Source organism: Rahnella aceris, from assembly GCF_011684115.1.
Classification (GTDB): Bacteria; Pseudomonadota; Gammaproteobacteria; order Enterobacterales; family Enterobacteriaceae; genus Rahnella; species Rahnella aceris.
On sequence record NZ_JAADJV010000002.1, the window covers coordinates 118880 to 176550 of the forward strand.

Sequence of the window (57671 nt, forward strand, 5' to 3'; positions counted from 1 at the left end):
ACCGCACTCAACACCGCCATTGATGATCTGAATAGTCACGCCGAATCCCGGCACCAGACCGTTGGCTTTGTCACGATCGTTCGGCTGCCAGGTGCCGTCGATCACATGCAGCATGCTCGGCTTCGGTGCCTGCGGCGTGACGTAGAAGAATACCGCACTGGCAAGGTTCAGCCAGGTATCCGCCACCAGTTCCGGTTTATCCAGCAGGGTTCTGACCGTGCCGAACATCGCATCGGAGAACGGGCCGTAGTTATAGTTATAAGAAAGTTGTTTGGCACCGCGACCGAAGTAGCTGACAAAATCGCCGTCGGCATCTTTGCCGCAAGGCCAGGTTTGTCCCTGCCAGACATTCGGATTACATTCGCCGTTATAGCCGCCTTTCTGCCCTTCTTTCCAGCCCATTTCTCGCAGATAGACCAGCCCCTGACGCCATTCGGCTTCCGGGCGCCAGCTCTCGTGGCCGCCGGTTTCCTGTGCGAAGTGTGCAAACATGGTGGCAAGGCCTTTACGGCAAATGGCATCCGAATCACGTCCGTCGGTATACGTTCCGCACACGGCCGGGAACTTGCCGATGGCCTGCAGGAATTTGGTGTAGGTATAGCTCGGGTCACGCAGCGGGAAAATGTGTTCCCACTTATCACTGCCCAGAATGCTGTCCACCCGCTTCACGTTAGCCGGGTTATCGCTGCGGCCGGGAGCGATTTTATCGACGGAAGCATTATCCAGTGTGCGGATAGACGCCTTAACCTCCTGCATCAGCGGGTTTTGAGTCAGGCTGTTTTCTTTTTTAATCAGATCACTTTCTTTGATGACATAGGGATCCGACGTATCGGCTGCCATTGCCGGAGCAACACAGGCCATCAGACAGGAGAGTGTAATAAGATTCAAAAGGTATTTATCTTTAGTTCTGCGCATAAGGACAACCTTATATAAATAGTCGAAGTTAAATGCTGAAAATTATTTCTGCATAACATTAACCGGTCAGAGTTTCTGTACTGCCCCCTGCCCTGTCAGTCAAAAGGCTAATCGCATAAGCGCATACAGGCTAATAAAAACAAAGCCATAAACATCATAAAAAACGGATGATATTTATTAAAAACCACTTATAAATTTATTCGAAGAACAATAAAAAATGCGGACTGATCACCCGGAATCAGTCCACATACTTATGAACAAACTTTGAATACTTAGTGAATAAAGTTGTTTACCGTTGGGCCAGTGTAAAAGTTCCCGCCAATTTCTTCACCCGGTCCCCTGCCAGAATTAATAGTGGCCCGCCTAACACACCGCCTATACCGGAGGTCATCAGGATCATGTTAAAACCCATATCCCTTTCGATGAAAACGATGCTTAGCAGGAAACCTGTGAAACACGACACAACGATTTGCGTAAAACATTTATAAACATCCTCCACAGTGGGCTTACTTTTGCAGCGCATGATAAATCGCACCAGGCCACCCCAGGATGACATAACTAATATAGAAACTAATAACTCAAATTATATAAACACAACTTCGTTAGCATGAAGACTGATCATGACGAAAAACCTCATAGATTAACTAATAAAGATTGAGATAACTGCGACAATGATAATCCGGCCATCATCAAAGCCATAATCACTTCAGTTCAATAATTAATTTTGATAATCCGGCGCTGATTTTTTATTAAAAAAAAATCATTAAAAAATAAACAAACACTCTCTTAAATCACGTTAACCACATTTCTTGCCACATCCTTCATATTGATTCCGCGCTTTTCAGCTGTGACATCACCAGATGAACATAGCGTCGCTTACTGCTGTTTGAAAGGTAATTCATGTAGACCGGAGAGTCCTTTATTGAAATTTCTTTAGGTAGATCAAAGCACTTTAACTTGCAATGCCGCTCCCTGATAAAGTAATCCGCCAGCACCCTGGGTAACACAGTGAGCATATCACTGCGTTCGAGCGCGCTGATGATACCGTTGATGGAAGAAGAGCGGTAAATGACTTTAACCAGACCCGCGTAAGGTGCATTAATCGTCAACGTCGTGCCGAGAAGACCGGTAAAATCATTATAAATACCGTCGTTATAGACAGCGTGAGGTAATGCGTAGTAATGCATTAACGCCAGTTCTCTCTGGTTGGACAATAAACTGCTGGCACCGCACAGGATAACAAACTCATCCATGGCATCAATTTTTATTGAGGTGATTTTCTCATGATTCAGAGCATGATGCGAAATAACAACATCGATATTTGCCTGTAACAAACTCCTTACCATTTCATCACTCTTAATATTCGTTGAATTAGAAAATTCGACCTTTACTGACTTTCCACTTTCGTTCTTATACATCCGGTTAAAATAATAGTCCTCCAGAACATCCGGACACATTACCCGCAATATGGCACCCGATGGCCCTTCGGTTCTTGAGGACTGTAAAACATCTTCAATAATCGTAATGGCGTTGACAAAAGAATCATGGATATCCAGCGCAGTGGCGGTGGGTTTCAGACCCGTGGCCGTGCGGTAAAACAGTTCTTCACCCAGATGTCGTCTGAGCTTATTTATCGATAAGCTTACTGCAGAAGGTGTAAGATTCAGATTTTCTGCTGCTTTTGAAATATTCCCAGAAACAATCACTTCATTCATTATCTTGATAAGATTGTAATCAAAGTTAATTGTACTTGACTCGTTCATTATTTACTCTCCAGATAAAGGGGGCGTTTGCTTCGAAATAAATAATACAGCTCTTTATGCATTCAGTTTTCATAAAAATCCACCTTTAATATTGTGAAGCGTTTTGAGTTGCGTACGTATTAATCACATATCCCGAGCATATTTAAAGCGTTATCCGCCCCTTCATCCAGCCGTAAACAAACGACTCATTCGCACTACGCCCTTCTGCCAACTCCAGGTAACGTTGCCCCTGACTGCAATTAATAGAAGTGATTAACACGCCCGCTCCCTCGGTGCCACGCTTCTCAATGAACTGTGTTAACGCCTTTAGCGTACCGGGGCCGATTTTGCCGTCCACGACGATATCACCATAATATGCTTCACCGTGATTAAATACATTCAGCCAGCGCTGCAACCATCGGATACCCACTGCCGGTCCCATGTTGGTGCCGGTGTCGCACAGTTCCAGCGCCAGACCTGGCGCAATGGCATACACTTTGTCGAATCCCGGCTGATACCAGTAATTCTTTTCAAGGATCAGATAAGCATCTTCTTTCGTGAAATCGGTCATTTTTCCGGTATAGCCATAACTGCGGGCCGTTTTTTCGGTGATACCCCAATGCGTCGGGCCACCGGTATCATTCGGGTGGTCTACATAGCCACCTTCGTTTTTCAGTACGGAATTAATCACAGGGTTAGTAAACATAAGGTCTTCCTCCGGACAACAGTTAAAGTTGAAACGTCAGAAACAACGCGGTACCGATTAACAGTACCGACACCAAAAAACCAAACATCAGTATCCACGGTCTGAGGTTCTTAACCGGTGATACCTTCTCTTCCATGACTTCCACAGTGGCCGAGGTACTGACACGAATGCCTGATTTCGGCACAGTAATGAAGAATTCATCCAGCCCGGCAAATTTAAGATCGCGGCGGATTAAATAAAGGGTCTGGGTCAAACTGGCATCGCTGGTGAATTTACTGCGGCTTCCCCATAACGCGACAGAGATGGCCTCTTTTTCGATCACTTCATCTTTTGCATGTTCAATAATATAACTCAGGCAACGTGATCTCATTGAAGTCAGTTTAATATTCACATCACTGTGAAGTTTTTTAAACTCCTTGGTTTTTTCATTAAAGACATATTCGCCATTTATAAGATATACAGCCATCATCCTCTCTCCTCCATTATTTCAGCCATTTGTGCCTGCCCCTTAATCTTTGCTGATGATTAAGCGTATCTGTTTTTATTATTTTCACCACAGGCAATAGGATTAATATTAAGTATTTTAGTTAAGATGTGACTGAATCAAAAAAAACGGGGGGATATTAAGTAAAACTCAAAAACCACTTAATTCTCACTCAACATGCAGAAAGCATTCAACAAGCTGAAAATCAATGCTTTTTATGATTAATTTGTGATATGTCTTTTTATCATCAACGTGATTATTGATGACGATAAAACCCGCTAAATTTCTCCGTTCAAAAAACAACCATAAATTTTATATTAGTCAATTTTATTTATATCTCAATATGATTTGTCGGTTTTTATTTCCGGATCGAATATATCCACCAGCAGCAACCGGCTGTTTATGTACTCATTCAAAATTTAGGAAAATACTATGTCTACCAGCAAAATCATTAAGACCGACGAGTTAACCCAGTCCTCTTATACTCTGGACGGTTTTAATCCAGCCACAGAAACTGAAAATTACAGCTATACGTCGGCACGTGTGACGAAACCGGTTTATAACAAATACAATACGGCGAATAAGCCAAAAGTATTTGGCTATTACACCGACTGGTCACAATATGATGGCCGTCTGCAGAATTCGCAGGCAGGCAAAGAAGCCCGCGGCCGTGGTTTTGACCTCGCAAACATTCCACCGACTGCTTACGACAAAATCATCCTTGGTTTCGTTGGGATTGTTGGCGACCAGGGTGAAAAAGCCAATACCGTGGCCAATGCCGCACAACAACTGGGTAAAACCACCCATCAGGCGACGTTCCTGGATCCGTGGGGTGACTTTGGCTCCTCCGTCAATAACAACCTGGACAATCCGGGCTGGGTGGAACTTTCTCCGGCCACCGCGACGCAAGCCAATGTAAAAGGTCTGGTCGGTGGCTTACGTGACCTGCAAAAACGCGCCAAAGCAGTGGGTCATGATCTGGTGCTTTCGATGAGTATTGGTGGCTGGACGTTAAGTAACGGCTTCCACAATATGGCAAAAACCGCAGAAAGTCGTACCATCTTCGCGAAAAGTATTGCCAGTCTGTTCACCCGTTTCCCGATGTTCAGCGAAGTGGATATCGACTGGGAATACCCGGGCAACACCGGGAATAACAACCCGTATGATGATAATGATGGCGCGAACTATGCGCTGCTGATTGCTGAAATCACCAAACAGATGGCCGCCATCAAACGTTCTGATGTAAAAATCAGTATTGCCAGCTCCGCCGTGGTCACTATTTTGGAAAAATCCAACGTTCCGGCCCTGCTTGAAGCCGGTCTGTACGGCGTTAACCTGATGACCTATGACTTTTTCGGTACGCCGTGGGCAGAAAAATTGTCGCATCACACCAATTTACATGCATTGGTTGAAGGCGGCTGGGGCATTGACACCATCATTAACTATCTGCTGTCGAAAGGGTTCCCGGCTGACCGCATGAATGTCGGCTATGCGGCCTATTCCCGTAACGCGCAAAATGCGGTACTGGAAAGCTATTCTCCTTTAGAAGGTACCTATACTCCTGTTGAAGGTAAAACCACCGTCGGTACATTCGAAAGCGGTACCACCGAATGGTACGACATGGTGAATAACTACCTGGATCTGGAAAATCAGTCAGGACGCAATGGCTTCCAGGTGTATACCGATCAGGTCGCTGATGCTGATTATCTTTATAACAAAGACACCGGCATTTTCATGTCCATTGATACCCCACGTACCGTGCGTGAAAAAGGCCGTTATGTGGTTGAAAAAGGACTGGGCGCACTGTTCACCTGGACTATCGATCAGGACAACGGTCTGCTGGTCAATGCGGCACGCGAAGGTCTGGGTTGTACTATCCAGAATCAGGTTATCGATATGGCGCCTTTCTACTTTGAAGGTGTCAATATCGACGGTCAGGTTCCGGAAGATGAAGTCCCTTCAGAAACCAATACTGCGCCTACCGGTGATATTGCCCTGCAGGTGTTCAGCGGTGCCAAAGTGCGTCTGAGCGCGGCAGGTTCTGCCGATAAAGACAACGATAAACTCACCTACAAATGGACTGCACCAGCCGCCATCGCACTGTCCTCGTACGATGCGGTCTCCGCAGACTTCACCGCACCAGAGCTGGTCAGTAAATCTGACTTCAACTTCACACTGGTAGTCACCGATGAACACGGTGAAAAATCGGTATCGAAAAGCATCGTGGTAACAGTGCTGGGTAACGCAGCCGTTGAGCCAGAGCCAACACCGGAACCGACACCGGAGCCGACCCCTGAGCCAACGCCTGTGCCAACGCCTGTGCCAACGCCAGAACCTACACCAACGCCTTCTCCGGCAGGCAAATATGCCACCTGGGATGCCAGCAAAGTGTACAACACCGGCGACAAAGTCAGCCTGAACGGTAAAGACTACCAGGCCAACTACTGGACGCAGGGCAATCAGCCGGGCAAAGCCGAATTTACCGGCGAATGGTCACAGTGGAAGCAAATCTGATCTCTTGGTGACATGTTCTGATACGCGTTAAAACATCTCACGGGGCCTTGTGCCCCGTTTTTTATGCGGTTGTGATATCTCCCAGGACCTGTTTTTCGGTCAGAAAATCAATAAACACCCGCACTTTTGGCAGCATATGGCGGCTGCTCGGCCAGACCACCGAAAACTTCCCGCCTTCTTTTAAATACGCAGGCAGTACCGAAATAAGCTCACCGGATTCAAGATATGGCCGCACGATGAATTCCGGCACATACGCCAGCCCCAGTCCCTGTATCGTCGCCTGTAAAATCGACTCCAGATTATTACTGCTCAGTGCCAGCGGCAGTTCCGGCGGCGTCACGCTGGTCATCTCCCATTCCTGCCATTGTCCGTTGCCCGGAAAGCGGTAGCGCAGACAAGCGTGCTGATAAAGGTCGTCAGGCGTAAGCGGCGCAGGATGCCTGGCGAAATAATGTGGCGCGCCGACAATCGCAAAACGAAACGGCCCGAGGCGGCGCGACATCATCTGCGAACTGTTCAGTTCGCCGCTGCGGATGGCGATATCAAATCCTTCATCAATGACATCCACCATGCGATCACTGAAATCCAGATCCAGCTCAACATCGGGATAACGCTGACGGAATTCCGGCAAATGCGGCAGCAGTATGCGATAGCCGATAGCCGGCGCGGTGATGCGTAATTTGCCGCGCGGCACAGCGGAGATCCGTACCAGTTCCTGTTCTGCCTCTTCCAGTTGCGAAACAATATGCTGGCAGCGTTCAAAAAATAGCTGGCCCTCATCGGTCAGGCTGATACGCCGCGTACTGCGGTTGAAGAGTCGCACACTGAGTTTTTCCTCAAGGCGCGCCACGCTTTTCCCCACCGCCGAGGCCGAAATGCCCATGCGCTCCGCTGCTGCGGCAAAACTCTGACTTTGGGCAGCGCGAACAAAGGCCAGCAGGCCGTTGAGATTTTCCATTTTCACTCCTGTTTATTCGAGCGATTTAGTCCGCAATCCTCGGACTTAAAGCCTGTTTCCGCCATATTCAAGACAATTTATCATCACTGTTATACCCCAATATCAGGAAAGCGAACAATGACCTCATCTTCATCAGGCAGCCTGCAGGTGCTATTTACCGTGTGTCTGGCGGCGGTAATTTTGCCGCTCAATTTTGTCAGCGGTGCGGTGGCAACACCCGCCATTGCCCGTGAACTCGGCGGCAGCGCGCAGGCACTGAGCTGGATCACCAATTCGTTCATGCTCACATTCGGCTGTTTTCTGATGGCGGCCGGGGCGCTGGCCGATGAACTGGGGCGCAAAAAAGTGTTCGTCAGCGGCGTTTCTCTGTTTGCGCTGTTGTCGTTACTCCAGGCTTTCAGCAGCAGTTTGCTGTGGATTGATTTACTGCGCGCCGCGCAGGGTATTGCTGCTGCCGGTGCGCTGGCCGGTGGTGCGGCTGCTTTGGCGCAGGAATTCGATGGCGCAGCGCGTACCCGGGCTTTCAGCCTGATGGGCAGCAGTTTTGGCATCGGACTGGCCTTCGGCCCCTTTCTCGCAGGCGTGCTTATCGCAAACTTCGGCTGGCGTTCGGTGTTTTTCTCCGCGACGGTGATTGCCGTTCTTTCCCTGATAACGGGCGCCGGAAAAATGCGTGAAACGCGGAATCCGCAGGCATCCGGCATCGACTGGCCGGGGACGCTGTCCTTTACCGCCATGCTGGCATTGCTGACCTGGGCGCTGATGGAAATTCCACAGTCTGGTCTGCACAGTACACGGGTACTTTCCCTGCTGGGAGGCGCGGCGCTGTTGCTGGCGGTATTTGTGGTTGTTGAGCTGCGGGTGAAAAACCCGATGCTGGATTTATCCCTGTTCCGTTATATCCGTTTTATCGGTGTGCAGGCACTTCCGCTGGCGACGGGTTTCTGTTTCGTGGTGCTGCTGGTGGTGTTGCCGATGCTGTTTATCGGGGTCTCCGGACTGAGCGAAGAACGCGCCGGGCTGATGATGATGGCACTTTCTGTCCCGATGCTGATTGTGCCACTGCTGGCCGCGTGGCTGACGCGCTGGATTTCGGCAGGCGTGTTGTGCACATCAGGTTTGGTGATTGCCGCCGCCGGTTTGGGCTGGCTCAGTCAGGCGGTGCTGGCGCAGGATGTCACAGGCATGATTGCGCCGATGGTGGTTGTCGGCATCGGTACCGGTTTGCCATGGGGGCTGATGGATGGACTGTCGGTGAGCGTCGTGCCGAAAGAACGGGCGGGCATGGCAACCGGCATTTTCAGCACCACACGCGTGGCCGGAGAAGGCATCTCGCTGGCGATTGTCGGCGCTATTCTGTCGATGTTAACGCACAACGCACTGGCGGCCCGCTTTACCGGCGATGCGATCAGTCCGGAGGCCATCAGCCAGGCGGCGCAACGGCTGGCGACCGGTAATCTTACCGTGGCACAGCAGCTTATTACACAAGCCAGTACGGCACAGCTTCAGCAGCTTTATGCCGTCTCATTGCATCCCTTACTGTTGTGTCTGATGGCGATTACGCTGTTCTCTGCGCTGCTGGTGTTGCTGGCGCTGCGCGGTAAACATCAGTAGCACTGTTAACCAATCGCGGAAAGAAACCCATGTCCATACAAAAGTAAATGTTAAACACCTTCATCTTTTTGTTTAGGTAACACAATAATTAACCAATAAAAATCAATATAAACAGGATTAAAATTTTATAATTTGTAATTTATAGAATTTTTATCCTTATTGACAAAAATAATGAAAAGAGTCCCTTAAGGTAAATTTATTAACTTATATTTAACCATGACTGCGTTTTTCATCATGCACATAAGGTCAGGGCTCCGCTCCGTTGTGAAGGGAAAACATAATACCCGGCCTGCACGCTGTTTATTACCGGCTTTTCTTGCCGTTTTTTTGCGTTAACTATTAACCACCAGAGGATTTCCACATGCAACGCCGTTGCATGAATACACATCCGTGTAAGTTATTTTGGGAGTCATCATGGGCGAAAAAAAATCATTATTACTGGCCGTGCTTTCTGCGGCGACGCTGACTTTAGTCGCAGGTGCACAGGCCGCCGGTACCTTAACAGGCCAGGTAGGCGTTCAGCTCACCATCAGCACAGGTTGTACTGTCGGTAACGGCACATCAACGGGGGGAACCAACCAGTGGGGTACGCTGAATTTTGGTAACTACGCGGATCTGACCAGCGTTATTAACGGGACCGTATTCGGCGCTGACGGCACCGGTGCCGTCACCATCGCCTGTAGCACAGGACTGACCCCGACGCTGTCACTGAACGGCGGACTGGCGGCAACCGGCGGGCTGCGTTCCATGACATCCAGCGGCAACAGTATTCCTTACCGCCTCTATTCCGATACCGCACGTACCACCGAAATCGCGATTAATACGCCAATTACGCTCACAACAGGGACCACGGCGCAAAATATCCCGATTTACGGTCGTGTGCTGCCTGCTGACCAGACCAGCACCACGCCGGCTGCAGGAACCTATAACGATACCGTTGTTGCCACTCTTTCCTGGTAAGCGTTTTTCCCTCAGCGCCGGTTCCGGCTCTGACTGGCTTTCGGTTCAAGGAAGGAAAAATCATGGACATCAAGGTACTGCGGCTACTGCCTGCCACCCTGCTGGTGTCGGTGCAGTTGCACATTCCGCTGAGTCAGGCGGCAACAATAGGCATCAGTGCCACGTTGCTGCCCGCCTGTGAAGCGGGAACCACGACGTCCGGCAGCACCCGTTTCGGTACGCTGAATTTTGGCAATTATGCGTCGCTCAGCAGCGCGGTGAATGCTACCAGCACACAACTGGCGGGTTCGATCCGCGTAAAATGTGTGAGCGGGCTGACCTACAAAATTGTCATGGATGGCGGCAGCAGCGGTGTGGTTACCGCCCGCAGAATGGTCAATACCACCAACAGCGCCGAGACGCTGCAGTACAACCTTTACACCTCGGCGGCACGCACCACCGTGTGGGACAACACCACCGGCGTCAGCGGCACCGGTAACGGCGCGGATCAGTGGAGCACGGTCTATGGCCGCGTTCCGGCACAGACCACCCCTGCCGCCGGTGTTTATCAGGATACGGTGAATGTCACCGTATCCTGGTAGAGGTGACGATGCCTGCCAGACTGCGTTTTCCGCCCGTGTTATTACCGATGATGTTATTGCTGCTGATATTGTGCAGTTCAGCGCGTGCCGCCACGGCAACCACGACGTTTACCGTTTCGGCGACCCTCACCAATGGCTGCGTATTTGGCAGCTCGCTTGCCAGCCCGATCTCCAGTCTCGGCACCCTCAACTTCGGCTCCCTGTCGGACATCACCAGCAACGTCGATATTGTCAGCAGCACGGGCGCAGGTTCCGTGGTCGTCACCTGCACGCCGGGTACCTCCGTCAGTATTGCCATGGATTACGGCACTCACGGTGGCACCGCCACACGCCGCTATATGCAAAACACCACCAATACCGATCTGCTGGGCTACCAGCTTTTCCGCGATGCCGCCCGCAGTCTGGTCTGGGGCAATGGCGCGCTGGTGATGTCCATCCCCAGTTTTCCGGATACCTCGCAAACCTACCCGGTTTATGCACGTTTATACGCTGTGACCCCTCTGCCTTCCGCCGGGACGTATACCGACACCGTCACTGTCACGTTAACTTATTGAATCATCAGGATATAAAAATATGAAGACACTGTTTCTACGCCTTTTCACTACCGCCGCATTGCTCGGTGCCTTTCTGTCTTGCGTGAACGCACAGGCTGCCAGTTCGGTGCTGGTCTGGCCGGTCTATCAGATTATTGAATCTGATCAGAACGGATCTGCCCTGTGGCTGGAAAACCGTGGCGCAGAACCGGTGTCCTTGCAGGTGCGCGTACTGGCCTGGAAGCAGGAGAATTTTAACGAGAAGTATGCCGATCAGACCAACGTGGTCGCCAGCCCGCCATTTGCTACCGTGCCACCGGGGCAGCGTCAGTTGATCAGGCTTATCCGCAACACGCCGGTGCCGGCCAATACCGAGCAGGCGTATCGCATCATTATTGATGAAATCCCTTCTCCGCTGAACGACTCCGCGCAGGGGAAGGACAAAGCGGTCGTCGGTCTGCAATTGCAGATGCGTTATTTACTGCCGCTGTTTATGGATGGCGGCAATTTGTGGACCAACGATCGCGCGGATATCAAACGCGACCCTTCCACGGCGACGCGTCCGATCCTCAACTGGCGTACGGTGTCCGAGGGCGGGAAAACCTATTTGCAGGTGGGTAATACCGGCCTCGTCCATGCACGCCTGAGTAACGTTTTCTGGTCGGCGACGGGTAACCAGAAACAAGGCGTAAAAACCATGGTGGGCGGCTTTATGGGTTATGTATTGCCGGGACAACAAATGCGCTGGCCAGTGCCCGCAGGTGTGACGCCAGGGGCGCAACTCAATGCGCAGATTGCCGATAACACCCAACCGATTGTCATTCCACGCGGCCAGTAACAGCAGGAGCCGCAACGAATGACAATCAGACGTCTTCTCCGGGAAGGTCATCAGCGACCGCTTTATTTCCGGAGAAGCCTGTGCCTGATATGCCTGAGTACGTTCAGTGCACAGGCGCAGGAATATTCTTCACTGCCTGATGCCCCGCGTGCGGCACCAGTGGTCACGGACGCCATGTTTTATCTGTCGGTTGTGGTCAATGGTCAGACGGATAATCAGGTCGTGCCGGTGACGTATCGCAATAACGCCTACTTCGTCGAAGCCGGTGTTCTGGCGAAGAATCACATCCACATTAATGGCCGGCAGGGGCTGATCAATGTCGGCGAATTGCCGGACGTAAAAGCCAGATACGATTCGGCCACCCAGCAACTGGTGTTAACGGTGCCAGATGCCTGGCTGCCGAACCAGAATGTCAGCGGCGATCCGCTGATGAATTACACGCCGTCGCAAAGCAGCACCGGCCTGTTGTTTAACTATGATTCGTACTACACCGATCCGCCCGGCGGTGCGAAGTCTGTCGCCACCTGGATGGAGCAACGGTTATTCAGCAGCCTCGGACTGGTCACCAATACCGGCACTTACCGCTACAACATTGATAACGCCGACAACAGCAACGGCGGCCAGACCACGCAGGACGGTTATCTGCGTTACGACACCTTCTGGCGTTTCACCGACGAGAAAAATCTGATCAGCTATCAGGTCGGGGATTTCGTCAGCGATTCCCTGACGTGGAGTAATTCGGCGCGGATGGGCGGCCTGCGTATCAGCCGTAACTTTGGCGTGCGTCCGGATCTGGTGACCTACCCGTTGCTGCAATACAGCGGCACGGCGGCGGTACCGACCACGGTTGATTTGTTTCTGAACGGCTACAAGGCCAGCAGTAATAACCTCAATTCCGGGCCTTTTACCCTGACCAACGTGCCGTATATCAATGGCGCCGGTGAAGCGACGATCGTGACCACCGATGCGGTCGGACGTCAGGTCTCGACCAGCGTGCCGTTTTACGTTTCCAACACGTTGCTGCGCAAAAGCCTCAGCGATTTCGATTTCTCGCTCGGGGCTGTACGTAACAATTATGGCGTCACCAACGGCGACTACTCAGATGCCGCATTCAGCGGGATTTACCGATACGGGCTGAGCGATTACCTGACGCTGTCCGGCCATTCCGAAATCGTACAGGGTCTGGCGCTGGGCGGATTGGGCACCGATATCGCGGTCAGCACCTGGGGCACTCTGAGTGTTTCAGGCAGCCAGAGTAAAGCCGACCGTGCGCGGGGCGAGAACGTGACCGATAAAAAAGACGGCAGCCAATACACGCTGGGCTATTCCTACTATTCGACGGTATTCAGCCTGTCTGCTCTGCGCTCAAAACGCACGGCGGGTTATCAGGACATCACGTCTTACACCAGCGACACGCGGTTAAGCCGTCAGGCAGATCAGGTGACGTTCAGCACGTCGCCGTTCGGGAACGCTAACGGCACGATGGGCATCGGGTATTACGATGTCGAAGCCTATGACAATTCGCATACGCGGCTGGTGAATTTTTCTTACAGCCGCTCGCTGTGGGGACAAAGCAGCATGTTTTTATCCCTCAATAAAACGCTGGGCGATACCGGCTACAGCGCGCAGTTGCAGTTCATCATTCCGATTGGCACCAACATCAATATGAATGCGGGCGTACAGCGCGACAGTGCGGGTAATTATCAGGAGCAAACCGGCGCCAGCAAGGCGACGCCCACCGACGGCGGTCTGGGCTGGAATCTGGCTTACAGCGGCGGCAACAATCCGTATCAGCAGGCCGACGCCACCTGGAAATCCCGCTACGCGACCCTGCAGGGTGGGTTCTACGGCAATCGGGGCGATTACACCCACTGGGCAGATCTGAGCGGATCCGTGGTGTTTATGGCGAACGACTGGTTCCTGTCGGATAAGATCAATGATGCCTTTATCGTGGTGGATACCGATCATTACGCGGATGTTCCCGTGCTGTTCGAGAATCAGAAAATGGGCAAAACCGATAAAAACGGCCACCTGCTGATCCCGACCGTCAGTTCGTATTATCCGGCCAAAGTGGAAATCGACACCCTGCCGCTGCCCGCCGACGTGGTCACCAGTAACGTCAATGACCGCATCGCGGTGAAACAAGGCAGCGGCGTGGTGGTGAAATTCAGCGTCGAGAAAGTGCTGTCCGCCAATATCACCCTGCATGACGCCGCCGGACAGCCGCTGAAACCCGGCACGCTGGTCACGGAACAAAACACAGAACAGACCACCGTCACCGGTTACGACGGGCTGGTGTACTTCTCGCACTTACAGGAAAACAACGTGCTGAATATCCAGACGGAAGATCATTCGCTTTGCCGGGTCAGTTTCACCCTGAACCCTGCCCGTCACAGCATTGAGCAGGTCGGCCCGCTGACATGCCCCGGCGGCACAGCGAAAACAACGGCAGGAGATAAATCATGAGAATTTTCAGGCAGCAGATGCATCGCGGATTATTGCTGATGCTGTTGCTGGGTACAACGTGGTGGGCAAAAGCGGGATGCACGACGGCGCCCGGGAGCATTACGCTGGGCACACAAAACTCGTTTGCAGTCAGTTCATCGCCGCTGATCACCTCAGGGGGCAGCGGATTAAGTTGTACTGGCGGGCTGCTTAACATCGCAGGCACCAATACCATCACCGCGTTTATCGGCGTGACTCAGCATCCCAGCAATTCGCAGCCCAGACTTTACAGCGGGACAACGGGGCAGTATTTACCCTACAGCCTGTGCAAGGATGCCAGCTGCAGTGCCGTTTATAATCAGGGCGATACCATCAGCTGGAGCAGCACCACGGCGCTGGGATTACTCGGCTTGTTTTCCGGCCCCAACAGCACCTTACCTCTCTACGTCCGGCCGGTCGCCATTTCCAATCTGGCCGCAGGCACTTATACCGATGTCATTCCCATCTCATGGACATGGAATATGTGTTCAGTGGCTATCGGCACCTTACTGTGTCTCGCAGACTCCGGTAACGTGTCGGGCAATGTCGCCCTGACGCTCAATGTCACCAATTTCTGTTATATCGACAGCGCGCCCAATGTGGGTTTCGGCAGTGCTGCACTGCCTTCCGGCCTGACCACAGTGGTGGCAAATACTATCAGCGTACGCTGCACCCTGAACGCCAGCTATTCCGTCAACCTGACCAGCAGCGTGCCGGTGTCCGGACAATACCGGCAGATGGCCTCCACCGTCGGCGGCACCACCCGTTATCTGCAATATCAGATATTTAAAGGTGACAGCACGGTATGGACGGCTTCCACCGACAGCAGCGCGACCGGCACCGGCACTTCACAATCGTTTCCGTATACCGCATCCGTAAATCTGGCGCAAAGCAATCAGCCCGCAGGTAACTACAGCGATATGGTGACGGTCACGGTGACGTATTAAGAAAGAAGGGAAAGCAGAACCGGTGCCACGGATGTGCACCGGTTTGAGAAGGGATGTTACAGCGCTTTCAGCGTCTTGACGGTGGCATCCACGTCAATTTCATCTTCAGTGAACACATAGGTGCTGTTCTGGAAAGTGGTGATCAGCAACTTTTTCATGGTGCGCATCTCCGCTTTTTTTTCTTCTTCCTGCGGGCGGATACGGTTCATCAACAATCCGACGGAAAGCACAGCGTTTTCTTTGTCGATTTTGGTTTCAGCAGGAACCTCTTCGTTAAACGCCAGGAAGGATTTGATGCTGGTGATTTTGATACGCTCACCGGCAATAAAGATGTATTTGCTCTCCGGCTCGACTTTCACCGCAAAGGCGGAAAGGCCTTTGTTGTTGGTGGTCGGCTCAAAGGTGACTGCCGCATCTTTTTTAATCAGCTCAGGGTTTGCAACTTTAATCACGTGGAAATAACGGTTATCGCCGTTTTCATCTTTGATAAAACCGAAACCTTTATCTTCAAACCAGGTTGTGATTACGCCGTTCATCGCTTACCGCCTAAGTAATTATTTATTCAACATGTCATTTTTTGCAGGGCGGCAGTGTAAAGCAGAATGCGGACAAAGTCCTGTGCTTTACGGCCTGATGCCCACGGAATTACGTCGCTTTACGGAACGTAAGATTAAACCGGTACGATCCGGTCAGCGGATGCTCGCCCGCTTTCAGTGGCAATACGCCGTGATAACGCAGCCGCGACGGGCCGCCCCACACCACAATATCGCCATGCATCAGCGGCACACGCTGGGTTTTATCACTGCGCTCCATGCCGCCAAACTGGAAAACCGCCGGTAAGCCCAGAGAGACAGAGACGATCGGCTGGCCGAAATCGTGCTCGTCTTTGTCCTGATGCAGGCTCATTTTCGCCCCCGGCTGATAGCGGTTGATCAGACAGGCATCCGGCTCGAAGCCTGCAAAACCCGCCTGGTCCGCCGCGCTCACGGCAAGCGAACGAAACAATTCCGGCATCGGCGGCCATTGCTGATGACTTTCCGGCGAGGTGGCCTGGTAGCGATAACCCGCCCTGTCCGTCACCCAACCGACATCACCGCAATTGGTCATTGCCACCGACATCGCATAACCGCCCGGCGTGGCGCGATACTGAAAAGGCACCAGCCCGGCGATCCGGTCGATTTCCGCCAGCAATGCGACATCCTCTGCCAGCGCCGCACCGCGCAATACCACCGCGCCCGGGCACAGTTCTTCGCGCCAGTTGGGGTGAAAATCGGGGTGATCAAACAAGTCCAAATTCATATCAGCCTCCGTGTTCACGCATCTGTTAAGTATAACAGCCGATTTGAGACAGAGGCAGATTGTCGGGGCGGATCGTTTCAGCTAAGGTTCATTAAGAGGCCGTAAGGTCATAAAGAACATCTTAAAAGGAGAATGAAATGAGTCGGGAAATTAACAAAGACACGCAGTTGTGTATGTCCCTTTCCGGTCGTCCGGGCAATTTCGGTACCCGTTTTCATAACAGCCTTTATCAGGCATTAGACCTGAACTTCGTCTACAAAGCATTTTCCACCCAAGACATCGAAGCCGCGGTGAAAGGCGTACGCGCACTGGGTATTCGCGGCTGCGCGGTCTCGATGCCGTTCAAGGAAGCCTGCATTCCTTTCCTCGATGAGTTGGATCCTTCCGCGACAGCCATTCAGTCGGTGAATACCATCGTCAATGACGACGGCTTCCTGCGCGCCTACAACACGGATTACATCGCGGTCGCCAAACTGCTCGACAGCCATCAGGTGCCGCGTGATGCCGTTTTCGCCCTGCGCGGCAGCGGCGGCATGGGCAAAGCCGTGGTCGCGGCCATTCGTGATGCCGGTTTCAAAAAGGGCTACATCATTGCCCGCAACGAAGCTAACGGCCGTGCGCTGGCGGAAGAATACGGTTATGAATGGAAAGCAGAAGTCGGCGATGTTGCCGTGGATATGGTGGTGAATGTCACGCCAATCGGCATGGCGGGCGGGCCGGAAGTGGATTCACTGGCCTTTGAACCGGCGGTGATTGACCGCGCCAGCATCGTCTTTGACGTCGTCGCGCTGCCGGTAGAAACACCGCTGATCCGCTACGGCCGCGAACACGGCAAGAAAGTGATTACCGGTGCGGAAGTCGCCACACTGCAGGCCGTCGAGCAGTTCGTGCTGTATACCGGTGTACGCCCTTCGGATGAACAGATAGAAAAGGCCGCGGCACACGCACGGGGCTGAGTTTCCTGTCAGAACGTAAAAAGCCTCTCACCGGAGAGGCTTTTTTATAGTTGCATATCACTTACCGCACCAGACACGGTTTTTTCGGATCAAATTTCCAGTCCGGCACCAGGAACTGCATGCCCTGCGCATCGTCACGGGCACCCAGCCCCATGCCTTTGTACAGCTCGTGCGCCTTCATCACCTGATCCATATCCAGCTCAACGCCCAGACCCGGTTGTTCCGGCACGCGCACCTTACCGCCTTTGATCTGCAACGGTTCTTTGGTCAGGCGCTGATTGCCTTCCTGCCAGATCCAGTGCGTATCGATGGCAGTGATTTTACCCGGCGCAGCGGCGGCCACCTGGGTAAACATCGCCAGTGAAATATCAAAGTGATTGTTAGAGTGCGAACCCCAGGTCAGCCCCCATTCGTGGCACATCTGCGCGACGCGAACTGACCCCTGCATCGTCCAGAAGTGCGGATCCGCCAGCGGAATATCCACGGATTTCAGCTGGATGGTATGCCCCATCTGACGCCAGTCGGTGGCGATCATATTAGTGGCCGTCGGCAGGCCGGTTGCCTGACGGAATTCGGCCATCACTTCGCGCCCGGAGAAACCCTGCTCTGCACCGCATGGATCTTCCGCATACGCCAGCACACCGCGCAGTTGTTTGCCGAGCGCAATCGCTTCATTCAGCGACCAGGCACCGTTAGGATCAAGTGTGATCCGCGCCTGCGGGAAGCGTTGCGCCAGCGCCGTCACGGCTTCGGCCTCTTCGCTGCCTGCCAGTACGCCGCCTTTCAGTTTGAAATCATTAAAGCCGTATTTTTCATACGCCGCTTCCGCCAGACGCACCACCGCCGCCGGTGTCAGCGCCTCTTCATGGCGCAGGCGATACCAGTCGCAACTGTCGCCCGGCTGGCTCTGATAGCCCAGTGAGGTTTTGTTGCGGTCGCCGACGTAGAACAGATAGCCGAGCATTTCGACTTCATCACGTTGCTGCCCGTCGCCCAGCAATGATGCCACGGTGACGCCCAGATGCTTGCCGAGCAAGTCCAGCATCGCGGCTTCGATCGCCGTCAAGACGTGGATAGTGGTACGCAAATCAAAAGTCTGCAAACCGCGGCCAGAGGCATCACGGTCGGCGAATTTTTCCCGCACGGCGGTCATCACATTTTTGTATTCACCCAGCGTTTTGCCAATCACCAGCAACGCGGAATCATCCAGCGTCTGACGAATTTTCTCGCCGCCCGGCACTTCACCGACGCCGGTGTTACCGCTGCTGTCCTTGAGGATCAGGATGTTGCGGGTGAAGAAAGGGGCATGTGCGCCGCTGAGATTAAGCAACATGCTGTCGTGCCCGGCCACCGGGATCACCTGCATGGAGACAATTTTAGGTGTAGATGAAGAGGTCATGCTTACTCCTTAGTGAATTCAGATTCCGTTAACCACGCCCCAGTGCCGGGCGCTTGCGATCGAATGTCCAGCCGGGGATCAGATACTGCATCGCGGCGGCATCGTTGCGCGCACCGGTCGGCAGTTTCCGGTGCAGCTCGTGGGCGCGATGGATTTGATCCATGTCGATCTCCACGCCCAGCCCCGGTTTTTCAGGCACTTTGATTTTCCCGTTCACAATTTGCAGCGGCTCTTTGGTCAGGCGCTGGTTGCCTTCCTGCCAGATCCAGTGCGTATCTATCGCCGTCGGCTTACCCGGTACGGCCGCACCGACATGGGTAAACATCGCCAGCGAAATGTCGAAATGGTTATTCGAATGGCAGCCCCACGTCAGACCCCACTCATCGCAAAGTTGTGCGACCCGCACCGCGCCATGCATGGTCCAGAAATGCGGATCCGCCAGCGGAATATCCACCGACTGCAACATCACCGCGTGCTGCATCTCGCGCCAGTTAGTGGCAATCATGTTTGTGGCGACCGGCAAACCGGTAGCACGGCGGAATTCCGCCATCACTTCGCGGCCGGAAAAACCTTGCTCCGCACCGCACGGATCTTCGGCATAGCTGAGGATACCGTGCAGGTCTTTGCACAGGTCGATTGCTTCATCCAGCAGCCACGCGCCGTTCGGATCAACCGTGATCCGCGCATCCGGGAAGCGTTTTGCCAGTGCTTTAACCGCCTCGATCTCCTGCTCGCCCGGCAGCACGCCGCCTTTGAGTTTGAAATCTTTGAAGCCATAGCGATCCTGCGCCGCTTCGGCCAGCCGCACCACCGCCTCACTGTTCATCGCTTCCTGATGACGCAGGTGATACCAGTCGTGATGGCTGCGTTCCCCTTCCTGATACGGCAAATCGGTTTTCTGCCGGTCACCGATATAAAACAGATAACCGAGCACCGTGACTTCGTCGCGCTGTTTGCCCGGCCCGAGCAGTTCACACACCGGCACGCCGAGGAATTTGCCCATCAGATCCAGCAGCGCGGCTTCCAGTGCGGCGACGGCGTTAACGCGCAGTTCGAACGTCCACGCACCTTTACCGAAAGAGTCAAAATCCGATGACTGATTGCCGACGTGGATCTGATGCACCAGCCGGTTCATGCGCGCCACTTCCTGGCCTTTTACCTGAGCAATGGCCTCCACCAGCGTGTTGTAAATCACCTCCCCGCCCGGCGCTTCGCCGACACCGGTGTTCCCGGCGCTGTCCTTGAGGATAACGATATTGCGGGTGAAGTAAGCACCGTGCGCGCCACCAATATTCATCAGCATGCTGTCATGCCCTGCCACAGGAATGACCTGCATATCCGTGATAACCGGTGAGGATTGCGTACTCATCATCTTTCCCCTTTTACTGTGCCTGTACCGTGGTACGGGCGAAGCTGAATACGTTCGATTTTTCCGACAATAAACACGTAACTGACAACGGCGAGCAGTGCGTGGATGCCGACATAAATCAGCGCGCCGTTGAAGGAACCGGTGGTCCCGATAATGTAGCCGATAGCGATCGGCGTGATGATGCCGGAGACGTTACCGAACATGTTGAACAATCCGCCGCTCAGCCCGCTGATTTCTTTCGGTGCGGTATCGGCCATCACCGCCCAGCCCAGCGCCCCCAGACCTTTACCGAAGAAGGCGAATGCCATAATGCCGACCACCATCCATTCGGTATCGACGTAGTTGCAGAAAATCATCGACATCGACAACAGCATACCGATCACAATCGGAGCCTTGCGCGACAGTGTCAGGTTGCTGGTTCTGCGCATCAGCCAGTCGGAGATAATTCCACCCAGTACGCCGCCGAGGAATCCGCAAATCGCCGGTACTGAGGCCACCATGCCCGCTTTAAGTATCGACATACCGCGCGCCTGAACCAGATACACCGGGAACCAGGTGATGAAGAAATAGGTCAGCGCGTTGATGCAGTACTGGCCGATGTAAATGCCAATCATCATGCGGGATTTCAGTAACTGTTTCATCTGGAAGGTTTTTTCGCCTTTTACGACGGCTTTTTTGGTGATTTTCTGATCCATATTGATCAGCGCACCACCGGCTTCCATGTAATCAAGTTCGGCCTGATTTACGCCCGGATGATCTTTCGGATCGTGGATCACTTTCAGCCAGATGAAACTCAGCACGATCCCCAGACCGCCCATGAAGAAGAAGACGTGTGACCAGCCCACTTCGTGCGTCAGCCAGCCCATGATCGGGGCGAAAATAACCGTGGCGAAGTACTGCGCTGAGTTAAAAATAGAGACTGCGGTGCCACGTTCCTGAGCCGGGAACCAGGCTGCGACGATACGGCTGTTGCCGGGGAAGGACGGCGCTTCGGCCAGGCCAACCAGAAAACGTAAAGCAAACAGCGATACCACAATGCCGAAGCCGCTGAAGACATCGACAAAGCCTTGCAGCAGGGTGAATAACGACCAGATGAAAATGCTGTAGAAATAAACTTTTTTCGAACCGAATTTATCGAGCAGCCAGCCACCGGGTATTTGCCCGATGACATACGCCCAGGAAAATGCCGAGAAGATATAACCCATCCCGACGGAATCCAGCCCGATATCTTTGGCCATCGCCGAACCGGCAATGGATAACGTGGCACGATCGCCGTAATTAAATGAGGTGACAATAAATAACATCACCACTATCCAGTAGCGCGCATTAGTTCTTTTTTTGACGGCACTGGCTGCTGAAACGGTAGTTTCCATGGTGTTCTCCGGAATTAATGACAACGCCTCTAAACAGAGATAAAAGTCATTCCATTCACAGAACTGTAGGGTTCAGAGAGGAAGGAACGCAGCCAGTATATGAACAACATTCCCTTTACTCATTGGGCAATCAACCAAGCATAAATAGCCCTTTGCATTTATCCTGAGGCAAATGCCCAGCGACGTGCGAGTTGTTTCACAAAAAATGAAACGGCTGTGATGGCGGTCACAGATGGTTGTTATCTAATTGCAGGGCCACGTACAGCAATAAACGATCGTCGAAGTTCCCCAGATCCAGGCCGGTTAATTCCGAGATACGGTTGAGGCGATATTCCAGCGTATTACGATGAATATACAGTGCCTTAGACGTAGCGGTCGGCTGAACATTATGGTGGAACCACGACGTCAGTGTGCGGCGCAGTAATCCGTTGCCATCCGTCGCTTTCAGACGCGCCAGCGGACGCACCAGTTCATCGGCCTGCCAGCCGCCACGCAGGCTGTCGAGCAGCACGGGTAAGATCAGATCCTGATAGAAGTAACACCGCTGTTCCGGCATCCGCTGTTTGCCCACACTCATGGTGGTACGTGCGGTGCGATAAGAACGGGCGATGCTGCCAGGGCCGGTAAAAAAGTTGCCAAGGGAAATGCGCACGCGCAGACGACCGGTTTCGGTCATGCGCGACAGCAGATGATCAATGCGCTGGCGGTGGCCCTCCGGATCCCAGCGATCGTAGCTGTTCAGGGCCGGTTTCAGCACCACCATTTCGGTGAGGGAAACGATAGCGATCAGGTTGTCACGCTCCGGCGTGGTCAGTAAAGTTTGCAGTTGTTGCAGTTCTGCCATGGCAGAGTCGACGCCGAGCTGGCCGCTGTCGACTTCCACCACCGCCGCGACACGTGGCCGGTTGAGGTCGATGCCCAGACGCTGCGCCCACTCCATCAGCGCCGGAGACAGTTCATCCACACGAATCAGGTTAAGCACCAGTTCTTCCCGCAGACGGCTGTCCTGCGCCAGCATGTGCAGCAGACGCGCCTGTTCGAGCATCATTTCGGCGGTCATACACACCAGCTCGCCATACTGACGCAACTGGGACGGATTGCCCGTCAGGCCGATAACGCCCACGATCTGACCATCGATACGCAACGGCAGGTTGATGCCCGGACGTACACCGTGCAAATGCCGTGCAACGCCCTCGTCGATGTCGACAATGCGCTCCTGCGAAATCGCCAGCAGTGCGCCTTCGTGCAATTCACCAAGACGCTGATCATCGCCGCTGCCGATAATCCGTCCGCGACCATCCATGACATTCACATTACTATCAATAATTTGCATTGTGCGGGCAACAATTTGTTGCGCCAGCTTTGCATCGAGATGATATGCCGACATGGAACCCCTGCCTTGCTGTTTTATCGTTGTTAAAACAGCATACTCAGGCCGCGATGCCCATACATTATGCAAATGCCCAAAGAGCGAAAGCACCTATTGAAGTTGCGGGGAATATCACATTTTTAAGCAAATGCCCAACCGGCCCGGCAAAATCCACATGATTGATGAGAGTCCCTGAAAGACAGGCAAAAAAAAGCACGCCGGAGCGTGCTTTGTGTGAGGTATAGCAGGCGGAAATTACTGCGCCAGCAGGTAAATTGAGGTATCACCACGCTGAATATCCAGCGCCAGAACGTTTGGTTTGGTGTCGAGAATTTTACGCAGCTCGCCCAGATTGGTCACTTTCTGCTGGTTCACACCCAAAATGACGTCGCCTTTTTTCAGGCCGATGCGCGCCGCCGTTGAACCCGGCTTCACTTCATCGACTTTCACGCCTTTCTGATCACCTGCCGCACCGTTACTCAGTTCAGCCCCTTCGATGCCGGTATAAATGTTGCCGGATTCGATTTTCGATGTCTGAGTGCTTTGCTCAATGGTCACGTCAACGTTCATCGGTTTGCCTTCACGCAGCAGGCCGAGCGTCACTTTGGTGCCGATTGGCAGGGTGCCGATATCAGCACGGAACGAGGCGAAGCTGCTGATCGGTTTACCGTTCATGCTCAGGATCACGTCACCGGCTTTAATGCCTGCTTTCTCTGCGGCAGATTTCGGCATGACCTGACTGATGAATGCACCGCGCTGTGCGTCAACTTTCATGGCTTTCGCCAGTTCGGAGTTCAGCTCGGTCCCCATAATGCCCAGTTCGCCGCGTTTCACCTGACCGAATTCGATCATTTGTTTGGACAGGTTTTTCACCATGTTACTTGGGATCGCAAAACCGATACCGATGTTGCCGCCGTCCGGTGCCAGGATCGCCGTGTTAAGGCCAATCAGTTCACCATTCAGGTTCACCAGCGCACCACCGGAGTTACCGCGGTTGATCGCGGCATCCGTCTGGATGAAGTTTTCGTAGTTCTCAATATTCAGGCCGGAACGACCCAGTGCAGAAACGATACCGGAAGTCACGGTTTCGCCCAGACCATACGGGTTACCGATAGCCACGGTGTAATCGCCCACACGCAGTTGTTCGGAATCCGCCATCTTAATGGCCGTCAGGTTTTTCGCATTCTGTAACTGAATCACCGCGATATCAGAACGCGGGTCCTTGCCGATGACTTTGGCGTCGAACTTACGGCCATCGTTTAGCTGTACGCTGATTTTGGTTGCGTTATCAACGACGTGGTTGTTGGTGACCACATAACCTTTGTCGGCATCAATGATGACGCCGGAACCCAGCGCGCGGAAATCTTCTTTCTGTTCAGGCGCAGGCTGACCGTCAGGCCCCTGACCGCCGCCCTGACACACCGGAGAACCCTGGAACGGCGAACCGTCCTGGCACAGCGGCGAATTCTGACCAAAGAATTGCTGGAACTGCTGACCCATGCGTGGTGTTTTTACCGGCGCACTGCCTTCAACGTTGACGCTCACCACCGATGGCATCACTTTTTCAAGCATAGGTGCCAGGCTAGGAAGCTGAGTGGTGCTGGTGCTGGAAGACGCAGTTTCAGCAGCCAGTGCAGAAGAAACCGGGGCCATTGCCATACCGATGCTTAACGCTAATGCGCTGAGGAATAAACTCGATTTTTTCATTTTTCAGGATCTCTTAAAATTATTGTGGCAACCAAAATAGTCGCATTGCTTGGTAGTCGTGATACTGAGATGGTATTAATAGCGTGAAGTTCATCAGGGTCGAAATGACAATGGTAAAAAATTATTGTCAGCATTTACAAATGGCGTTTTTTCAAACAGTTCCGTAAAGAAAATTAAAGAGAGTTCAATTTGTCTTTTTAAAACAAATTACTCAGCCGCCATGAGTCTTCTGTATTCATCGTATGCATAAAGGTCAGTCATTCCGCTGATATAATCCTGAATCATTCGCGCACGGTAATAAAACTCCTGCGCGGCATGTTCCGCGACCGGTAATCCTTCCAGCGCCGCCACGGCATTGTTGTAAGCCAGACGATGTTTGGCTGAAATCTTATGCAGCAGACGGGTTTCAATCGGATATTTCCTGTGCGTATCCTCCTGAACTAGCTGGTTAAAATCGGTCAATGGCATATCCAGCAACGGGCTATAAATATCAAGTAATCCGCTGATCACCCGATAGCCTTGTAATTCCAGCTCCTCCACTTCGTGATGATTGAATACCTGTTTGAAGGCCACCGCTTTATAAATCTCTAACAACCGGTTGGCCTGGCTGTCATCTTCCAGCAACGCATGATTAAAGGTGCCCTGATAAATATCTTCTATATTATCAATGAACCGGCGGGCAGCATGCGGCACCAGTTGTTTCACTGTCTGAACGCGCAGTTCCATAAAGAAGTAATCCACCGGATTACGGAACGTTTTCGCTTTATCCATTTTCTCGTAAGCAGTGCGAACCACTTTATCGAAGAAGTCATTTTTCTCTATCGCGCCCCACTCACGGCACAGATAATTATAAAGCTGTTCCACGCTGAAAATACTTTTCTCAACCGCATCTTCCAGATCGGCAATGCAGTAAGAAATATCATCGGCCGCTTCCATAATGTAGGTAAGCGGAAAGCGGTTAAATTCACCCAGCCCGAGTTCAGTGCGCAGTTTTTTGATGAACGGCTCTTCCGCCAGATAAAAACCCGGTTTTTTCATCAGGTAATCATGTGAAGGAAGTTTAGTCATTGAATACGCAGGGCGGGTATATTTCAGAATGCAGGCGGTCTGGCTGTAAGTCAGATTGAGTTTCAGCAAGGTGAAGACCAGCCGGATGGCCTGCGCATTGCCTTCAAAATTAGACAGGTCGTAGCGGATTTTACTGCGCAACTGGTTCAGTTCAGCATCGTCTGGCGTCAGGCGCAAACACGTCACCAGACAGGCATCCGTTTCCTGTGGTGTTTCGCCGCAACCGGCGGTGTCCATCCGCTTAGCAAACCAGTTGTTAATGGCGGATTCACCAAAATGGCCAAATGGCGGATTACCGATGTCGTGCATCAGGCACGCCATTTCTACCACGCTTTCAAAGGGATCGGTCACCTCGTCCAGCCCGTAAGCCTCAAGCTTGTTCTGCCTGCGCAAACGGTGGAGGATCTCTTTGGCGATGTGACGACCAACCTGCTGAACTTCAAGGGAATGGGTCAGACGACTGCGGACGGCAGCATTTTTCTCCAGCGGAAAAACCTGAGTCTTTTGTTGCAGACGGCGGATGGCAGCCGAGTTGATAATGCGCCCGCGATCGCTTTCGAACTGACGGACGACATCATAGTCATCGCGTGCCTCGATCGGGGCGCTGAAAGGACGCTGAAAATTGAATTTCGTTTTAAAATCGATCCCGGACATGATTTCCCACCTTTTCAGCCACTCACACATCAAACCGACGCGCTTTTTGCAGTAGCAACCTGCACCCCAAACGGATTATTTCTTACCTTTAGCCATGATAGACTATCGCACATTGTTTTCGTGATTAAACCGTCAATTCCGCACACGCTGCGGCTCATTCCAACCACATCTGCGAGTATTCATATGAAAGTAGGCATTATCGGTGCAATGGAGCAGGAAGTGACCCTGCTGCGCGACAAGATTATCAACCGTCAGACTATCGAACGCGCAGGCTGCGAAATCTATACTGGCCAGTTAAACGGTGTGGACGTGGCGCTGCTTAAATCCGGCATTGGTAAAGTGTCTGCCGCCATGGGCACCACATTGCTGCTGGAACATTGCCGTCCTGACGTGGTGATCAATACCGGTTCCGCAGGCGGGCTGGCGAAAACCCTGAAAGTCGGTGATATCGTCGTGTCTGATGAAGTGCGTTATCACGATGCTGACGTCACCGCGTTTGGCTATGAACCGGGCCAGATGGCCGGTTGCCCGCCTGCGTTCACTGCTGATCCGGCGCTGATTGAACTGGCAGAAAACTGTATCCGTGAACTCAACCTGAACGCCGTACGCGGTCTGGTTTGCAGTGGCGATGCGTTCATCAATGGCGCAGCGCCTCTGGCACGTATCCGCGCAACCTTCCCGAATGTTGCTGCTGTCGAAATGGAAGCCGCGGCTATCGGTCACGTTTGCCACCTGTTCGGTACCCCGTTCGTGGTCGTTCGCGCAATTTCTGATGTTGCTGATGGTGAATCCCACCTGAGCTTTGAAGAATTCCTGGTGGTTGCCGCACAGCAATCCACCCTGATGGTAGATGCGATGCTGACAGCGCTGGCGGCTGGCGAAGAATAATGATGCGCCGGTTCGGCCTCATACTGAGTTGCCTGCTGCTGCCTGTGGCAGCAACTGCGGCGCCGGCCCAACGGGTGATCAGTCTGGCACCCAATCTGACAGAACTGGCATTTGCCGCCGGTCTGGGCGATCAGGTAATCGGAGTTAGTGCTTACTCCGATTACCCGCCACAGGCCAGCAAGCTTGAGCAGGTGGCGAACTGGCAGGGAATCAACGTCGAACGTATTGTGACGCTGAAACCTGATGTAGTTCTCGCCTGGCGTGGCGGTAACCCGCAACGTCCGCTGGATCAGCTGATTTCGCTGGGTATCCACGTTATCTATCTTGATCCGCAAAATGCGGAACAGGTGGCACAAGCGCTGGAACAACTTGCGGCGTACAGCCCTTCTCCGGAAAGCGCAAAACGCGCCGCTGCTGATTTTCGCCAGCAATGGCAGGCGCTGAAGCTGAAATATCATCGCCAAAAGCCGGTTTCTGCCTTTATTCAGTTCGGCACCCAGCCGCTGTTTACTGCCGCCGCGACCACAATGCAAAGTGAAGTGCTTAACGTCTGTGGTGCAAAAAATATTTTCGCCGACAGTCGTGTGCCCTGGCCTCAGGTCAGCCGGGAACAGGTTTTAAGCCGTCATCCTCAGGTTATTGTTATATCGGGCGGAACATCACAAAAACAGGTGATCGAGGATTACTGGCGTTCCATGCTCAGCGCGCAGGTTATCGCACTGGATCCTGACTGGTTCAGCCGCGCCGGGCCGCGTATTCTTCTTGCCGCACAACAACTTTGCCCGCAGCTTGCAGCCTTGCCTCAGGGGTGAATGCTTACTAACTATTTAGCCATGCCCCCGCGAAATACCGGCATGGCGCTTTTCCGAATTGTTGCTTTATTAACCAAAATCAATAATTCTGCCCTGTCATCTGGTAACATGTCCGGCGTAAAATCCTACGTACGTTGCCGGCCCTCGATTTAACATTATCTCTTTGTATTACAGACGAAATAATAAGAATAACGGCGCGATACACGATAAAAACGTGACTTATTTCCCGATCATAAGAAATCTGGATTAAAGGCCGTAAAATTTAGACCGATAACCTTTTCAGCCAGGCTGATTTTGTTGAACTACACCAGCAGGAATAACAATAATGAAAGCTCTTTTACTCAGTGCGCTGCTCGCACTGATCCCGCTGTCGGCTGTTGCGGGCATGGCGGGTGGTCAGATTGGCGTCAGCCTGACCATCCTGCCGGGTTGCAAGATTGATGCTGCGCGCACAGGCACTTCCGTCATCTGCGCCAGCCACACGATGATGCAACCGCATATCAGCGAAATCATGCTTAATGCCGTGCCGGGAATTAGCATCGGTTCGAAGCTGGTGACTGTCGAATGGTAACCCCCTTGTGAATGCTCACTTACCTGAGCACCCTGTTCACACCGACGGTTTCAACATAAAAAAAGCCCGTCTGCATAGCAAACGGGCTTTTTCTTTAAGACGGATATTTAGATACTAAAGGAAGAACCGCAACCGCATGTCGTTTTTGCATTCGGGTTGGTCACCACAAAACGTGAACCTTCCAGACCTTCGGTATAATCCACCGAACCGCCAACCAGATATTGCAGGCTCATCGGGTCAACCACCAGCGCCACACCGGCTTTTTCGATGGTCATGTCGCCGTCATTAATTTTGTCGTCAAAGGTGAAACCGTACTGGAATCCGCTGCAACCGCCGCCGGTGATGTACACGCGCAGTTTCAGGTTCGGGTTTTCTTCGTCGGAAATCAGGTTTTTCACCTTACGCGCCGCGGCCTCAGTAAACTGTAACGGCAACGCGGTTGTTTCATTCAACAATGCTTCACTCATAATTTCTCACTCCCAATCCGCATTTGTTCAGGCCGCCGGATTGACTGTCTGAATAATATACTCATTATCTTATACCTGAGTTAATGCTTCAAGTATGGGCATTTTTGGCTGCGCTGTCCTGCTTATTGATGCCTTCAGCGGCGATATCACCCTGCGCTTTTTCCGCGTTCTCACGTTCCTGCCTCTGTAAGGTGCGGGTCAATATGGCGGAATACAAGGGTTTACCCCCCAGAAATTGCGCCAGCAGGGTCGCGCCCAGGCAGGTAATGATCATCGGTAAAATCAGCTGATAATTATCGGTCATCTCCAGTACCAGCACGATACCCGTCAGCGGTGCACGCACGCTGGCGGCAAATAACGCCCCCATCCCGGCGATGGCAAAGGTGGCAGGCTGAATACCATATTGCGGAAACCACGCCAGCGCGGCGGTGCCGAATGCGGTGCCGAGCAAAGTGCCCAGCGCCAGCATCGGAGCGAAAATCCCGCCCGGTGCGCCGGAGGCAAAGCACAGCAGCGTAGTCACCACCCGGACAACAAAGATCACCAGCAACATCATCAGGCTGTATTTTCCTGCCGCCGCCAGCGGGATCAACGCAAATCCGCCACCGGTGACTTCCTGATGCACCAGCCCGAGCAGGCCGCAGAATCCGCCCAACATGCCGCCGATGATCAGGATTTTTCGCAGATTTCCGCCATGCACACGGGCAAACATATCCTGTGTGCGGAAAATCAGCGCATTGAAACTGACGCCGACCACACCAAAGACCATGCCCAGCACCAGATACAACCACAGCGTATTGAGCGGCGCACTCGCCAGCCTGCCGACTTCAATCACCGCGCCGTCGCCGTTAAAAATACGGAAAACGATACTCGACATGATCACGCCGATAAACACCGCTTTTATCGAGATCAGGCTGTAACGGAACTGCAGGCGCATCTCTTCGAGAATGAACAGGATACCGGCGAGCGGTGCGTTAAATGCCGCAGAAAGCCCGGCCGCCGCGCCGGTAGCCAGCAACGAATGCCGCGCCTCCGCGCTGCGCAGCCGGAAAATATCGACCATCATTTTCCCGACATTCGCGCCCATCTGCACGGTTGGCCCTTCCCTTCCCAGCACCATACCCGCACCCAGCGTGCCCATGCCGCCAAAGAATTTCACCGGGATCACCCGCCACCAGCGCACCGGCCGTAATTCCTCCAGTGCGCCTTCGATTTCAGGGATCCCCGAACCGCCCGCTTCAGGCGCATAACACCGGACCAGATAATAGCCGACCATCGCCAGCGCGGCAGAAAACACAAATGTCAGCGGCCACAGCAGGATCCAGTAATCATTGAAGACGCCCAGCCCGGCAAGCCGGACCGCCATCACCCAGTTCACTGCTTTCTCAAAAGCCACGCCGAGTAAGCCGGCAACCGTACCGACCACTGCGGCGACCAGCAAAATGGTGACCGGCGTTTTATCACGACGCAGTAAAAGGCGCAGGATTTCGCTGCGTTTGCGCGGGCCGCGCACGGGCGCATCCGCTAAAATTTCAGTGTCTGATTCATTCATCTCAGAAAGGGAAATATAAAAAATGTTATGGAAGATGGATGGATTTAATCATACAAATTGCCGTCCTGACAGGATCTGCAACAAAATGCCGCACGGTTAGCGGTTTGATAACGCCGCTCAGTTCACTAGAATGGGCGCATAAATCTTTCCGTGACATATTGAACCCAGCAATTCAGGAGCCGAATAATGAGTAAGTCAGAAAGTCTGTTCACGCAGGCGCAAGCGCTAATCCCGGGCGGTGTTAACTCGCCGGTACGTGCCTTCTCCGGCGTTGGCGGCGTCCCCTTATTCATCGCGCGCGCTGACGGCGCTTTCCTGTTTGATGCCGATGGTAAAGCCTACATTGACTACGTGGGTTCATGGGGACCGATGGTGCTTGGCCATAACAACGCCGAAATCCGCAATGCGGTGATTGAGGCGGCTGAGCGCGGCCTGAGCTTTGGTGCACCGACCGAGATGGAAGTGAAAATGGCCGAGCTGGTGACCGGCCTGGTGCCTAGCATGGACATGGTGCGTATGGTGAACTCCGGCACCGAAGCGACGATGAGCGCGATCCGTCTGGCGCGTGGTTTCACCCATCGCGATAAAATCGTTAAATTCGAAGGCTGCTATCACGGCCACGCCGACTGCCTGCTGGTGAAAGCCGGTTCCGGCGCGCTGACCCTCGGCCAGCCGAACTCGCCGGGTGTCCCGGCTGATTTCGCCAAACATACGCTGACCTGTACCTATAACGATCTCGATTCCGTCCGTGCTGCATTCGAGCAATTCCCTGACGACATCGCCTGCATCATCGTGGAGCCGGTCGCAGGCAACATGAACTGCGTGCCGCCATTACCGGAATTCCTGCCGGGTCTGCGCGCAATTTGTGATGAATTTGGCGCACTGTTGATCATCGACGAAGTGATGACCGGTTTCCGCGTCGCACTGGGCGGTGCTCAGGAGTATTACGATGTGATGCCTGACCTGACCTGTCTGGGTAAAATCATCGGCGGCGGCATGCCGGTGGGCGCATTTGGCGGACGCCGCGACGTGATGGAAGCGCTGGCACCGACCGGTCCGGTTTATCAGGCAGGCACGCTTTCCGGTAACCCGATTGCCATGGCGGCCGGTATTGCCTGCCTGACGCAGGTCGCGCAACCGGGCGTACATCAGACCCTGACCGAACGCACCACCCAACTGGCCGAAGGCTTGCTGGACGCGGCGCAGAAAGAAAATATTCCGTTCGTGGTGAACCACGTCGGCGGCATGTTCGGGCTGTTCTTCACCGATGCAGAAACCGTGACCTGCTATCAGGACGTGATGAAATGCGACGTTGAGCGTTTCAAAAAGTTCTTCCATCTGATGCTGGAAGAAGGCGTTTACCTGGCCCCTTCCGCCTTCGAAGCAGGCTTTATGTCTCTCGCGCATACGCCGGAAGATATTCAGCGCACGATTGATGCCGCACGACGTTGTTTCGCTAAGCTTTAAGCGCCAGTCAAGTCCGCTCCCTCCCCTGCGAAGGGGAGGAACTAAGGCCGCGTCCAAAGAAAAATCTGCTCTAACATCCCTATTTTCTATTGGCTGAAATTCTCTATCCCGCCTGCTTTCTCAGCAGATAAATAAAGTACGGCGCACCGATAAAGGTGGCGAGCAGACCAGCCGGGATCTGATCCGGGAAGATGATCATCCGTCCGCACCAGTCCGCAAAGACCATCAGCAACCCGCCGAGAATACTGGCGACCATCCACTGCGGAACCGCCCGGCGAAAGCCCATCATGCGCGCCATATGGGGTGCCATCAGCCCGACAAAACTCAGCGGCCCGACAGTCAGCGTTGCCGCCGCCGTCATCACCGCCGCCAGCAGTAAAATCGCCAGACGGGTGGGCGTCAGCGCCAGTCCGACTGATTTTGCGGTCACGCTCCCCAGCGGTAAAATATTTATCCAGCGGCGGCAGAATGGCACAAGAACCATCAGCACCCCGGCCAGAATCAGCGTTCGCCAGGCGGCTTCAGCGGATACGGAATAGGTTGAACCTGAAAGCCAGGTCAGCAGGCCACCCATTCGCGGATCGCCGCTCGCCAGCAGCAACGTCATCAGCGTGGTGAAAGCGGTACTGAGCGCGATACCGGTCAGTAACATACGTTCGGCCGAAAAACTTCGCAGCCCCGAGGCCACCATAATCACCAGCAACGTCAGCGCCGCACCCGCACTGCCCGCAGGCAGCAGCCAGACAAAGGCATCGCCCGGGACGATAAACATCATCACCACCACGCCGGTCGCCGCACCGGAACTGATCCCCAGCACTTCCGGGCTGGCCATCGCATTACCGGTCAGTTTTTGGATCAGCACACCGGATGACGCCAGCATAATACCCGCAGCCAGCGCCGCCATCACGCGCGGCAAACGCCACGGCAGCAGCGCCTGTAAATCTGCACCGGTGGACCAGCTCCAGCCAGTGGCATTGCGTCCGGCCATCAGTGCAACCATCAGCCCGAGTAACAGCACGGCGAGCGCCAGTGACATCCAGCGCACCAGATGCTGACGTTCAACCGGTACGTGATCGCCCTGATCCATTGGCGGCGGTGTCATGTTATTGCGTAAACGCGGCAGCAGCCATAACAGCAGCGGCGCGCCCACCAGCGCTGTCGCGGCACCGGTCGGAATCTCCATCCAAAATGTGGTGAGGGTTTGCATCACCTGATCGGTAAGCCAAAGCAGCAGCGCACCGATAACCGGCGCAATGATCAGCCGTGCAGCCAGACGACGTGCACCGAGCATTTTCGCCAGAAGCGGGGCAAACAGGCCGATAAAACCGATGATCCCGACCGCATTGACCAGTTGCGCACTCATTAAAATCGCCAGCGTCAGCACAGCAAGACGCGCCGCTGACAGGCCGAGGCCAAGATTTTTGGCGACGCCATCATCCAGCCCCAGGAGCGTCATCGGACGCTGCAACAGAAACGCCAGCAGCCAGACGATAATCACCCGCGGCAGCAGGAAGTTCGCGATATCCCAGTCCTGCTGGTTCAGCGCCCCGCTGCTCCACATGTACAGACTTTGCAGGTTCTGGTAGTTGAAGATGCCAATCAGGCCATTCACCGCTCCGCAATACAAGCCCAGCACCAGACCGGCGAGGATCAGCGTGACCGGTGACATGCGTTTGCCCCAGGCGATGCCGAACACCAGTGCACCAATCACCACCGCGCCAGCCATGGCGGCAAACTGCTGGGTGATCATCCCGCCCGGCAGTGCCCACAACGTGGCGACCGTCAGGCCGAGCTGCGCGCCTGCCGAAACACCCAGCGTCGCGGGCTCTGCCAGCGGATTACGTAATACCTGCTGGAACAGCAAACCAACCAGCCCCAGCCCGGCACCGGCCAGCAAGGCCACAGCGACGCGCGGCAGCAGGCTGTAATGGAAAAGCATCTGCTGGACATTATCGATATCAGGCTGCCACAACGCCCCGCGCCACTGCGCATAAGGCAGTTGCTGATTCAGGTTGTAGAGACTGAGCGCACCGGCGGCCAGCGCCAGCAGAATCAGGAGAGTCAGCGAAACGCTGAATGAACGGCGGTTCATACCGGTTTCCCCAGAGTGCTGGTGAGAATTTTGCAGAAATTCATCGCGCTGAAGGTTGCACCGTAATACCAGACGGCGGGCACGATGCTGAACTGGTTCGCGCGCACAAACGGCATGGATTTCCACAGCGGCGTTTTTGCTACTGCCTCCATCATGTCGGCGTTGTCGTGTTCGAAACACAACACGCGGGCGTTTTTAATACGGGTCAGGCGCTCGACGCCGACCGATACGCTGCCCCAGAAACTGCCTTCCCCGGCCCAGGCGTTGGTCAGCCCGAGCTCACCCATCACTTCATGGAACATGCTGCCCATGCCAAACACCAGAACGTGGCGCGTATCAATAAAGGTGATTAACAGCAGCGGCTGCTGCGCGACCGGCTTCAGTTGTTCGCGGGTTTGCAACAGCGTGTCACGGTACAGCTGCAAATGCGTTTCGGCGCGATCCTGTAAACCGAGACGATCCGCCAGTTTATGCAGGGAACTGATGGCCAGATTGAGCGGTTTTGCCGAACCGTCATTGGCTTTGACACCCAGAACCGGCGCGATGGATTCGAGCTGACTGGTCGTCGGACCATAACCGGCGGTGATCAGCAGCAGCGAAGGTTTTAGCTGCTGGATAAGTTCCATATTGGGTTCGGTACGCTGACCGACATCAATCACGCCCGGTGCCAGCGGTGGTTCAACCACCCAGGTGTTGTAATTACGGATATCGGCAATCGCCAGCGGCATCACGCCGAGTGCGATCAGCAGTTCAGCCGGTAACCATTCGAGAGCAATAATGCGGCTGAGATCGGGACGCGATGCCGACAGCGCAGGCACCGAGGTCAGCAACGGAGAAAGCGCCATCATCTGCAACAGACGACGACGGGTGATTCCGGAAAAATTTGAAATATCAGACATATCAGTATACGAAGCTCACCGGCGCGCCACCCGCAGGATGCGGCAGAATACCCATCGGAATGCCATAAATCTGTTCCAGTACATCGCCGCGCATCATCTCTTCCGGCGCGCCCTGGGCAATCATTTCACCACCGCGCAGCGCCATCAGTTGATCGCAATAGCGGGCAGCCATGTTCAGATCATGCAGCACGGCGATCACGGTTAAGCCCTTCTCACGGCTCAGACGCTGGATCAAGGCCAGCACATCTTTCTGATGGGCGATATCCAGCGCAGAGGTCGGTTCATCGAGCAGCAGGCAACGGCTGTCCTGCGCCACCATCATCGCCAGCCAGGCACGCTGACGTTCGCCGCCGGAGAGGCTGTCCACCAGACGCCGGGCGAACGGTTTGAGGCCGACCAGCGCAATGGCTTCTTCGACCTTTTCTTTATCCTGATGTTTGAAACGACCCAGTGCGCCGTGCCACGGATAGCGGCCAATCGCCACCAGTTCCTGCACGGTCATGCCTTCTGCGGCGGGGAGTTGCTGCGGCAAATAGGCAACCTGACGCGCAAAAGCTTTGCTGTCCCACTGCGCCAGCGGCGTGTCATTGAGGTAAATCGTTCCAGATGTCGCAGACTGATGCCGCCCGAGCATTTTTAATAACGTCGACTTTCCTGACCCGTTGTGACCAATCAGGCCACACACTTTCCCCTGCGCAAAGGTCAGGGATAATGGCGCGAGAAGCGTGCGTCCCGGGACGCTGAAACTCACGTCCTGCAGGCGGAAGACGCTGTCTGGCAGCGGGGAAGACGGATGTACGTTGTTATCAGGCATAAGATTTTCTACGTCGACATCGGGTTGAGAACAGGAAACGGGCACGACCTGCGTGCCCGGATTTTAGTGCTTACATACTGACTATTCGAAGACTCTTAAAAACGGAAGGTTGCGGTGGCAACCACCTGACGCTCCGCGCCCCAGTAACAGGCGTAATCGCGGTAGCAGCTTGCCACATACTCGCGATCCAGCAGGTTATTGACGTTCACGCCAACGGAAGAGCCCGGCAGACCAAAGCGTGCGAGATCGTATTTGATCGTCGCATCAACCAGTGTGTAACCGGCAACATTAAAGGCTTCGTTAGTCTTATCGCCCGTCGTGTAGAAGCTGGAGGTTGAACCGAAGTAACGAACGCCGGAACCCACAGTCAGACCGCTCAGTGCAGTTTCGTGGAAGGTGTAATCCGCCCACAGTGATGCCATGTTCGCAGGCACTTCAGCAGGACGCTTGCCTTCATAAGCAAGGTCGTGCGTGTACTTCGCATCGGTATAGGTGTAAGACGCCGTCATGTTGATGTTGGCGTTGAGTGCGGCTTTCGCTTCCAGTTCCAGACCACGGGAACGAATTTCACCTGACTGAACGCTGAAGGTATTCGTCTGATCGGTAGGATCGTTGGTCAGGTTTTTGGTTTTCGTCAGCTGATATACGGCCGCCGTCAGACTGATCGGACGATCGTTCGGAATGTATTTCACACCCGCTTCGTACTGTTTACCGATTGATGGATCAAACGGCTTCCCATTCTTGTTAGAACCCGCTGTCGGTTCAAAGGATTCGCTGTAGCTGAAGTACGGGGAGATGCCGTTATCAAACAGATAATTCAGACCGCCGCGCCAGGTAAACTGTTGGTCATTAATTTGCGTAGCGCTGTTGCTTGAACGGGTAAACGTCGAGCTTTTTGCGAAATCGTAACGACCGCCGACGGTCAGGATCCACTTGTTCCATTCCGCCTGATCCTGTGCGTACAGACCGGTTTGCTCCTGACGGTTGAGAACTTCATACGGGAAGTACAAGGACACATTACTGTTGCCGTACTGCGGGTTGCTCATGTTCAGATTACTGGCGGAACCATAATCGGCATCAATGTCGTTACGCATACGCATGTAATCCACACCCATCAGCAAGGTGTGATCGACATCTGCGGTGGCAAATTTAGCCTGCGCCTGGGTATCCACATCGAAGTTAGCCAGTTTCTCTTTTGACTGAACGTACGCGCGGCTCATCACGCCATTCCCGACATAACCGGTGCCGTAAACGCCTTTGTATTGGGTATCGAGTTTGGTGTAACGCAGGTTCTGACGCACGGTCCAGGTGTCGTTAAAGCCGTGTTCGAAGCTGTAACCGACCATTTTCTGGTTGCGGGACATCTTGTTGCTTTCTTCGCCTTCGTTGAAGTCGGTCGGCAACTTGTGTGCTTTTCCGTTGGCGTCGTAATACGGCACCACGGTGCCCTGACGCGGTAACCAGCCGTAGAAACCGGCATCCGGATCGTTCTGGAAGTTGCTCAGGAAAGTGAAGCTGGTTTTATCATCAGGACGCCAGGTGAAAGACGGCGCGATACCGTAGCGTTTCTCTTTCGCCATCTCCTGCTGAGTATCCTGGCTGTGCGCCACGCCGGTCAGACGGTAGGAATACACGCCCGCGTCGTCGATGGCGTCGCTGAAATCAAAGCCGGTCTGGTACAGGTTGTCTGTACCCATTTTGAACTGCACTTCTTTCAGCGGTTCAGTGGTCGGGCGTTTACTGACCATGCTGACTACACCGCCCGGATTACTCTTACCGTACAGAACGGAAGACGGCCCGCGCAGCACTTCAACACGCTCGAGCATGTACGGATCCATCGACACTTCAGAATAGTTGTCACCCTGAAGTTTGATGCCATCGAGATACTGGTTGGTGTTCACCGATGTGAAACCGCGGATAGCGATCGCATCATAGGTGGAGGAACTGCCACGGCTGGCGAAAACGCCCGGCGTGTAGCCTAAGGCTTCTTTTACTGAAGCAGGCTGTTTCATGTCCATTTCTTCACGGGTCACCACGGAAATAGATTGTGGCGTTTTCACCAGTGGCGTGTCGGTTTTTGTGCCGGTCGCGCTGTGTTTTGCCGCGATAGTGGCCGCCGGCCCCCACGCAGATTCGGGTGCCGCTTCGGCCATTGCCGAGCTGGTCACGTTTATAGTGTCTTCTTTTGCCGGGGCTTTGGTGGCTGCACTCGCATAAAACGCGGCAGAGCCCAGCGCAGCGGCGAGGGTTAAAGCTAACGTCCGGCGCTTAAATGCACCTTTTTGGACTGAAGTTGAAAGCGAGCATTGAGAAGCCATTGCATAATCTCTGGAAGAGTAATGGGAATGTAAACGATAATTATTATTATGAACGTTGCATATTATGCTCAATGCTTACGCGGCTGCAAGCCTATTTAATGCATGGCTTTTCCGAATGAATAAAAAGTATCCTCATGTTAAACGTGGGTAAAAACGCTTATAAATTAAACGGGGATGAATGTGACTTGCTTGCTGGAAATGTGAAATGGGGTAGGTAAATTTGGATTAAGAATGACAAATAAAAAAGGGCGCAATTTTCATTGCGCCCTTTTTAGCTTTACGAAATCAATTAATTATCAGTTGCCTGAGCCAAACATATCCTTGATCCAGCCCGCCACGCCGTTGCTGTCTTTCTTCTCATCCTGAGATTGTGGCTGTTGCTGCTGTCCGGATTGCTGCTGTTGTTGTTGCTGTTGCTGTTGCTGCTGGATCTGTTGTTGCTGTTGCTGAACAGCGCTCACAGAAGCCTGACACATGGCGTCCGGTGAATCAGTCCAGACCGGGATTGAACGCACCGCGCCACTGCCGCCCAGCAAGCCGCCGCTGTTGCCACAGACAAAGTTACCGCTGCCATCAATATTCATCGTACTGATGCCTTCCGGCATTTGCAGATCCAGGGGCTGAGGTGTGCCGTTTTCCAGATACCGTCCGTAAAGCACCAGCGCACCGGTAGAACCCCACAGTTTGGACGGGCCGTTGTTGTCGCGGCCTACCCAGGTGATCGCTACCTGATTGCCATCGATACCGGCAAACCAGCTGTCACGCAGTTCGTTCGACGTACCGGTTTTCGCCGCCAGATGCAGTTTCGGGAACTTGTTCGCCAGTGCGCGCGAGGTCCCTTCCTGCACTACCTGCTGCATGGCATACAACGTCAGATACGCTGCCTGAGAAGGGATCACGCGCACAGCCTGCGGGAAGCTCTGATAGAGCACGGTGCCGTCTTCCGCAATTACCGAGCGCACCGCAGACAGTGGCGCTTTGTTGCCGCCACTGGCAATGGTCTGGTATTCCTGCGCAACTTCCATTGGCGTTAACGCAATCGCACCCAGCAACATTGATGGCGTCTGGTTCAGCGACTCTTTAGGGATCCCCAGATCAATCAGCGTCTTGGTGATGTTGTCGAGACCAACGGCCATCCCCAGATTGACTGTCGGGACGTTCATCGAGCGCGCCAGGGCATCCACCAACAGAACCTGACCGCGGAACTGATGGTCATCGTTTTTCGGCGACCATGTCTGACCATTTGCCAGTTTCAACGTCAGCGGCTGATCGGCAAGGATGGTATTGAGCCGGTATTTATCCGGCTGAGACAACGCGGTCAGATAGGTCGCCGGTTTCGCCAGCGAGCCGACCTGACGTCGCGCCTGCATCGCACGGTTGAAGCCCGCGAACTGCGTTTCCGCGCCGCCGACCATCGCCCGCACTTCACCGGTATAACGGTCAACCACCACCATCGCCGTCTCGATATCATTCAAACCGCTTTTCTTGCGCAGTAACGGAATGCCTTCCTCGACCGCTTTTTCCGCCGCATCCTGAGAAATCGGATCCAGCGTGGTGAAGATTTTCACCCCGGACATATCCTGAACTTTATCGCCCAGTTTGGCCTGCAGTTCCTGACGCACCATCTGCATAAACGCAGGCTGCGGCGAAATCACCCCGCCTTTCGGCTGCACGCCCAGCGGACGCGCGCTGAGCATGTCATACAGTTCCTGATCGATAACTTTCTGATCAACCAGCAAACGCAGCACCAGATTACGACGCTGCAAGGCCATTTGCGGATTACGCCACGGGTTGTACAGCGAGGCACCTTTCACCATACCCACCAGCAATGCCTGCTGATCCAGACTCAGTTCGTTCACCGGACGGCCAAAGTAATACAGGCTTGCCAGCGGGAAACCGCGGATTTGATCAGAACCGCTCTGGCCGAGATACACTTCGTTCAGATACAGCTCAAGAATGCGGTCTTTGCTGTAATCTGCATCCAGCAGGATCGCCATCACCGCTTCACGCGCTTTACGGCTCAGCGAACGTTCGTTGGTCAGGAACAGGTTTTTCACCAACTGTTGCGTCAGCGTTGACCCCCCCTGCACCGCATGACCGGCGGTGAGGTTAGCCACCACGGCACGACCGATGGAATAGAAGTTGATACCGTCATGCTCATAGAAATGACGGTCTTCCGTGGCCAGCAGCGTATCGACCAGCAAATCAGGGAAGCCGGAACGTGGCACGAACAGACGCTGTTCACCGTTGGCGTTAGACGCCTGCAACATAGTGATCAGACGCGGATCGAGGCGGAACAGACCAAAATCACGCTGGTTATCCAGGTTTTTAATCTCGGAAAGACTGTTGCCGTCAAACATCAGGCGGGCGTTGACCTGCCCTTCTTTTCCTTCCGGAAAATCAAACGGACGGCGCAGCAAATCAATGTAATTCGCGTGAACCGTAAACTCGCCCGGACGGGTGATGCGCGTCACTTCGCGATACTGCGTGCCTTCCAGCAATCCGACCATTTCAGCTTTGCTGATTTGCATGTCCGGCTCAAGATTGACCTGACGGCCATACACCGCCGCAGGTAACTGCCAGACTTTGCCGCCATCGATGCGGTCATGAATTTGCTTGTTGAGATAAACCGCGTAAATCCCCAGCAAAATCAGGAAGACGACAAACAATTTGACTAATAACCAGAACAGACGGCGCCTGGCGCTTTTCTTCCCGCCTTTGTTCGCTTTACGCGGCGGGGCTTTACGGCTCATGCGTGACTCCCGTTCTTCTTCGTAGTCATCATCATCCTCATACTCGTCATCGATTTCCTCTTCGTATTCTTCGTAGTCGTCATCCCGGCGGCTACGGCGAACGGGACGAGCCCGCGCAGGCTTGCGCCCGGCAGGTTTACCTTTACGGCCAATCGGCTCGCGATCATCGCCAGACATCAGTCAATCTCCCAACGTGCTGCTGTGTTCGTCATAATGATTCTGCTTAGCTGAGTCATTTTCATTTTTGATTTCAAATGGATAGTCTATCTGGCCTGAAGTTCAGGCCGCAAGGCGCTTACTCTGTGCCCCGCTTTATGTTTCGCCCAGAAGAAATGTCTGAAAAATTGTTCTTTCCATGCACATTTCATCATGGCGCTGAAGACTTCTTGGTACGGCGCGTCGGCAATGCCTGCGCCGGATTGTCCGGCCACGGATGTTTCGGATAGCGCCCTTTCATTTCTTTCTGCACTTCGCGATAAGAACCCTGCCAGAATGCCGCCAGATCGGCGGTGATCTGCAACGGCCTCTGTGCCGGTGACAGCAGTTCCAGCACCACAGCAACACGCCCTTCCGCCAGTTGCGGGCTACGCTGCTCGCCGAACATCTCCTGCATTCTCACCGAGAGCGCCGGTGGCTGGTCTGCATGATAACGGATTGGCAGACGACTGCCAGTCGGCACGGTGTAATGAGTCGGCAACGCGCTGTCCAGACGCTGACGCTGTTGCCAGTCAAGCAGCCTTAGCAAGGCATCATGTAAATCAACCTGCTGCAACGATTTCAGCGAACGAACACCCTGTAAAGAAGGCTGTAACCAGCGTTCCAGACCGTCGAGCAAAGCCTGATCGTCAACCGAAGGCCAGTCGGCTTCCGGCAACCATTTTGCGGCGCAAAGAAGCCGCACGCGCAATTGCTCCGCGGCGACCGACCAGTTCAGCGCCTGCAAACCCTGCGTGCGGATCCAGTCGATCAGCGCCTGTTGCAGCTCTCCGTCGTCCGGCTTTGCCAGCGGATTGGCTTTCAGCACCAGACGCCCGATCTGCCAGCGGCGCCAGGCGCGCAGCGTGCCTTTTTCTTCATCCCATTCTACCGCCGTCTGTTCTTTGACGACATCCGGCAGGCGCGACGGAAGTTGCGAAATATCCAGCGTGATCGCCAGCAAAATACGGGCATCCGGGCTGTTGTTGCCCTGTAATAACTGCGGCGCGACCAGCCACGGTGCGCGGGTTAATCCGTCATCCTGCGGCAAGGACGCCCCCAGTCCGTTCGCCAGCAGATAACGGCCATCTTCGCCGCGACGCTGGGCAATACGATCGCTGAACGCTTGCGCCAGTAACCACGGCGCGAGCGAAGCATCAGGCTCACCGCTTTTCGCGCCGGTACGCTGCGCCAGTTGTTTTGCCCGCCGCTGCCAGTTTCCCTGCGGACGGCTGAACCAGTAATCCATATCCGGTAATCCGCCGCGTGGCGGTTCTTCAAGCATTGCCGCCAGCAGCGCCGACGTTGCCAGCGCATCGGGACTTTGTGCTGTGGCAGAAATCAGCATCGCCGCCAGCCGCGGCTCACAGCCAAGCCGGGCCATGCGTTGTCCGGCAGCGGTGAGTTTACCCTGCGCATCGGTTGCGCCAAGCTGCTGTAAAAGATTTTTTGCGGCAGACAGCGAAGCGGGGGGCGGCGCATCCAGCCACTGAAGTTGCGCCGGATCCTGACAGCCCCACTGCAACAACTCCAGCCAGAAACTGCTCAGGTCGCTTTGCAGAATTTCGGCTTCCGCCTGAGCACTGGCGCGTTCCGCCTGCTCTTTGCTGAAAAGATGCCAGCACAAGCCCGGCTCCAGACGACCGGCACGGCCCGCACGTTGGGTCATCGACGCCTGGCTGATGCGTTGCGTTACCAGCCGCGTCAGGCCGCTGCGCGGGTCAAACTGCGCGCTGCGCTCCAGACCACTGTCGACCACCAGACGGATACCTTCGATGGTCAGACTGGTTTCAGCAATATTCGTCGCCAGCACCACTTTGCGGCGTCCGGCCGGTGAGGGCTGAATGGCTTTTTGCTGTTGTTCCAGCGACAGCGCACCGTACAACGGGCAGAGATCGACGTCGTCCGTCAGTCTGCCGGTCAGCAAATTCTGTACACGGGTGATTTCCGCCACACCGGGTAAAAACAGCAGCATCGAGCCGTGATTTTCACTCATCAGACGGCTGACTACCCGCGCCACGCCTTCATCCAGCCGTTCGTGTGTCGCGAGAGAAAGATACTGCCTGTCGACCGGAAAACTGCGGCCTGCGGATTCAATCACTGGCGCATCCGGCAGTAAAGAAGACAGGCGCAGGTTGTCGAGCGTGGCCGACATAATCAGAATTTTTAAATCATCGCGCAGCGCATTCTGCACATCGAGCAACAATGCCAGCGCCAGATCGGCCTGCAAACTGCGCTCATGGAATTCATCGAGGATCACCATCGACACGCCGGTCAGTTCGGGATCAGCCTGTACCATGCGGGTCAGAATGCCTTCGGTCACCACTTCAAGACGGGTCGCCGCGCTGGTTTTGCTTTCTGCACGCATGCGATACCCCACTGTCTGCCCCGGCGTTTCATTCAGTTGCTGCGCCAGACGGAAAGCGACATTTTTCGCCGCCAGACGGCGCGGCTCAAGCAGCAGGATCTTACCCGACAGGTTGGCCTGTTTCAGCAACTGCAACGGCAGCCAGGTTGATTTACCGGCACCGGTTGGCGCAAGCAACAGCACCTGCTGAGCCTGTTGCAGTGCAGCTAAAAGCGGTTCGAGTACGGCGCTGACCGGCAAAGAAGACAATGAATGCTCCATGAGAGTTAACTTTAAACGGCGGGCATTGTAGCATTTAGCCCCACATCCGGCATGTTGCCGTGATTTGTCTTCACAGGAATCTCTATGTCTGCCGAACGCCGCCTGTTTTTCGCCTTATCGCTGCCCGCAAAAATGCAAAAGCAGGTGATTAAGTGGCGCGCGGACCACTTCCCGGCGGACACTGGCCGCCCCGTCACAGCCGCTAATCTGCATATTACGCTGGCGTTTCTCGGTGAAGTCAGCGCCCTCAAAGAGGCCGCGCTGACCCGCGTCGCCGGGCGCATTCAGGGACAGAAATTCAGCGTAGTACTGGATGATATTGGCCACTGGCCGGGCTCCGGCGTGGTATGGATTGGCACAAAACGCGCGCCCAATGCCTTGTTGCAACTGGCGTCCGTATTGCGATCTCACGCTGCGCGCAACGGTTGTCATCAGAGTACACTGCCGTTTCATCCGCATGTGTCGCTGTACCGCAATGCGACCCGTCCGGTCGCGGTTCCTCCGGCCACACCTGGCTGGCAACTGGACGCCACAGAATTCAGTTTGTACGAATCCCTGTTTGAGCGGGGGCGCACCCGTTATCACTGCCTGCAAACCTGGCCGCTGGGCGATACGCAGGCAACCTGATCTCTTTTAGCCCTCTTTTTAACAAGAACATTTCACACGGAAACTTTCATGCACTTCGAGCCTGCGCTTCAATCGGCTACGCTGATCAAACGTTACAAACGGTTTCTCGCTGACGTGATTACGCCGGACGGCACGGAACTGACCTTGCACTGCGCCAACACCGGCGCGATGACCGGTTGCGCGACTCCCGGCGACACCGTCTGGTATTCCACCTCGGACAATCTCAAACGTAAATATCCACACAGCTGGGAACTGACCGAAACCCAACAAAAACACTGGATTTGCGTCAATACGCTGCGGGCCAATCAACTGGTCCGTGAGGCAATCAATGAACAGCAAATACCGGAATTATCCGGTTACAGTAAATTAACAACAGAAGTAAAATACGGCGCCGAAAACAGCCGTATAGACTTGATGTTACAGGCAGAAAATCAACCGGACTGCTATATTGAAGTGAAGTCTGTCACGTTGCTGCAGGAGGGGTTGGGATTCTTTCCCGACGCAGTCACACTGCGCGGTCAGAAGCATTTACGCGAGTTACAGTCGATGGCAGAGCAGGGGCAGCGGGCGGTACTTTTCTTCGCTGTTTTACATTCAGGTATTGAAAGCGTATCCGCTGCACACCATATTGATCCGCGTTATACCGATTTACTGAAGTATGTCCAAAACAAGGGTGTCGAAGTGATGTGCTACAGTGCTGAGCTTTCTGCTGAGGGTATGCGCCTCACAAAAAGGTTACCGCTGCTGGCAATATCAGCCAGTGAACATAAAGAGTTCGGATAACCCTGTAATAACCTGTCGGCGGCATAAAAAACAGGTCGCGAATACGCTTTTCCTCACAGGCTTGTCAAGCACCTGCGATGAATAATTGCCAACCTCGTTGCCTTCTGTTATTTATAGCGGCCTGATTTTTTCCCCCGTTGGGGATCGAAATGTTCGAAGCCTGTACGTTGCGGCTATGCCGGAACGGGAAAAGTGGATGAACATAGTGCGTGTTATGTAGGAGAAGCATCATGCAAGAAGGCCAAACCCGTAAGACGTCGTCCTTGAGCATTCTCGCTATCGCTGGGGTGCAGCCGTATCAAGAGAAGCCGGGCGAAGAGTATATGAACGACGCTCAGCTGGCTCACTTCAAAAAGATTCTTGAAGCATGGCGCAATCAGCTCAGGGATGAAGTCGATCGTACCGTTTCACACATGCAGGATGAAGCCGCAAACTTCCCTGATCCGGTAGACCGTGCCGCTCAGGAAGAAGAATTCAGCCTCGAACTGCGTAACCGTGACCGTGAACGTAAGCTGATCAAAAAGATTGAAAAAACACTGAAAAAAGTGGAAGACGAGGATTTCGGCTATTGCGATTCCTGTGGTGTTGAGATTGGCATCCGCCGTCTTGAAGCCCGTCCTACCGCTGATTTGTGTATCGACTGTAAGACTCTGGCAGAAATCCGCGAAAAGCAGATGGCTGGCTAAGTCCCCGGGTTCCACGCGGTGCGTCATGCACCGCGTTCCCTTTTAACGCTGTCCCCATTCGTATGCCGCAAGAACAACACTACACAGGCCGTTTCGCCCCCTCACCTTCCGGTGACCTTCATTTTGGCTCCCTGATCGCCGCTCTCGGCAGTTATCTGCACGCCCGCTCACAAAATGGCATCTGGTTAGTGCGCATTGACGATATCGATCCGCCGCGTGAAATCCCCGGTTCTGCTGACCGTATCCTGAGAACGCTGGAGCGTTACGGGCTGGAATGGGATGGCGATGTGCTCTGGCAGTCAAAACGTCACGGCGCTTACCGCGACGTGCTGGACTGGCTGTATCAGCAGCAAAAAAGTTATTACTGCACCTGTACCCGCCAGCGTATTGCGCAAATCGGTGGCACCTATGACGGCCACTGCCGCAGCCTGCAACTCAGCCCGGAAAATGCGGCCATACGTCTGCATCAGACGTTGCCGGTGTACGGTTTTGACGATGATTTTCAGGGGCATTTACAGGCCAGTCCTAAACTGGCCGAAGAAGATTTTATTATCCGTCGCCGCGACGGGCTGTTTGCCTATAATCTGGCAGTAGTGATCGATGACCATTTTCAGGGCGTGAATCACATTGTGCGCGGCGCGGATCTGATTGAACCGACCGTGCGCCAGATTTCGCTGTACCGGCATCTGGGTTATCCGCAGCCGGGATATCTGCATTTGCCACTGGCCGTCAATGAAGAAGGCAACAAGCTTTCCAAGCAGAATCACGCGCCGGCACTGCCCGCAGGCGATCCGCGACCGGTTATCATTAAGGCGCTGAAATTTTTAGGGCAAACGTTGCCGGAAAACTGGCAGGATTACACTTTGCCTTTATTATTACGCTGGGCGACAACGCACTGGACACCATCAGCGATACCGCGTCAGAGCGCTAATGCATAGCAGATGTGACTTCGGCATTCTCAAAGCGCCTGTCGTGAGCTATGATTAGCCGCTGTTTTTGCGTCACGTCAATTTTTTCAGTCACTATCGAGGTGTACCATTTTTACCCGAGTAGCCAATTTTTGCCGTAAGGTGCTAGTTCGTGAAGATAAAGTCGTTCGTGAAGAAAAGGCTGTTCATGACGAAGCCGCGCTTCATGGAGAACCTAATCGCGAGGAGAATTCCCGTCGTGATCCGTCTCCTGTGGCCGAAGGCAATGTGAAGGCAAACAATCCTGAACGTCGTGAAAATCGCGGCCGTCGGGAAGACAACGCGAACAGAGGCGAACGCCGCAATAACAACAGCCGCCGCTCTTCTTCATCTTATCCGCCGCGTGGTGAACGCAGCGATAACCGTGGTGATCGTAATAACGAGCCGCGCGCCGACCGCAACGTACAGCGCGCTCCGCGCCCTTCTGTCGAACATGTACAGAAACCGCGCCCCTCATTCGATTACGCCGGTGAAACCCGTGCGATGACCATTATTCCCCGCGATGAGCACAATATTTCTCGTCGTGATATCAGCGAAAACGCCCTGAAAGTCTTGTACCGCCTGAACAAGTCTGGCTTTGAAGCCTTCCTGGTCGGCGGCGGTGTGCGTGATTTGCTGCTGGATAAAAAACCAAAAGATTTCGACATCACCACCAACGCAACGCCGGATCAGGTACGCAAGCTGTTCCGTAACTGCCGTCTGGTTGGTCGTCGTTTTCGTCTGGCTCACGTGATGTTTGGGCCGGAAATCATCGAAGTGGCGACGTTCCGCGGTCACCATGAACAGCACGAAGAAACCGAAGATAAAAACGTATCCCAGCAGGCTGTGAACGGCATGCTGCTGCGCGACAACATTTTCGGCACCATTGAAGACGACGCCCAGCGCCGTGACTTCACCATTAACAGCCTGTATTACGGCGTCGCGGACTTCACCGTACGTGATTACACCGGTGGTCTGCGCGACCTGGAAAACGGCATCATCCGTCTGATCGGTGATCCTGAAACCCGTTATCGTGAAGATCCGGTGCGTATGCTGCGCGCAGTTCGTTTCGCAGCCAAACTGGACATGAAAATCAGCCCGGAAACGGCCGAACCGATCCCACGTCTGGCAACGCTGTTACAGGAAATCCCGCCAGCGCGTCTGTTCGAAGAATCCCTGAAGCTGTTGCAGGCCGGTTACGGTTACGAGACGTATAAAAAGCTTTGTGAATACCAGCTGTTCCAGCCGTTGTTCCCGCTGATTGCCCGCCAGTTTACTGAGCAAGGCGACAGCCCGATGGAACACATTCTGATTCAGGTGCTGAAAAATACCGACCACCGTCTGCATAACGATCAGCGCGTCAATCCGGCGTTCCTGTTCGCCGCTATGCTGTGGTATCCGGTGATCGAGCATGCACAGAAGCTGGCGCAGGAAGGCGGTCTGACCTATTACGACGCCTTCGCGCTGGCAATGAACGATGTGCTCGACGAGCAATGCCGTACGCTGGCCATTCCAAAACGTATTACCACGCTGGTACGTGATATCTGGGCGCTGCAACTGCGCCTGTCACGTCGTCAGGGCAAACGTGCGCACAAGCTGATGGAGCATCCTAAGTTCCGCGCGGCGTATGATTTACTGGTACTGCGCGCTGAAGTCGAACAGCACCGCGAATTGCAGAGTCTGGCGCAGTGGTGGGGCGAGTTCCAGGAAGCGACACCGGCATCGCAGAAAAGCATGCTCGGTACGTTGGGTGACGACGCTGTACCTGCACGCCGTGCACGTACCCGCCGTCCGCGTAAACGGGCGCCGCGCAAGGATGGCGGTCAATGATCCGCGTTTACCTGGCTCTGGGCAGTAATCTTGCCCGTCCGCTTGACCAGGTAAACTGTGCGCTGGAGGCGCTGGCACATTTGCCGCGCACCCGCTTTGTGGCCGCATCCCCGTTTTACCGCAGTAAACCGCTGGGACCACAGGATCAACCTGATTATCTGAATGCTGTGGTGGCGCTCGATACGCTGCTGCCGCCGGAAGAGTTGCTCGATTGCACACAAGGGATCGAGCAAAATCAGGGACGCGTTCGCAAAGCCGAACGCTGGGGGCCGCGGACGTTAGATCTTGATATGCTGATTTATGGCGATCAGGTGATCAACACCGAGCGTTTAACGGTGCCGCATTACGACATGAAAAACCGCGAATTCATGCTGTATCCGCTGGCCGATCTGGCACCAGAACTGGTGTTCCCTGACGGCGAAACCTTGCAAACTCTGCTCGCCCGCGTGCCGCTTAACGGTCTGACCAAATGGTAAGTCGCTCAGCGACTTACCCGCACTTCCAACCCACCTTCTGCTCTATTTTGATAAACCACGTTCAGATGATGTAACTGCGCGATCCTTTGTACGATCGAAATCCCCAATCCGCTGCCCGTTTGTTCCTGTCCTGGTGGCCGGTAAAAACGCTCACCGAGCCTTGCCAGATGTTCATTGCTGATGCCCGGCCCCTGATCTTCAACCGTCATTCCCCACGGTTTCAGTCGCACCGTCACGCAGGTTCCGGCTGGCGAATAACGGATCGCGTTATCCAGCAGATTGCGCACCATCAGCGAAAGCAGCAGCGACTGACCACGCATTTCAGGCGGAACGCCCTGCTGTTCAAAACGTAATTCGATACCTTTGCCGTGCGCGCGGTAATCCTGTTCCGCCAGACTTTGAGTGACCAGCGAAGGCCAGTCGATACGTTCCAGCTCTTCAGGCGTGGAAAAACTTTCCAGCCGAGAAAGTGTCAGCAGTTGATCCACCAGCCGCGTAGCGCGATCGATACTGATCGTCAGATTTTCCAGCGCATGGTCGCGCATTTCAGCGTCATCGCCGGAAAGCTGTACGACTTCGGTTTGCACACGTAAAGCCGCCAGCGGACTGCGCAGCTCGTGAGCGGCATCAGACGTAAACCGCCGTTCACGCACCAGCATCTCACTCGTACGGTCAAACAGAGAATTGAGCGCATTTGCCAGCGGCAACACCTCGCCGGGTAACTGATGAGTCTCGATGGGCGCGGCATCTTCCGGCGAGCGCTGACGCAAACCTTCCGCCACGCGGCGCAGCGGCCGCAGTTCAAGCGTCACCATCACAATCAGCGCCAGTAACAAAATGGGCAACGAAGCCAGCCACGGCGTCAGCTGGCCACTCACCAGGCTCCAGGCCATATCATTGCGGTAATCCTGTTCCTGCCCGACCGCGACGCGATATTGTCCGTCCGGCGAAGTCAGCCAGACCATACGCCAGACATCGCTGTCCCCTCTCAGCTCGACATCGTTAAACCCCTGCGTGTCACCGTCAAAACGGATGCGTTTGCCGTTCTCGCCATCATTGAGCAGCATCTGCCCGTGACGATTGAAGATGGCAAACGTCAGCGCGTCGTCATCGGTATGGCCGCGTGAGCCCTTGCGGACCATTTTTTTAGTGTCCGGCAGCTCAGTGTCTTTTTGCAGATTGAGCCGGTCGCCTAAGCCGGTGGCAGCCAGACGTTTGGCGAACAGCATCTGCTGGGTATCGAAAACTTCGTTGATATGTTTGCGGGTCTGATGCCACGCTACACCGCTGGCAATCAGCCAGGTCAGCAGCGCCAGCAGGGAAAAAAGCAGGATAAGGCGCAGGCGCAGACTCAGATTGTTCAGCTTTTGCAGTTTCTTCAGCCGCCTCACGCTTCCCCTCCTTCACCCGGTTTTATCTCATCCCCGAGCGTGTACCCCACGCCATGCACGGTGCGAATAAAGCCTTTGCCAAGTTTGCTGCGCAGATGGTGAATATGGACTTCCACCGCGTTACTGCTGACCTCGTCTTCCCAGCTGTAGAGCTTTTCCTGAATAAGCGTACGCGCCAGCACACGACCTTTGTTGCGAAGAAACAACTCCAGCACAGTCACTTCACGCGGGGTCAGCGTCACGGCTTCTCCGTTGAGCGTCACACTGCGGGCTGCGGGATCAAATTCCACTGCGCCATGGGTTACCTTCGGCGTTATCACGCCGTGGCGACGGCGGATCAGCGCCTGCAACCGTGCTGCGACTTCCACCAGCGCGAATGGCTTACACAGATAATCATCGGCACCGGCCTGCAACCCGCCGACGCGCTGCTCCAGCGCATCGCGCGCGGTGAGGATAAGCACTGGCGTATCCCGGCCAGCCTTTCGCCATTCACGCAAAAGCTGCATACCATCCATACCCGGCAGGCTTAAATCGAGGATCACGGCATCGTACGGCGCACTGTCAAGCGCGGCCTTGCCGGTCAGCCCGTCGGTAAACCAGTCGAGCGTAAAACCCAGTTTCGCCAGCCCGGCTTTGATGCCGTCGCCAATCATCTTGTCGTCTTCAATCAATAGAATTCGCATGGTTCCCTCCGTTTTTGCCATTATAGCCGAGGCTTCTTAATCACTTCTTAAGACACAGATCATCCTGCCCGTTATCAAACAAGCTGTCTGACTTTCGGCTCATACAGTAGAATACTGGCATCGTATTCATCCGATGAATTATTCAAAGGAACGTGTTCATGAAACCAACCACGCTGAGCCAGCTTCGCCAATGGAAGCAGGAAAAACATAAATTTGCGACCATTACCGCGTATGACGCCAGTTTTGCGCAGCTGTTTGCGGAACAAGGGATCAGCGTCATGCTGATTGGCGATTCTCTGGGCATGGTCGTTCAGGGTCAGGATTCCACCCTGCCAGTGACGGTAGAAGAAATTGCTTACCATACGCGTTGTGTGCGTCGCGGCGCACCTCACGCGTTATTGCTCGCTGACCTGCCGTTCATGAGTTACGCCACGCCGGAGCAGGCGTTTGAAAGCGCCGCCGTGCTGATGCGCGCGGGCGGCAATATGGTCAAACTCGAAGGCGGAAGCTGGCTGTGTGATACGGTCAGAATGCTGACCGAACGCGCAGTGCCGGTGTGTGGCCATCTGGGGCTGACGCCACAGTCGGTGAATATTTTCGGCGGCTACAAAGTTCAGGGTCGCGATGAAGTCGCCGCCAATCAGCTGATCAAAGATGCGATGATGCTCGAAGAAGCGGGTGCGCAACTGCTGGTGCTGGAATGTGTGCCGGTCGATCTGGCACGCCGCGTCACCGAAGAACTCAGTATTCCGGTTATCGGCATCGGCGCAGGCAATGTGACCGACGGCCAGATTCTGGTGATGCACGACGCATTCGGCATTACCGGCGGCCATACGCCAAAATTCGCCAAAGACTTCCTCAGCGAAGCGGGCGATATTCGTGGCGCGGTGCGTTTGTATGTTGATCAGGTCGCGCAAGGCGTGTATCCGGGTGAAGAACATTCCTTTAAATAATCGGGAGAAGGCTGGTGTTGATAATTGACAGCGTGGCGCTGCTGCGTCGCGAAATCCGGGATTTTCGTAAGAATAACAAACGTATCGCGCTGGTGCCGACCATGGGCAATCTGCACGAAGGCCATATGACGCTGGTGGAAGAAGCCAAAGCCCGCGGCGATGTGGTCGTGGTGAGTATTTTCGTCAACCCGATGCAGTTCGAGCGCCCGGATGACCTCGAGCGTTATCCGCGCACCTTGCAGGAAGACTGCGAGAAGCTGAACAAACGCGGCGTGGATCTGGTATTTGCACCGTCACCGGCAGAAGTCTATCCGAAAGGTCTGGCGACCCAAACACAGGTTGATGTGCCGGTGATTTCCACCATTCTGGAAGGTGCGAGCCGTCCGGGACATTTCCGTGGCGTCTCCACCATCGTCAGCAAACTGTTCAATCTGGTGCAGCCGCAGGTGGCCTGTTTCGGGCAAAAAGACTTCCAGCAACTGGCGCTGCTGCGCACCATGGTGGAAGACATGGGCTACGATATTGAGATAGTGGGCGTGCCAATTGTGCGCGCTAAAGACGGTCTGGCACTGAGTTCACGCAACGGCTATCTGACTGCCGAGGAACGTAAACTCGCACCCCAGCTTAACAAAATCATGAATGCGCTGGCTGAACGGCTGAGCCAGGGCGAGCGCCATGTCGATGAAATGTTGCAGGAAACCGCGCAGCAGCTTCGCGAAGCGGGTTTCACGCCGGACGAACTGTTTATCCGTGATGCGAAAACCTTGCAGGAGTTGTCCGTCGACAGCACATCTGCGGTGATCCTGATGGCGGCCTGGCTGGGTAAAGCCAGACTGATTGATAATCAGGAGGTTGATCTGACGCAGTAGACAGCGCAGGTCAAATCGGCAACTATGTTGGCCGCCGGAAAACATCAGTATTTGGCTATGTCAGCCCGGCGGGTTCCCAGACTATTTACGCATGAAGGGTCACACGCAATGGTACGTACAATGCTGCAAGGCAAACTGCACCGGGTTCACGTAACTCAGGCAGATTTGCATTACGAAGGCTCCTGCGCCATCGATCAGGACTTTCTCGATGCCTCAGGCATTCTGGAATACGAAGCAATTGATATTTATAACGTTGATAACGGTCAGCGTTTCTCGACATACGCCATCGCGGCAGAACGCGGTTCGCGTATTATTTCAGTCAACGGCGCGGCAGCGCGTTGTGCCTGTGTCGGCGATCTGCTGATCATCTGTTCTTACGTGCAGATGTCAGATGAACAAGCCCGCCAGCACAAACCGAAAGTGGCCTATTTCGAAGGTGAAAACCAACTGAAACGCACCGCCAAAGCCGTGCCTGTTCAGGTGGCTTGATAAAACGCCTTCCCCTGCGAAGGGGGAGGATGGGAGGGGGTTTTAAATACAAAGCAATGAGTTAAAGCACACTTTGAATTTAGTTTTTGACCTTGATACCCCACCCCAGCCCTCCCCTTCGCAGGGGAGGGAGCACAGAAAAATCAACTTCTCAGACCACGCCCGCGCTCGATCAAGTACCACGCCAGCCAATAAAACACCGCGATAAATGCCACCAGCACGCTCATGGTAAACACCAGCGGCACGTCTGAAATCCCCAGGAAACCGTAACGGAAACCGCTGATCATGTAGACGATCGGGTTCAGCTTAGAGATCGCCTGCCAGATTGGCGGCAACAGGGAAAGCGAGTAGAACACGCCACCCAGATAAGTCAGCGGGGTCAGCACAAAGGTCGGGATCAGGCTGATATCGTCAAACGTTGTTGCAAACACGGCGTTCAGCAGACCGCCCAGAGAAAACAGGATCGCGGTCAGTAACAGTGTCAGCGCAATGATCCACCAGGAATGGATCACCAGCGGCACGAAGAACAACGAGATCGCCGTGACCAGGATCCCCACGCAGATCCCGCGCGCCACGCCGCCGCCGACATAACCGGCAATAACGACATGCGTCGGCACCGGAGCCACCAGCAGTTCTTCAATATTGCGCTGGAATTTGGCGCTGAAGAACGACGAGGCCACGTTGGCGTAGGAGTTAGTGATCACCGCCATCATGATAAGCCCCGGCACGATAAACTGCATGTAGGTGAAACCGTGCATGTTGCCAATCTGTGCGCCGATCAGATTACCAAAGATGATGAAATATAAGGTCATGGTGATGACCGGCGGAACCAGCGTTTGGATCCAGATGCGACCAAACCGGTTGATCTCTTTCAGCCAGATACTTTTGAGTGCCACCCAATACAATTGCGACATTATTTCTTTTCCTCGCTGCCGTTCACCAGCGTGACAAACAGCTCTTCCAGACGGTTCGCCTTGTTACGCATACTCAATACCTGCACGCCCTGCTTGCTCAGCTGGCTGAACAGGGAATTCAGTCCCTGCTCGCGCATGACTTCCACTTCCAGCGTTGACGTATCCGTCAGCTTACTGCGATAACCTTCCAGCACCGGCAGCGGGCTTTTCGCCCCTAAATCCAGAATGAAAGTTTCAGATTTCAGCTTCGAGAGCAGTTCCTTCATGCTGGTGTTTTCCACCAACTGACCGCCCTGAATAATACCGATGTTACGGCACAGCATTTCCGCTTCTTCCAGATAGTGCGTGGTCAGAATGATGGTCGTGCCCTGTGCGTTCAGCTCTTTCAGGAAACCCCACATTGAGCGACGTAATTCGATATCCACACCCGCCGTTGGCTCATCGAGGATCAGCAATTTTGGCTCGTGCATCAGCGCACGGGCGATCATCAGACGACGCTTCATCCCGCCGGACAGCATGCGCGAACGCTCGTTGCGTTTGCCCCAGAGATCCAACTGCGTCAGATATTTTTCAGCACGTTGCAATGCCAGCGGACGTGGCACGCCGTAATAACCGGCCTGATTAACCACCACCTGCATGACGGTTTCAAACGGGTTGAAGTTAAATTCCTGGGGCACCAGCCCGAGCTGACGTTTAGCGTTGACGATATCTTTATCGATGTCATAGCCAAACACCTGCACTTTGCCGGCGGTTTTGTTGACCAGTGAACTGATGATGCCAATGGTGGTGGATTTACCCGCACCGTTTGGCCCAAGCAGGGCATAAAAATCGCCAGCTTCGACGCGCAGATCGATTCCACGCAAAGCCTGTACACCACCGGCGTAAGTTTTGGTTAACTTTTCCAGTTCCAATGCATAATTCATAAAGGGAGCGTACCTTCTTGTGAAAACCCTGTTGTAAGAATGAGTAAACGGAGATGCCGAATCAGTTTGAAAAGTCGGGGCATTGCCCTATATTACTCCATCGCAGTCAGCTCGTAACACAGGCTATTAACATCAATGAATGACATAGAAAGACTCATCAGCAATAACGCAGCCTGGTCCAAAACCATGATTGATGAAGATCCTGGTTTCTTTGAGCGGCTTTCCCAATCTCAAAAACCCCGCTTTCTGTGGATTGGCTGTTCTGACAGCCGTGTTCCCGCCGAGCGCCTGACAGGGCTTGAGCCAGGCGAACTGTTCGTTCACCGTAACGTTGCCAACCTGGTCATCCACACCGACCTTAACTGCCTGTCCGTTGTGCAATATGCTATCGACGTGCTGGAAGTCGAACACGTGATTATCTGCGGTCACTACGGCTGTGGCGGTGTGCAGTCGGCGGTTGAAAACCCTGAACTGGGTTTGATTAATAACTGGTTGTTGCATATCCGGGACATCTGGTACAAACACAGTTCCCTGCTGGGCGAACTGTCGCCAGAGAAGCGCCTCGATAAGTTATGTGAACTGAACGTGGTTGAGCAAGTTTACAACCTCGGCCACTCCACCGTGATGCAATCGGCCTGGAAACGCGGCCAGAAAGTCACGCTGCACGGCTGGGTTTACGGCATTCTGGACGGACGTCTGCGCAACCTGGAAGTTGACGCCACCAGCCGCGAAACACTGGAACAGCGCTACCGTCAGGGCGTCTCCGCCTTGCTGAACGGCGACCCGCAATAACAAGCCGCCCTACTCTACAGAAATTCAAAAAACAAAAGGCACAAAAATGTGCCTTTTTTGCCATTTATTTTTCCTGCACTTACAACGCGATCACTATAAATCAATGAGTTATATGCGGTGTAAGCAGCTACAAACCCTATAAAGATGCTCAGGTGTGGACACTATGTGGACACTCCAGCCCCGCTTTCCCCCTCAATGGATTAAAGGAAAGTCGGTGATCGATATCATGCGCAAATACGCCATGAAAGAAGACGGTGACGAGCGCGGCGCAGCAAAGAACCGCTTTGACTGTAAGCACCTGAACCGAGGCGGTGCCGCTGGCTACATCGCTAAATACATCGCGAAGAATATCGACGGTTACGCACTGGAAGGCGAACGCGACCACGAGACCGGCGAGCTTCTGACGGATTCCGCTGCTGCTGTTACTGCCTGGGCAGCAACATGGCGTATCCCTCAATTCCATCCCATCGGCCTGCCTACTATGGGTTCATACCGTGAGTGCCGCCGCATTCGTTCCATCAGTCTGACTGAAACCTTTGACGAAGAAGTGGAAGCCGTTCGCGCTGCTGCTGATGCCGGTGACTTTATGGCGTACATGACTGCCCAGGGCGGCGCTAATGTACCGCGTGAAGATCAGACGGTGCGCGTAGCACGTCGCGTTGCTAATGAACTGAATGCCTACGATGAAGAGGTGAAAAAGGTTGTGGGAATTTTCGCGCCCCACCTCGGCGAATCACATGTATATGAAACGCGCCCCCCTCAATGGCGCATCGTTGCTTCTGCCGTTGATTCTGAGGTTTTGACCGCAAAAAGCGCCTCCGGCGCGCCTCGGAGGCCTGTCAATAACTGTGGGTTAAGTGGAAAGAAAGCCGCTGCAAATGGGCGAAATAGCCAAGCTGGGAGCGCCTCTGCAGCGTCCACTTCTGCCAACCAACCGGTAATTGACTGGACAGACACTACCGCCGTGAGGGCGATTGTGGCACGTATACGTGAGGAAACGCCGAGAGTCAGCAAGGCGCAGCGCAGTTCTGGCTCAACAAAAGGGCTCGATATTGCCCTATCGGAAAGATCAAAGGCAGAAGAATAGGCTCACCTGCAAGAAATTGAACGCGCACGGGTCAAACACAACATCACCGTTAAGCGGTGGTGCGAAATTAGCTTTGAAGAAACAAAAGTTCACTCCACCTACTAGATTACTTTAATTCATTCCTTTATTTGATATTATTTATTATACTTCAACGTTATTTTTAGCGAATTTATTCCCATTACTGTCAATAATTAAATCGCCAATTCTAATTTTGAACCCCTGTAATTTTACCGAAGCAATAACATTATTGAGATATTGAGAGTTAATTAAAGTCGATGATAAAGAATAAAGCTG

The 57671-nt window shown here is 54.0% G+C and carries 50 protein-coding genes and 1 pseudogene (2 of these 51 running past the window's edge); 24 read left to right on the forward strand and 27 right to left on the reverse strand.

Annotation, left to right across the window (positions count from 1 at the left end):
* From GW591_RS13000 to GW591_RS13020, 5 genes are all read right to left on the reverse strand, one after another.
* Window positions 1-915 carry the 5' portion of a chitinase gene (locus GW591_RS13000; protein WP_015690387.1) on the reverse strand. It extends 870 nt beyond the left edge of the window, so the window shows 915 of its 1785 coding nt (coding positions 1-915); the start codon lies at window positions 913-915; its stop codon lies off the left edge, out of view.
* Window positions 916-1204: 289 nt separating this feature from the next.
* Window positions 1205-1471 carry a phage holin family protein gene (locus GW591_RS24235; protein ID WP_013576907.1) on the reverse strand — a complete coding sequence of 89 codons (267 nt, stop codon included), beginning with the start codon at window positions 1469-1471 and terminating at the stop codon, window positions 1205-1207.
* 265 nt (window positions 1472-1736) lie between these two features.
* Window positions 1737-2678, reverse strand: coding sequence for a LysR family transcriptional regulator (locus GW591_RS13010; protein WP_013576908.1), 942 nt, complete (start codon window positions 2676-2678; stop codon window positions 1737-1739).
* A 142-nt stretch (window positions 2679-2820) separates the two neighbouring features.
* Window positions 2821-3363: a glycoside hydrolase family 108 protein gene (locus GW591_RS13015; protein ID WP_015690389.1), complete on the reverse strand. Its 543-nt coding sequence runs from the start codon at window positions 3361-3363 to the stop codon at window positions 2821-2823.
* 22 nt (window positions 3364-3385) lie between these two features.
* Window positions 3386-3832, reverse strand: a complete 447-nt coding sequence (locus GW591_RS13020) for a winged helix-turn-helix domain-containing protein (RefSeq protein ID WP_112197481.1) — start codon at window positions 3830-3832, stop codon at window positions 3386-3388.
* Window positions 3833-4279: 447 nt separating this feature from the next.
* Between GW591_RS13020 and GW591_RS13025 the strand changes: the two genes are divergently transcribed.
* Window positions 4280-6361, forward strand: coding sequence for a glycosyl hydrolase family 18 protein (locus GW591_RS13025; RefSeq protein WP_166860775.1), 2082 nt, complete (start codon window positions 4280-4282; stop codon window positions 6359-6361).
* Window positions 6362-6422: 61 nt separating this feature from the next.
* Here the strand turns inward: GW591_RS13025 and GW591_RS13030 are convergent, their stop codons facing one another.
* Window positions 6423-7319, reverse strand: coding sequence for a LysR substrate-binding domain-containing protein (locus tag GW591_RS13030; protein ID WP_015690392.1), 897 nt, complete (start codon window positions 7317-7319; stop codon window positions 6423-6425).
* A 117-nt stretch (window positions 7320-7436) separates the two neighbouring features.
* On the opposite strand from GW591_RS13030, the gene GW591_RS13035 reads away from it, so the two are divergent.
* The 7 genes from GW591_RS13035 (at window position 7437) to GW591_RS13065 (ending at window position 15276) form a co-directional block, all read left to right on the forward strand.
* Window positions 7437-8933, forward strand: coding sequence for an MFS transporter (locus GW591_RS13035; RefSeq protein ID WP_013576913.1), 1497 nt, complete (start codon window positions 7437-7439; stop codon window positions 8931-8933).
* 414 nt (window positions 8934-9347) lie between these two features.
* Window positions 9348-9893: a Csu type fimbrial protein gene (locus tag GW591_RS13040; RefSeq protein ID WP_013576914.1), complete on the forward strand. Its 546-nt coding sequence runs from the start codon at window positions 9348-9350 to the stop codon at window positions 9891-9893.
* 62 nt (window positions 9894-9955) lie between these two features.
* The gene (locus tag GW591_RS13045; RefSeq protein ID WP_013576915.1) at window positions 9956-10474 is read left to right on the forward strand and encodes a Csu type fimbrial protein; all 519 of its coding nucleotides are present in this window, start codon (window positions 9956-9958) and stop codon (window positions 10472-10474) included.
* An 8-nt stretch (window positions 10475-10482) separates the two neighbouring features.
* Window positions 10483-11028 (forward strand): Csu type fimbrial protein, encoded by a 546-nt coding sequence (locus GW591_RS13050; RefSeq protein WP_013576916.1) that lies wholly within the window; start codon window positions 10483-10485, stop codon window positions 11026-11028.
* A 19-nt stretch (window positions 11029-11047) separates the two neighbouring features.
* Complete coding sequence (locus GW591_RS13055; RefSeq protein ID WP_013576917.1) at window positions 11048-11845, forward strand: fimbrial biogenesis chaperone; 798 nt, start codon at window positions 11048-11050, stop codon at window positions 11843-11845.
* Window positions 11846-11863: 18 nt separating this feature from the next.
* The gene (locus GW591_RS13060; protein ID WP_121019722.1) at window positions 11864-14311 is read left to right on the forward strand and encodes a fimbria/pilus outer membrane usher protein; all 2448 of its coding nucleotides are present in this window, start codon (window positions 11864-11866) and stop codon (window positions 14309-14311) included.
* A complete protein-coding gene (locus GW591_RS13065) occupies window positions 14308-15276 on the forward strand; it encodes a Csu type fimbrial protein (RefSeq protein ID WP_013576919.1) in 969 nt (322 codons plus the stop codon). Before GW591_RS13060 ends, GW591_RS13065 begins: the two co-directional genes overlap by 4 nt.
* Before the next feature lie 56 nt (window positions 15277-15332).
* Here GW591_RS13065 and GW591_RS13070 read toward each other — a convergent pair whose 3' ends face one another.
* The gene (locus GW591_RS13070; RefSeq protein ID WP_013576920.1) at window positions 15333-15812 is read right to left on the reverse strand and encodes a cold-shock protein; all 480 of its coding nucleotides are present in this window, start codon (window positions 15810-15812) and stop codon (window positions 15333-15335) included.
* Window positions 15813-15921: 109 nt separating this feature from the next.
* On the reverse strand, window positions 15922-16575 hold the full coding sequence (gene alkB, locus GW591_RS13075) for a DNA oxidative demethylase AlkB (RefSeq protein WP_119262082.1): 654 nt from the start codon (window positions 16573-16575) through the stop codon (window positions 15922-15924).
* Window positions 16576-16712: 137 nt separating this feature from the next.
* On the opposite strand from alkB, the gene GW591_RS13080 reads away from it, so the two are divergent.
* Entirely contained in the window at window positions 16713-17531 is an 819-nt protein-coding gene (locus tag GW591_RS13080) for a shikimate 5-dehydrogenase (protein ID WP_013576922.1), read from the forward strand.
* 61 nt (window positions 17532-17592) lie between these two features.
* On the opposite strand, the gene gudD is transcribed toward GW591_RS13080, so the two are convergent.
* The 6 genes from gudD to dgt form a co-directional block, all read right to left on the reverse strand.
* On the reverse strand, window positions 17593-18930 hold the full coding sequence (gene gudD / locus GW591_RS13085; RefSeq protein ID WP_119262084.1) for a glucarate dehydratase: 1338 nt from the start codon (window positions 18928-18930) through the stop codon (window positions 17593-17595).
* A 28-nt stretch (window positions 18931-18958) separates the two neighbouring features.
* Complete coding sequence (locus GW591_RS13090) at window positions 18959-20302, reverse strand: enolase C-terminal domain-like protein (RefSeq protein ID WP_013576924.1); 1344 nt, start codon at window positions 20300-20302, stop codon at window positions 18959-18961.
* Window positions 20299-21672, reverse strand: coding sequence for an MFS transporter (locus GW591_RS13095; protein ID WP_013576925.1), 1374 nt, complete (start codon window positions 21670-21672; stop codon window positions 20299-20301). Before GW591_RS13095 ends, GW591_RS13090 begins: the two co-directional genes overlap by 4 nt.
* A gap of 226 nt (window positions 21673-21898) precedes the next feature.
* Window positions 21899-23059 carry a CdaR family transcriptional regulator gene (locus GW591_RS13100; protein ID WP_013576926.1) on the reverse strand — a complete coding sequence of 387 codons (1161 nt, stop codon included), beginning with the start codon at window positions 23057-23059 and terminating at the stop codon, window positions 21899-21901.
* A 237-nt stretch (window positions 23060-23296) separates the two neighbouring features.
* A complete protein-coding gene (gene degP / locus GW591_RS13105; protein ID WP_013576927.1) occupies window positions 23297-24748 on the reverse strand; it encodes a serine endoprotease DegP in 1452 nt (483 codons plus the stop codon).
* A gap of 207 nt (window positions 24749-24955) precedes the next feature.
* Window positions 24956-26470, reverse strand: a complete 1515-nt coding sequence (gene dgt, locus GW591_RS13110) for a dGTPase (protein ID WP_015690399.1) — start codon at window positions 26468-26470, stop codon at window positions 24956-24958.
* Window positions 26471-26653: 183 nt separating this feature from the next.
* Between dgt and mtnN the strand changes: the two genes are divergently transcribed.
* From mtnN to GW591_RS13125, 3 genes are all read left to right on the forward strand, one after another.
* Window positions 26654-27358 carry a 5'-methylthioadenosine/S-adenosylhomocysteine nucleosidase gene (gene mtnN, locus GW591_RS13115; RefSeq protein ID WP_013576929.1) on the forward strand — a complete coding sequence of 235 codons (705 nt, stop codon included), beginning with the start codon at window positions 26654-26656 and terminating at the stop codon, window positions 27356-27358.
* Window positions 27358-28170: a vitamin B12 ABC transporter substrate-binding protein BtuF gene (gene btuF / locus GW591_RS13120; protein ID WP_112150933.1), complete on the forward strand. Its 813-nt coding sequence runs from the start codon at window positions 27358-27360 to the stop codon at window positions 28168-28170. Before mtnN ends, btuF begins: the two co-directional genes overlap by 1 nt.
* 325 nt (window positions 28171-28495) lie before the next feature.
* A complete protein-coding gene (locus GW591_RS13125; protein WP_015690401.1) occupies window positions 28496-28741 on the forward strand; it encodes a hypothetical protein in 246 nt (81 codons plus the stop codon).
* A 107-nt stretch (window positions 28742-28848) separates the two neighbouring features.
* On the opposite strand, the gene erpA is transcribed toward GW591_RS13125, so the two are convergent.
* Together erpA and clcA are read right to left on the reverse strand one after the other, a co-directional pair.
* Window positions 28849-29208, reverse strand: coding sequence for an iron-sulfur cluster insertion protein ErpA (gene erpA / locus GW591_RS13130; protein ID WP_013576932.1), 360 nt, complete (start codon window positions 29206-29208; stop codon window positions 28849-28851).
* An 88-nt stretch (window positions 29209-29296) separates the two neighbouring features.
* Complete coding sequence (gene clcA / locus GW591_RS13135) at window positions 29297-30760, reverse strand: H(+)/Cl(-) exchange transporter ClcA (RefSeq protein WP_131638345.1); 1464 nt, start codon at window positions 30758-30760, stop codon at window positions 29297-29299.
* Between the two features lie 186 nt (window positions 30761-30946).
* On the opposite strand from clcA, the gene hemL reads away from it, so the two are divergent.
* Window positions 30947-32227: a glutamate-1-semialdehyde 2,1-aminomutase gene (hemL, locus tag GW591_RS13140; RefSeq protein ID WP_013576934.1), complete on the forward strand. Its 1281-nt coding sequence runs from the start codon at window positions 30947-30949 to the stop codon at window positions 32225-32227.
* A 103-nt stretch (window positions 32228-32330) separates the two neighbouring features.
* Here hemL and fhuB read toward each other — a convergent pair whose 3' ends face one another.
* The 6 genes from fhuB to hrpB all read right to left on the reverse strand — a co-directional run bounded on the left by fhuB (window position 32331) and on the right by hrpB (window position 43915).
* Complete coding sequence (fhuB, locus tag GW591_RS13145) at window positions 32331-34319, reverse strand: Fe(3+)-hydroxamate ABC transporter permease FhuB (protein WP_166860777.1); 1989 nt, start codon at window positions 34317-34319, stop codon at window positions 32331-32333.
* On the reverse strand, window positions 34316-35218 hold the full coding sequence (gene fhuD / locus GW591_RS13150) for a Fe(3+)-hydroxamate ABC transporter substrate-binding protein FhuD (protein ID WP_013576936.1): 903 nt from the start codon (window positions 35216-35218) through the stop codon (window positions 34316-34318). Before fhuD ends, fhuB begins: the two co-directional genes overlap by 4 nt.
* A 1-nt stretch (window position 35219) precedes the next feature.
* The gene (gene fhuC / locus GW591_RS13155) at window positions 35220-36032 is read right to left on the reverse strand and encodes a Fe3+-hydroxamate ABC transporter ATP-binding protein FhuC (protein ID WP_119262085.1); all 813 of its coding nucleotides are present in this window, start codon (window positions 36030-36032) and stop codon (window positions 35220-35222) included.
* A 95-nt stretch (window positions 36033-36127) separates the two neighbouring features.
* Complete coding sequence (fhuA, locus tag GW591_RS13160; protein ID WP_166860779.1) at window positions 36128-38350, reverse strand: ferrichrome porin FhuA; 2223 nt, start codon at window positions 38348-38350, stop codon at window positions 36128-36130.
* Between the two features lie 296 nt (window positions 38351-38646).
* On the reverse strand, window positions 38647-41280 hold the full coding sequence (gene mrcB / locus GW591_RS13165; protein WP_112197469.1) for a bifunctional glycosyl transferase/transpeptidase: 2634 nt from the start codon (window positions 41278-41280) through the stop codon (window positions 38647-38649).
* Window positions 41281-41470: 190 nt separating this feature from the next.
* Window positions 41471-43915 carry an ATP-dependent helicase HrpB gene (hrpB, locus tag GW591_RS13170; RefSeq protein ID WP_166860934.1) on the reverse strand — a complete coding sequence of 815 codons (2445 nt, stop codon included), beginning with the start codon at window positions 43913-43915 and terminating at the stop codon, window positions 41471-41473.
* A 96-nt stretch (window positions 43916-44011) separates the two neighbouring features.
* On the opposite strand from hrpB, the gene thpR reads away from it, so the two are divergent.
* The 6 genes from thpR to folK all read left to right on the forward strand — a co-directional run bounded on the left by thpR (window position 44012) and on the right by folK (window position 49276).
* Window positions 44012-44554 carry an RNA 2',3'-cyclic phosphodiesterase gene (thpR, locus tag GW591_RS13175; protein ID WP_112150941.1) on the forward strand — a complete coding sequence of 181 codons (543 nt, stop codon included), beginning with the start codon at window positions 44012-44014 and terminating at the stop codon, window positions 44552-44554.
* Between the two features lie 48 nt (window positions 44555-44602).
* A complete protein-coding gene (gene sfsA, locus GW591_RS13180; protein ID WP_013576942.1) occupies window positions 44603-45337 on the forward strand; it encodes a DNA/RNA nuclease SfsA in 735 nt (244 codons plus the stop codon).
* A gap of 230 nt (window positions 45338-45567) precedes the next feature.
* Window positions 45568-46023 (forward strand): RNA polymerase-binding protein DksA, encoded by a 456-nt coding sequence (gene dksA / locus GW591_RS13185; protein ID WP_013576943.1) that lies wholly within the window; start codon window positions 45568-45570, stop codon window positions 46021-46023.
* A 62-nt stretch (window positions 46024-46085) separates the two neighbouring features.
* Entirely contained in the window at window positions 46086-46961 is an 876-nt protein-coding gene (gene gluQRS, locus GW591_RS13190; RefSeq protein WP_013576944.1) for a tRNA glutamyl-Q(34) synthetase GluQRS, read from the forward strand.
* A gap of 513 nt (window positions 46962-47474) precedes the next feature.
* On the forward strand, window positions 47475-48800 hold the full coding sequence (pcnB, locus tag GW591_RS13195) for a polynucleotide adenylyltransferase PcnB (protein ID WP_037033568.1): 1326 nt from the start codon (window positions 47475-47477) through the stop codon (window positions 48798-48800).
* Window positions 48797-49276 carry a 2-amino-4-hydroxy-6-hydroxymethyldihydropteridine diphosphokinase gene (gene folK, locus GW591_RS13200; RefSeq protein WP_013576946.1) on the forward strand — a complete coding sequence of 160 codons (480 nt, stop codon included), beginning with the start codon at window positions 48797-48799 and terminating at the stop codon, window positions 49274-49276. The genes pcnB and folK overlap by 4 nt, the downstream gene beginning before the upstream one ends.
* Before the next feature lie 5 nt (window positions 49277-49281).
* Here folK and qseC read toward each other — a convergent pair whose 3' ends face one another.
* Together qseC and qseB are read right to left on the reverse strand one after the other, a co-directional pair.
* Entirely contained in the window at window positions 49282-50640 is a 1359-nt protein-coding gene (qseC, locus tag GW591_RS13205) for a quorum sensing histidine kinase QseC (protein WP_173362117.1), read from the reverse strand.
* A gap of 23 nt (window positions 50641-50663) precedes the next feature.
* Window positions 50664-51350: a quorum sensing response regulator transcription factor QseB gene (gene qseB / locus GW591_RS13210; protein ID WP_013576948.1), complete on the reverse strand. Its 687-nt coding sequence runs from the start codon at window positions 51348-51350 to the stop codon at window positions 50664-50666.
* A 158-nt stretch (window positions 51351-51508) separates the two neighbouring features.
* Between qseB and panB the strand changes: the two genes are divergently transcribed.
* The 3 genes from panB to panD all read left to right on the forward strand — a co-directional run bounded on the left by panB (window position 51509) and on the right by panD (window position 53661).
* On the forward strand, window positions 51509-52303 hold the full coding sequence (gene panB / locus GW591_RS13215) for a 3-methyl-2-oxobutanoate hydroxymethyltransferase (RefSeq protein WP_013576949.1): 795 nt from the start codon (window positions 51509-51511) through the stop codon (window positions 52301-52303).
* A gap of 14 nt (window positions 52304-52317) precedes the next feature.
* Window positions 52318-53172, forward strand: coding sequence for a pantoate--beta-alanine ligase (panC, locus tag GW591_RS13220; protein WP_112150944.1), 855 nt, complete (start codon window positions 52318-52320; stop codon window positions 53170-53172).
* A 108-nt stretch (window positions 53173-53280) separates the two neighbouring features.
* On the forward strand, window positions 53281-53661 hold the full coding sequence (gene panD, locus GW591_RS13225) for an aspartate 1-decarboxylase (RefSeq protein WP_013576951.1): 381 nt from the start codon (window positions 53281-53283) through the stop codon (window positions 53659-53661).
* Window positions 53662-53804: 143 nt separating this feature from the next.
* Here the strand turns inward: panD and GW591_RS13230 are convergent, their stop codons facing one another.
* Entirely contained in the window at window positions 53805-54575 is a 771-nt protein-coding gene (locus GW591_RS13230; RefSeq protein ID WP_013576952.1) for an ABC transporter permease, read from the reverse strand.
* On the reverse strand, window positions 54575-55498 hold the full coding sequence (locus GW591_RS13235; protein ID WP_013576953.1) for an ABC transporter ATP-binding protein: 924 nt from the start codon (window positions 55496-55498) through the stop codon (window positions 54575-54577). The genes GW591_RS13230 and GW591_RS13235 overlap by 1 nt, the downstream gene beginning before the upstream one ends.
* Window positions 55499-55633: 135 nt before the next feature.
* Between GW591_RS13235 and can the strand changes: the two genes are divergently transcribed.
* Both can and GW591_RS13245 read left to right on the forward strand, forming a co-directional pair.
* A complete protein-coding gene (gene can / locus GW591_RS13240; RefSeq protein WP_013576954.1) occupies window positions 55634-56290 on the forward strand; it encodes a carbonate dehydratase in 657 nt (218 codons plus the stop codon).
* A gap of 208 nt (window positions 56291-56498) precedes the next feature.
* Window positions 56499-57482: pseudogene (locus tag GW591_RS13245) on the forward strand (replication endonuclease); the annotation flags it as partial.
* Window positions 57483-57518: 36 nt separating this feature from the next.
* On the opposite strand, the gene GW591_RS13250 reads toward GW591_RS13245, so the two are convergent.
* Window positions 57519-57671, reverse strand: partial view of a DUF2806 domain-containing protein gene (locus tag GW591_RS13250; protein ID WP_166860782.1) — the final stretch only. 876 nt of this gene lie beyond the right edge of the window; only the last 153 of its 1029 coding nucleotides appear in the window; its start codon lies beyond the right edge, outside the window — the gene reads right to left on this strand; the stop codon is at window positions 57519-57521.

Excerpts from the sequence above, each read along its gene's own strand:
- alkB (WP_119262082.1), bottom strand. The coding sequence starts at position 16,575 with ATGAATTTGGACTTGTTTGATCACCCCGATTTTCACCCCAACTGGCGC.
- mtnN (WP_013576929.1), top strand. The coding sequence starts at position 26,654 with ATGAAAGTAGGCATTATCGGTGCAATGGAGCAGGAAGTGACCCTGCTG.
- erpA (WP_013576932.1), bottom strand. The coding sequence starts at position 29,208 with ATGAGTGAAGCATTGTTGAATGAAACAACCGCGTTGCCGTTACAGTTT.
- GW591_RS13080 (WP_013576922.1), top strand. The coding sequence starts at position 16,713 with ATGAGTCGGGAAATTAACAAAGACACGCAGTTGTGTATGTCCCTTTCC.
- GW591_RS13090 (WP_013576924.1), bottom strand. The coding sequence starts at position 20,302 with ATGATGAGTACGCAATCCTCACCGGTTATCACGGATATGCAGGTCATT.
- GW591_RS13050 (WP_013576916.1), top strand. The coding sequence starts at position 10,483 with ATGCCTGCCAGACTGCGTTTTCCGCCCGTGTTATTACCGATGATGTTA.
- gudD (WP_119262084.1), bottom strand. The coding sequence starts at position 18,930 with ATGACCTCTTCATCTACACCTAAAATTGTCTCCATGCAGGTGATCCCG.
- GW591_RS13010 (WP_013576908.1), bottom strand. The coding sequence starts at position 2,678 with ATGAACGAGTCAAGTACAATTAACTTTGATTACAATCTTATCAAGATA.
- panD (WP_013576951.1), top strand. The coding sequence starts at position 53,281 with ATGGTACGTACAATGCTGCAAGGCAAACTGCACCGGGTTCACGTAACT.
- GW591_RS13095 (WP_013576925.1), bottom strand. The coding sequence starts at position 21,672 with ATGGAAACTACCGTTTCAGCAGCCAGTGCCGTCAAAAAAAGAACTAAT.
- folK (WP_013576946.1), top strand. The coding sequence starts at position 48,797 with ATGATCCGCGTTTACCTGGCTCTGGGCAGTAATCTTGCCCGTCCGCTT.
- GW591_RS13060 (WP_121019722.1), top strand. The coding sequence starts at position 11,864 with ATGACAATCAGACGTCTTCTCCGGGAAGGTCATCAGCGACCGCTTTAT.
- thpR (WP_112150941.1), top strand. The coding sequence starts at position 44,012 with ATGTCTGCCGAACGCCGCCTGTTTTTCGCCTTATCGCTGCCCGCAAAA.
- GW591_RS13025 (WP_166860775.1), top strand. The coding sequence starts at position 4,280 with ATGTCTACCAGCAAAATCATTAAGACCGACGAGTTAACCCAGTCCTCT.
- GW591_RS13035 (WP_013576913.1), top strand. The coding sequence starts at position 7,437 with ATGACCTCATCTTCATCAGGCAGCCTGCAGGTGCTATTTACCGTGTGT.
- GW591_RS13015 (WP_015690389.1), bottom strand. The coding sequence starts at position 3,363 with ATGTTTACTAACCCTGTGATTAATTCCGTACTGAAAAACGAAGGTGGC.
- GW591_RS13235 (WP_013576953.1), bottom strand. The coding sequence starts at position 55,498 with ATGAATTATGCATTGGAACTGGAAAAGTTAACCAAAACTTACGCCGGT.
- degP (WP_013576927.1), bottom strand. The coding sequence starts at position 24,748 with ATGAAAAAATCGAGTTTATTCCTCAGCGCATTAGCGTTAAGCATCGGT.
- qseB (WP_013576948.1), bottom strand. The coding sequence starts at position 51,350 with ATGCGAATTCTATTGATTGAAGACGACAAGATGATTGGCGACGGCATC.
- GW591_RS13040 (WP_013576914.1), top strand. The coding sequence starts at position 9,348 with ATGGGCGAAAAAAAATCATTATTACTGGCCGTGCTTTCTGCGGCGACG.
- panB (WP_013576949.1), top strand. The coding sequence starts at position 51,509 with ATGAAACCAACCACGCTGAGCCAGCTTCGCCAATGGAAGCAGGAAAAA.
- GW591_RS13065 (WP_013576919.1), top strand. The coding sequence starts at position 14,308 with ATGAGAATTTTCAGGCAGCAGATGCATCGCGGATTATTGCTGATGCTG.
- GW591_RS13045 (WP_013576915.1), top strand. The coding sequence starts at position 9,956 with ATGGACATCAAGGTACTGCGGCTACTGCCTGCCACCCTGCTGGTGTCG.
- fhuA (WP_166860779.1), bottom strand. The coding sequence starts at position 38,350 with ATGGCTTCTCAATGCTCGCTTTCAACTTCAGTCCAAAAAGGTGCATTT.
- GW591_RS13125 (WP_015690401.1), top strand. The coding sequence starts at position 28,496 with ATGAAAGCTCTTTTACTCAGTGCGCTGCTCGCACTGATCCCGCTGTCG.
- gluQRS (WP_013576944.1), top strand. The coding sequence starts at position 46,086 with ATGCCGCAAGAACAACACTACACAGGCCGTTTCGCCCCCTCACCTTCC.
- GW591_RS13070 (WP_013576920.1), bottom strand. The coding sequence starts at position 15,812 with ATGAACGGCGTAATCACAACCTGGTTTGAAGATAAAGGTTTCGGTTTT.
- GW591_RS13020 (WP_112197481.1), bottom strand. The coding sequence starts at position 3,832 with ATGATGGCTGTATATCTTATAAATGGCGAATATGTCTTTAATGAAAAA.
- btuF (WP_112150933.1), top strand. The coding sequence starts at position 27,358 with ATGATGCGCCGGTTCGGCCTCATACTGAGTTGCCTGCTGCTGCCTGTG.
- dgt (WP_015690399.1), bottom strand. The coding sequence starts at position 26,470 with ATGTCCGGGATCGATTTTAAAACGAAATTCAATTTTCAGCGTCCTTTC.
- fhuD (WP_013576936.1), bottom strand. The coding sequence starts at position 35,218 with ATGTCTGATATTTCAAATTTTTCCGGAATCACCCGTCGTCGTCTGTTG.
- clcA (WP_131638345.1), bottom strand. The coding sequence starts at position 30,760 with ATGAATGAATCAGACACTGAAATTTTAGCGGATGCGCCCGTGCGCGGC.
- can (WP_013576954.1), top strand. The coding sequence starts at position 55,634 with ATGAATGACATAGAAAGACTCATCAGCAATAACGCAGCCTGGTCCAAA.
- GW591_RS13230 (WP_013576952.1), bottom strand. The coding sequence starts at position 54,575 with ATGTCGCAATTGTATTGGGTGGCACTCAAAAGTATCTGGCTGAAAGAG.
- pcnB (WP_037033568.1), top strand. The coding sequence starts at position 47,475 with ATGACCATTATTCCCCGCGATGAGCACAATATTTCTCGTCGTGATATC.
- dksA (WP_013576943.1), top strand. The coding sequence starts at position 45,568 with ATGCAAGAAGGCCAAACCCGTAAGACGTCGTCCTTGAGCATTCTCGCT.
- mrcB (WP_112197469.1), bottom strand. The coding sequence starts at position 41,280 with ATGTCTGGCGATGATCGCGAGCCGATTGGCCGTAAAGGTAAACCTGCC.
- GW591_RS24235 (WP_013576907.1), bottom strand. The coding sequence starts at position 1,471 with ATGTCATCCTGGGGTGGCCTGGTGCGATTTATCATGCGCTGCAAAAGT.
- sfsA (WP_013576942.1), top strand. The coding sequence starts at position 44,603 with ATGCACTTCGAGCCTGCGCTTCAATCGGCTACGCTGATCAAACGTTAC.
- GW591_RS13030 (WP_015690392.1), bottom strand. The coding sequence starts at position 7,319 with ATGGAAAATCTCAACGGCCTGCTGGCCTTTGTTCGCGCTGCCCAAAGT.
- GW591_RS13055 (WP_013576917.1), top strand. The coding sequence starts at position 11,048 with ATGAAGACACTGTTTCTACGCCTTTTCACTACCGCCGCATTGCTCGGT.
- fhuC (WP_119262085.1), bottom strand. The coding sequence starts at position 36,032 with ATGCCTGATAACAACGTACATCCGTCTTCCCCGCTGCCAGACAGCGTC.
- hemL (WP_013576934.1), top strand. The coding sequence starts at position 30,947 with ATGAGTAAGTCAGAAAGTCTGTTCACGCAGGCGCAAGCGCTAATCCCG.
- fhuB (WP_166860777.1), bottom strand. The coding sequence starts at position 34,319 with ATGAACCGCCGTTCATTCAGCGTTTCGCTGACTCTCCTGATTCTGCTG.
- GW591_RS13100 (WP_013576926.1), bottom strand. The coding sequence starts at position 23,059 with ATGTCGGCATATCATCTCGATGCAAAGCTGGCGCAACAAATTGTTGCC.